General features: G+C 51.2%; 51 protein-coding genes and 1 tRNA gene. 29 read left to right on the top strand and 23 right to left on the bottom strand.

Going from position 1 to position 45,577, the window contains the following annotated elements; genetic code table 11:
• Positions 1-264: IMP dehydrogenase (locus VFG09_04540; protein ID HET6514405.1), on the bottom strand; the 264-nt coding region annotated here is incomplete at its 3' end.
• Between the two features lie 186 nt (positions 265-450).
• On the opposite strand from VFG09_04540, the gene htpG reads away from it, so the two are divergent.
• A complete protein-coding gene (gene htpG, locus VFG09_04535) occupies positions 451-2,355 on the top strand; it encodes a molecular chaperone HtpG (protein HET6514404.1) in 1,905 nt (634 codons plus the stop codon).
• A 64-nt stretch (positions 2,356-2,419) separates the two neighbouring features.
• Here the strand turns inward: htpG and VFG09_04530 are convergent, their stop codons facing one another.
• The 7 genes from VFG09_04530 to VFG09_04500 form a co-directional block, all read right to left on the bottom strand.
• Positions 2,420-3,934 carry a S8 family serine peptidase gene (locus tag VFG09_04530; protein HET6514403.1) on the bottom strand — a complete coding sequence of 505 codons (1,515 nt, stop codon included), beginning with the start codon at positions 3,932-3,934 and terminating at the stop codon, positions 2,420-2,422.
• Between the two features lie 400 nt (positions 3,935-4,334).
• Positions 4,335-4,889, bottom strand: coding sequence for an aminoacyl-tRNA hydrolase (gene pth / locus VFG09_04525; GenBank protein ID HET6514402.1), 555 nt, complete (start codon positions 4,887-4,889; stop codon positions 4,335-4,337).
• On the bottom strand, positions 4,890-5,546 hold the full coding sequence (locus tag VFG09_04520; GenBank protein ID HET6514401.1) for a 50S ribosomal protein L25: 657 nt from the start codon (positions 5,544-5,546) through the stop codon (positions 4,890-4,892).
• Between the two features lie 24 nt (positions 5,547-5,570).
• The gene (locus VFG09_04515; GenBank protein HET6514400.1) at positions 5,571-6,512 is read right to left on the bottom strand and encodes a ribose-phosphate pyrophosphokinase; all 942 of its coding nucleotides are present in this window, start codon (positions 6,510-6,512) and stop codon (positions 5,571-5,573) included.
• Positions 6,513-6,630: 118 nt separating this feature from the next.
• A tRNA-Gln gene (locus VFG09_04510) sits at positions 6,631-6,705 on the bottom strand.
• Between the two features lie 76 nt (positions 6,706-6,781).
• On the bottom strand, positions 6,782-7,642 hold the full coding sequence (gene ispE, locus VFG09_04505; protein HET6514399.1) for a 4-(cytidine 5'-diphospho)-2-C-methyl-D-erythritol kinase: 861 nt from the start codon (positions 7,640-7,642) through the stop codon (positions 6,782-6,784).
• 25 nt (positions 7,643-7,667) lie between these two features.
• Positions 7,668-9,377, bottom strand: coding sequence for a tetratricopeptide repeat protein (locus VFG09_04500; GenBank protein ID HET6514398.1), 1,710 nt, complete (start codon positions 9,375-9,377; stop codon positions 7,668-7,670).
• Positions 9,378-9,729: 352 nt separating this feature from the next.
• Here VFG09_04500 and VFG09_04495 point away from each other — a divergent pair, with 352 nt between their 5' ends.
• The 16 genes from VFG09_04495 (at position 9,730) to csrA (ending at position 21,216) form a co-directional block, all read left to right on the top strand.
• On the top strand, positions 9,730-10,560 hold the full coding sequence (locus VFG09_04495; protein HET6514397.1) for an HDOD domain-containing protein: 831 nt from the start codon (positions 9,730-9,732) through the stop codon (positions 10,558-10,560).
• Between the two features lie 87 nt (positions 10,561-10,647).
• A complete protein-coding gene (locus VFG09_04490; protein HET6514396.1) occupies positions 10,648-11,016 on the top strand; it encodes a response regulator in 369 nt (122 codons plus the stop codon).
• A gap of 1 nt (position 11,017) precedes the next feature.
• Positions 11,018-11,863 carry an HDOD domain-containing protein gene (locus VFG09_04485; protein ID HET6514395.1) on the top strand — a complete coding sequence of 282 codons (846 nt, stop codon included), beginning with the start codon at positions 11,018-11,020 and terminating at the stop codon, positions 11,861-11,863.
• Positions 11,864-11,866: 3 nt separating this feature from the next.
• Entirely contained in the window at positions 11,867-12,010 is a 144-nt protein-coding gene (locus VFG09_04480) for a hypothetical protein (GenBank protein HET6514394.1), read from the top strand.
• A gap of 1 nt (position 12,011) precedes the next feature.
• Positions 12,012-12,365: a hypothetical protein gene (locus VFG09_04475; protein ID HET6514393.1), complete on the top strand. Its 354-nt coding sequence runs from the start codon at positions 12,012-12,014 to the stop codon at positions 12,363-12,365.
• A gap of 170 nt (positions 12,366-12,535) precedes the next feature.
• Positions 12,536-13,240 carry a flagellar hook basal-body protein gene (locus VFG09_04470; GenBank protein ID HET6514392.1) on the top strand — a complete coding sequence of 235 codons (705 nt, stop codon included), beginning with the start codon at positions 12,536-12,538 and terminating at the stop codon, positions 13,238-13,240.
• A 3-nt stretch (positions 13,241-13,243) separates the two neighbouring features.
• A complete protein-coding gene (gene flgG, locus VFG09_04465) occupies positions 13,244-14,029 on the top strand; it encodes a flagellar basal-body rod protein FlgG (GenBank protein HET6514391.1) in 786 nt (261 codons plus the stop codon).
• A 9-nt stretch (positions 14,030-14,038) separates the two neighbouring features.
• The gene (flgA, locus tag VFG09_04460) at positions 14,039-14,764 is read left to right on the top strand and encodes a flagellar basal body P-ring formation chaperone FlgA (GenBank protein ID HET6514390.1); all 726 of its coding nucleotides are present in this window, start codon (positions 14,039-14,041) and stop codon (positions 14,762-14,764) included.
• Between the two features lies 1 nt (position 14,765).
• A complete protein-coding gene (locus VFG09_04455; GenBank protein HET6514389.1) occupies positions 14,766-15,497 on the top strand; it encodes a flagellar basal body L-ring protein FlgH in 732 nt (243 codons plus the stop codon).
• Positions 15,498-15,514: 17 nt separating this feature from the next.
• Positions 15,515-16,642, top strand: a complete 1,128-nt coding sequence (locus VFG09_04450) for a flagellar basal body P-ring protein FlgI (protein HET6514388.1) — start codon at positions 15,515-15,517, stop codon at positions 16,640-16,642.
• Positions 16,642-17,457, top strand: a complete 816-nt coding sequence (locus tag VFG09_04445; GenBank protein ID HET6514387.1) for a peptidoglycan DD-metalloendopeptidase family protein — start codon at positions 16,642-16,644, stop codon at positions 17,455-17,457. The genes VFG09_04450 and VFG09_04445 overlap by 1 nt, the downstream gene beginning before the upstream one ends.
• 60 nt (positions 17,458-17,517) lie before the next feature.
• Positions 17,518-17,808 (top strand): flagellar biosynthesis anti-sigma factor FlgM, encoded by a 291-nt coding sequence (gene flgM, locus VFG09_04440; protein ID HET6514386.1) that lies wholly within the window; start codon positions 17,518-17,520, stop codon positions 17,806-17,808.
• Entirely contained in the window at positions 17,805-18,260 is a 456-nt protein-coding gene (locus tag VFG09_04435) for a flagellar protein FlgN (GenBank protein ID HET6514385.1), read from the top strand. Before flgM ends, VFG09_04435 begins: the two co-directional genes overlap by 4 nt.
• On the top strand, positions 18,261-19,910 hold the full coding sequence (flgK, locus tag VFG09_04430) for a flagellar hook-associated protein FlgK (protein HET6514384.1): 1,650 nt from the start codon (positions 18,261-18,263) through the stop codon (positions 19,908-19,910).
• Positions 19,911-19,943: 33 nt separating this feature from the next.
• The gene (gene flgL, locus VFG09_04425; protein HET6514383.1) at positions 19,944-21,008 is read left to right on the top strand and encodes a flagellar hook-associated protein FlgL; all 1,065 of its coding nucleotides are present in this window, start codon (positions 19,944-19,946) and stop codon (positions 21,006-21,008) included.
• Between the two features lie 16 nt (positions 21,009-21,024).
• Complete coding sequence (csrA, locus tag VFG09_04420; protein HET6514382.1) at positions 21,025-21,216, top strand: carbon storage regulator CsrA; 192 nt, start codon at positions 21,025-21,027, stop codon at positions 21,214-21,216.
• Positions 21,217-21,274: 58 nt separating this feature from the next.
• Here the strand turns inward: csrA and cysQ are convergent, their stop codons facing one another.
• The 4 genes from cysQ to VFG09_04400 form a co-directional block, all read right to left on the bottom strand.
• Entirely contained in the window at positions 21,275-22,054 is a 780-nt protein-coding gene (cysQ, locus tag VFG09_04415; protein HET6514381.1) for a 3'(2'),5'-bisphosphate nucleotidase CysQ, read from the bottom strand.
• A gap of 1 nt (position 22,055) precedes the next feature.
• Positions 22,056-22,385: an adenylyl-sulfate kinase gene (locus tag VFG09_04410; protein HET6514380.1), complete on the bottom strand. Its 330-nt coding sequence runs from the start codon at positions 22,383-22,385 to the stop codon at positions 22,056-22,058.
• Between the two features lie 2 nt (positions 22,386-22,387).
• Positions 22,388-22,606: an adenylyl-sulfate kinase gene (locus tag VFG09_04405; protein HET6514379.1), complete on the bottom strand. Its 219-nt coding sequence runs from the start codon at positions 22,604-22,606 to the stop codon at positions 22,388-22,390.
• A gap of 131 nt (positions 22,607-22,737) precedes the next feature.
• Positions 22,738-23,925, bottom strand: a complete 1,188-nt coding sequence (locus VFG09_04400) for a tetratricopeptide repeat protein (protein HET6514378.1) — start codon at positions 23,923-23,925, stop codon at positions 22,738-22,740.
• A 248-nt stretch (positions 23,926-24,173) separates the two neighbouring features.
• Here VFG09_04400 and VFG09_04395 point away from each other — a divergent pair, with 248 nt between their 5' ends.
• A complete protein-coding gene (locus tag VFG09_04395; protein ID HET6514377.1) occupies positions 24,174-27,536 on the top strand; it encodes an FkbM family methyltransferase in 3,363 nt (1,120 codons plus the stop codon).
• A 39-nt stretch (positions 27,537-27,575) separates the two neighbouring features.
• Here VFG09_04395 and flaF read toward each other — a convergent pair whose 3' ends face one another.
• The 5 genes from flaF to VFG09_04370 all read right to left on the bottom strand — a co-directional run bounded on the left by flaF (position 27,576) and on the right by VFG09_04370 (position 29,884).
• Positions 27,576-27,950 carry a flagellar biosynthesis regulator FlaF gene (gene flaF / locus VFG09_04390; protein HET6514376.1) on the bottom strand — a complete coding sequence of 125 codons (375 nt, stop codon included), beginning with the start codon at positions 27,948-27,950 and terminating at the stop codon, positions 27,576-27,578.
• Positions 27,931-28,329 carry a flagellar biosynthesis repressor FlbT gene (locus tag VFG09_04385; protein ID HET6514375.1) on the bottom strand — a complete coding sequence of 133 codons (399 nt, stop codon included), beginning with the start codon at positions 28,327-28,329 and terminating at the stop codon, positions 27,931-27,933. The genes flaF and VFG09_04385 overlap by 20 nt, the downstream gene beginning before the upstream one ends.
• An 18-nt stretch (positions 28,330-28,347) precedes the next feature.
• On the bottom strand, positions 28,348-28,803 hold the full coding sequence (locus VFG09_04380) for a hypothetical protein (GenBank protein HET6514374.1): 456 nt from the start codon (positions 28,801-28,803) through the stop codon (positions 28,348-28,350).
• A 65-nt stretch (positions 28,804-28,868) separates the two neighbouring features.
• Entirely contained in the window at positions 28,869-29,663 is a 795-nt protein-coding gene (locus VFG09_04375; GenBank protein ID HET6514373.1) for a hypothetical protein, read from the bottom strand.
• A gap of 92 nt (positions 29,664-29,755) precedes the next feature.
• Complete coding sequence (locus VFG09_04370) at positions 29,756-29,884, bottom strand: hypothetical protein (GenBank protein HET6514372.1); 129 nt, start codon at positions 29,882-29,884, stop codon at positions 29,756-29,758.
• Positions 29,885-30,247: 363 nt separating this feature from the next.
• Between VFG09_04370 and fliS the strand changes: the two genes are divergently transcribed.
• Genes fliS through VFG09_04320 form a run of 10 tightly spaced genes read left to right on the top strand, consistent with a single transcriptional unit; the run spans position 30,248 to position 38,393 of the window.
• Entirely contained in the window at positions 30,248-30,622 is a 375-nt protein-coding gene (gene fliS, locus VFG09_04365) for a flagellar export chaperone FliS (protein ID HET6514371.1), read from the top strand.
• Positions 30,619-30,810, top strand: a complete 192-nt coding sequence (locus VFG09_04360; GenBank protein HET6514370.1) for a hypothetical protein — start codon at positions 30,619-30,621, stop codon at positions 30,808-30,810. Before fliS ends, VFG09_04360 begins: the two co-directional genes overlap by 4 nt.
• A gap of 5 nt (positions 30,811-30,815) precedes the next feature.
• Complete coding sequence (locus tag VFG09_04355; GenBank protein ID HET6514369.1) at positions 30,816-31,418, top strand: response regulator; 603 nt, start codon at positions 30,816-30,818, stop codon at positions 31,416-31,418.
• Positions 31,387-32,871: an HD domain-containing phosphohydrolase gene (locus VFG09_04350; GenBank protein HET6514368.1), complete on the top strand. Its 1,485-nt coding sequence runs from the start codon at positions 31,387-31,389 to the stop codon at positions 32,869-32,871. The genes VFG09_04355 and VFG09_04350 overlap by 32 nt, the downstream gene beginning before the upstream one ends.
• Positions 32,861-33,616 (top strand): PilZ domain-containing protein, encoded by a 756-nt coding sequence (locus VFG09_04345; protein HET6514367.1) that lies wholly within the window; start codon positions 32,861-32,863, stop codon positions 33,614-33,616. The genes VFG09_04350 and VFG09_04345 overlap by 11 nt, the downstream gene beginning before the upstream one ends.
• Before the next feature lie 6 nt (positions 33,617-33,622).
• A complete protein-coding gene (locus VFG09_04340; GenBank protein HET6514366.1) occupies positions 33,623-34,378 on the top strand; it encodes a flagellar motor protein in 756 nt (251 codons plus the stop codon).
• A gap of 3 nt (positions 34,379-34,381) precedes the next feature.
• Positions 34,382-35,071 carry an OmpA family protein gene (locus VFG09_04335; protein HET6514365.1) on the top strand — a complete coding sequence of 230 codons (690 nt, stop codon included), beginning with the start codon at positions 34,382-34,384 and terminating at the stop codon, positions 35,069-35,071.
• Positions 35,058-36,647 (top strand): ATP-binding protein, encoded by a 1,590-nt coding sequence (locus VFG09_04330; protein ID HET6514364.1) that lies wholly within the window; start codon positions 35,058-35,060, stop codon positions 36,645-36,647. Before VFG09_04335 ends, VFG09_04330 begins: the two co-directional genes overlap by 14 nt.
• A gap of 34 nt (positions 36,648-36,681) precedes the next feature.
• Positions 36,682-37,539, top strand: a complete 858-nt coding sequence (motA, locus tag VFG09_04325; protein ID HET6514363.1) for a flagellar motor stator protein MotA — start codon at positions 36,682-36,684, stop codon at positions 37,537-37,539.
• Positions 37,536-38,393, top strand: a complete 858-nt coding sequence (locus VFG09_04320; GenBank protein ID HET6514362.1) for a flagellar motor protein MotB — start codon at positions 37,536-37,538, stop codon at positions 38,391-38,393. The genes motA and VFG09_04320 overlap by 4 nt, the downstream gene beginning before the upstream one ends.
• 14 nt (positions 38,394-38,407) lie before the next feature.
• Here VFG09_04320 and VFG09_04315 read toward each other — a convergent pair whose 3' ends face one another.
• The 5 genes from VFG09_04315 to leuD form a co-directional block, all read right to left on the bottom strand.
• Complete coding sequence (locus VFG09_04315) at positions 38,408-39,022, bottom strand: tetratricopeptide repeat protein (protein HET6514361.1); 615 nt, start codon at positions 39,020-39,022, stop codon at positions 38,408-38,410.
• Positions 39,023-39,063: 41 nt separating this feature from the next.
• Complete coding sequence (locus tag VFG09_04310; protein HET6514360.1) at positions 39,064-40,389, bottom strand: amidohydrolase family protein; 1,326 nt, start codon at positions 40,387-40,389, stop codon at positions 39,064-39,066.
• Between the two features lie 78 nt (positions 40,390-40,467).
• The gene (locus VFG09_04305; GenBank protein ID HET6514359.1) at positions 40,468-41,490 is read right to left on the bottom strand and encodes an aspartate-semialdehyde dehydrogenase; all 1,023 of its coding nucleotides are present in this window, start codon (positions 41,488-41,490) and stop codon (positions 40,468-40,470) included.
• 89 nt (positions 41,491-41,579) lie between these two features.
• Positions 41,580-42,650, bottom strand: a complete 1,071-nt coding sequence (locus VFG09_04300) for a 3-isopropylmalate dehydrogenase (protein ID HET6514358.1) — start codon at positions 42,648-42,650, stop codon at positions 41,580-41,582.
• A complete protein-coding gene (gene leuD, locus VFG09_04295) occupies positions 42,647-43,150 on the bottom strand; it encodes a 3-isopropylmalate dehydratase small subunit (GenBank protein ID HET6514357.1) in 504 nt (167 codons plus the stop codon). Before leuD ends, VFG09_04300 begins: the two co-directional genes overlap by 4 nt.
• A 175-nt stretch (positions 43,151-43,325) precedes the next feature.
• On the opposite strand from leuD, the gene VFG09_04290 reads away from it, so the two are divergent.
• Positions 43,326-45,248 (top strand): PBP1A family penicillin-binding protein, encoded by a 1,923-nt coding sequence (locus tag VFG09_04290; GenBank protein ID HET6514356.1) that lies wholly within the window; start codon positions 43,326-43,328, stop codon positions 45,246-45,248.
• On the opposite strand, the gene VFG09_04285 is transcribed toward VFG09_04290, so the two are convergent.
• Positions 45,172-45,577 (bottom strand): signal recognition particle-docking protein FtsY (locus VFG09_04285; protein HET6514355.1); only part of this gene is annotated, 406 nt, incomplete at its 5' end. The genes VFG09_04290 and VFG09_04285 overlap by 77 nt on opposite strands.

The raw sequence follows: 45,577 nt of genomic DNA, 5'->3' as shown, positions 1-45,577 counted from the left end.
CTTGACCTTATCAATCTCTGTAGCCTGCCGATGGGGCGACATCGCCCTGTGCACGATGCCGATGCCTCCTTCTCGTGCCATTGCTATGGCCAGGGCTGCCTCCGTAACGGTATCCATGGCAGAACTGAGGAGAGGAATATTGATCTTTATGGATTTCGTCAGTTGTGTGCTTATGTCCACATCCTTCGGCAAAATATCGGACTTTGAAGGCAGGAGCAAAACGTCATCAAACGTCAGGCCAACGGGTATTCTGTATTCCACCATAGGCATCTCCTTCAGTCGGCTGGATATTTTGCTATTCTAGCATTTATGAGACCGTCAGCGCAATTTCTCTGCGGCTTTTCAGAGTGTATCAATATCTCCGTAATCCTTGACATTGGCCTATAGAGTAGTATATATAATTTCTGGACGCTCAGGAGCGGCCGACACTACACTGCTTGAGGTGAGACGATGACGGTACAGACTCTAGAATTCAGGACAGAGGTCAAAGAACTCCTTGATCTCATGATCCATTCCCTCTATTCCCATAAAGAGGTCTTCCTGCGAGAGCTTATCTCGAATGCCTCGGATGCGATAGACAAGGCGCGATATGAATCCCTCACGAACAGCGACATCCTCGAAAAGGATGGCGAGTGGAAGATCTGCCTAATTCCCGACAGAAAAGCCGGCACTCTCACGGTAAGGGACAACGGAATCGGCATGACCAGGGAAGAGGCGGTTGAAGCACTCGGAACGATCGCCCATTCCGGAACAAAGGAATTTCTCATGGCCCTCCAGAGCAAGGAGATCAAGAATAACCCCGAATTGATCGGCCAGTTCGGAGTCGGTTTCTACTCATCCTTCATGGTGGCAGACAGGATCACTGTCATCTCGCGGAAGGCGGGAATCCAGACGAAGAGGGCCGTAAAATGGGAATCAACGGCGGACGGTTCCTTTACCGTGGAAGAGGTCGAAAAAGACGGGAAGGGAACGGATGTCATTCTCCACCTCAAGGAGGACGAAAAAAAGTATCTTGACGAATGGGAGATACGGCGAATCGTCAGGAAATACTCCGACTTCATTGAACATCCCATCGTCATGGAGGTAGAACGGGAAAGAGAGTCCGAGATCGCCAAGGGTCAGAAGGTTGCGGTAAAAGAAGAAGAAACCCTGAATTCGAGAAAGGCCATCTGGCTGAAAGATAAGGCCGAGGTCTCGCCAGAAGAGTACCATGAATTCTACCGCCACATCTCCCATGATTTTTCCGGCCCTGCCAAGGTTATCCATTATAAAGCAGAAGGGACCTCGGAATTCACTGCTCTCCTCTTTATTCCTTCGCGGGCGCCTTTTGACATCTTTTACAAGGAATTTAAGATCGGCCCGACCCTCTACGTGAAGAGAGTCCAGATCATGGAACATTGCGAGGCGCTGCTACCGCTTTATCTGAGGTTCATACGGGGTGTTGTGGATTCCTCGGACCTCCCGCTTAATGTCTCGAGGGAAATCCTCCAGAACAACCGTCAGGTCGAGATCATCAAAAAGAACATCACGAAGAAGGTCCTCGATACCCTGGGTGAGATGAAAAAAGGCGAATATGAGAGCTATCTCACATTTCATAAGGAGTTCGGAAGGGTCCTGAAAGAGGGCATCCACTATGATTTTTCGAGAAGGGAACAGGTGGCGGATCTCCTCCTCTTCTCGTCTGCAAAGACAGGACCGGATTCGTATACTACTCTCCAGAGCTACATTGACTCCATGAAAGAAGGGCAGGAAGAGATCTATTACATCACCGGCGCATCGCGTGATGAAGTCCTGAAGTCGCCCTATCTCGAAACCTTCTCCGAAAAGGATTACGATGTTCTGATCATGCTTGATGAGATCGATGATTTCATCTTCTCTGGGTTCGAATACAAAGGGAAGAAGTTCAAGTCCGTCGTGAAAGGTGAAATCAGTCTTGATACATCAAAAGATAAAGACCAGGCGAGGAAGAAATATGAGAAACTCATTGAACTCATCAAGGATGCGCTCAAGGAGGAAGTCAAAGACGTGAGACTGTCGGGAAGACTGAAGGATTCCGCTTGCTGTCTGGTGTCCGACGAGGGGGCGCCGGACGCCAACATGGAAAGGCTTATGAGGGCCATGGGACAGGATGTGCCTGCGATGAAGAAGATCCTCGAAATCAACCCGTCCCATCCCGTCTTCGAATCGATGAAGGGACTTTTTGAGAAAGATCGGGAGAGCCCCCTCCTCCGCGAATACATCGGACTCCTCTACGATCAGGCGTTATTGATGGAAGGCTCGAAACCAAAAGATCCTGTTGCCTTTGCAAAGTCGATTACAAAGCTCATGGTCGAAAACGCCAGACAGGCAACGTAAGGAGCCTGGCATGACTTATGCCGCTTCACCTTGTCGTTGAGGTTTATTGCCGCTTTCTTTTTTCTTAGTTTGTGCCTGCTCCTGTCAATGTGAATATCAAGCCCCCCTCGTAGTGAAAGTCAGTATGGTATGAAACTCCCTTATAGATGAGTTCCGGCACATGAAGCTCTAAATCACTTGATAAGGTAGAAGGAGTGCAGCTGATGTGCGGGCTCGCATCTGCTACGGCCCCGGCACCGACTATTCTGAAATCCAGACCTTGAGTATATTGGAAATCGGCCCAGTAGGCCTGACCGTTATAGAGCAGGATTGGAGCATGCAAGAAGAGACTATCCGACAATATCGCGACACAATTGTCAACGGCCAGCGCAGCCAGTGCAGCATCAACCTGTATCCTCGGTTTTATCAAACTATTCTTCTGATCGTAAACGCCTTGACCAGTCCGTTGGAGCGTGGCTAATATCTCATCAACAGACGCCGAGGGCTTCTTCTGTTTGAGAAGGGCCCATGCCCCGGCCACATGAGGGGCAGACGCAGAAGTGCCAGCTGTGTAGGCCCAGGCCCCCACTTCGACCGGCACAGATGACAGAATACCGCATGAGGTAAGGTTATCGAGACAGCCGCCCGGTGCAAGAAGTGAGAGGAATGAGGCGCTATTCGAATACGGCGCCACTTGCTCGGGCAGACCGTTATTTATATCTCCATAGTATTCAGTCGCCCCGATACTAACCGCGGATGAAATACATGACGGAAATGAAAGCCCGCCGGGACTCCCGTCATTTCCGGACGCAATTACCGTGGCTATTCCGAATGCACGGAGTTGATCAACCGCTGCCTTGAATGAAGGGCTTGCCGCATCGCAACTTGTTGGGGACTCGCTACCCGCTGCACTTATGTTTACCGAGGATATAGCATACGTGCCTGTAAGATTGTTCACATAATCGAGAGCGCTTAACATGTCGCTGAGAAAAGTCATGACGCAAGGCGAAGCGCTCCCAACCTGTGAGCATAAAGCGGCGTTTGCAACTTTCGAAAATACCTGAATGTCCATGATACTAGAACCGGGCGCAACCCCTCTTACCATGCTTCCATCGATTAATGTCAGTTCCTTGCCCGCGGCAATCCCTGCCACATGCGTTCCATGTGAGCAGTCAAGAGGAAACAGCGATGTCGGGCAATTAACTCCCGCGCCGCTTCCTGTCTGAGACGTCAGGCCGTTAGGGCAGAAGCTCGTTATCCCATCGGTAGGGTCATTCGTGGAAAAACATGCCTCGCTCACAATCTTTCCGCTCATGAAGGGATGTGTCTGGTCAATACCGGAATCCAAAATTGCGATTGTCTGACCGGCACCGGTAAATTCATTGGCCTCTCCACTTTGCGCGCCGATGAGAGTAATGTTGTACTGAGAGATCACAGATCTGCCAGGCACGTCTTCTTCTATGGTACTAACTATCGGATTGCCGATTACCCTGCGCAACGAAGCCTCATCTGTTCTTATTGCCATAAAAGGGATATGCCTGAATCTCTTGATACTGCTCGCGTCCGGAATATTGATTGATGCGAGTAAAGCCTCTTGCATCCGGGAAATCCGCAAGCGCTGCTCATCCCTTGTTTCCGTCGTAGCATGTTTGCCCTCAGGGATAAACAACATCTTAAAGCCGACAATAATGCGTACCTTTCCCTCAGCTTGAGCCTTTCTGATAAGATTATCATGTTGGGGAGCGGCGTATCGAGACGTCGTGGAGCCCCGATGTTCAGCTGCCGAAACAAATGGAGCCGAGAAGAACAACAGCGATAACACAAAAACTATTCCATGTAATTCCTTGGAGCCCATCCTCCAGCCCTCGGTATATCCTCAGTGTATCATCACCTGCTGCCCCTGTCAAAAAAAAGGAACCCTTTTCATTCAGACGCTCCTTGGACGAGAGCGATGTTTCTCTTTCAGCAGTTTCCTATCTTCTGAAGATTGAGGGGAAAGCCTACCTATTGAACCAGTTCATGGCCTTCTCGATACCTTCTTTCACGATTGCCTCAACAGCGTCGGCGGCTCTGACAATAGCCCCTCGAATCAAAGGGATATCGTCTTTCTTGAATTTTCTCAGGACGTAGTCTTCGACGGACACTCCTGCTTCCCTTCCCACACCAATCTTGACCCTCGCAAAATCTCTCGTGCCTATAGTCTCTATGATCGATTCTACGCCTCTATGACCTCCTGATGACCCGCGTTTTCTGATCTTCAGTTTTCCTATCTCCATGTCAATATCATCCTGTATCACGATCAGATTCTCCGGAAGCACATGATATCGCTTCATGATATCCCGGACAGCAAGGCCGCTTCTGTTCATAAACGTCAAAGGCTCCAGGAGGATAATGTCCTTGTCCCCCATGGAGCCCTTTCCCACGTTGTATGCCCCTCTTGTTTTAACGTCTATACCGCAGCGCGAGGAGATCTCATCCACTACCAAAAAACCGACGTTGTGTCTCGTCCCTGCATAGCGCGGCCCGGGATTACCGAGACCTGCAATGATCCACAATTAAGCCTTCTCTCCAGCGGCCTCTTCCTTCTTCCCCTTCTTGATAACTTCAGGTTCTGCAACTTCCGGGGCAGCTGCGGCAGGCGCAGCCTCTTCCTGGACAGCAGGCGCGATCACATTCGCTATCAGTTCTCCCTGATCAGTCAAGATCTTGATACCCTCACCAAGGGCCAGATCTCCCACATGGATAGATTTTCCCGTTTCAAGGCCAGAAACGTCGACTTCTATACGGCCAGGGATCTTGTCGGGGAGGCACTGGATTTCTATCTCCCTCACCCCATACTGGAGGATTGCTCCGTCCCGCTTCACCGCGATCGGTTCACCCGTCGCCGTCACATGAACGGTGACCCGGACTTCTTCCGTGAGCGAGACCTCAAAGAAGTCCGAATGGAGGAGTTCGCCTCTCAGGGGGTCAATCTGGTAGTCCTTCATGAGGGCGAGCCTGCTCTCACCGTCGGAGAACTGCAGGTTCACCATGACCTGCTCGCCTGCAGTCGTCCGTATGAATCGTGTAAGCTCCTTCCCGTCTATTTTTATCGGCGTGGAAGTGCCGCCCCGGTAAAGGACACCGGGGACAATGCCTTCCCTTCTCAATGATCGTGCAACGCCTTTTCCCGTTGCATCCCTCTTTTCTGCATTCAGCGTGATCTTTTCCATACTTCCTCCTCTCAAAAACCCGGACTATTCGAACAGTGAACTTATTGAAGACTCCTCATGTATCCGCTTGATTGCGTCGGCAAGTAAAAAAGCGATGCTCAGCACGGTGAGTTTCTTGCATTCCTCCTTCTTATTGTCAAGGGGGATGGTGTTAGTGACGATGACCTCTTCCAGCGCCGAATCGTTGATCCTCTTGATCGCCGGTCCGGACAGGACAGCATGCGTTGAGGCGGCATAGACCCTGCTCGCACCCTGATCCCGTAATGCCTGAGCAGCCTGAGTCGTCGTGCCTGCGGTGTCGATCATATCGTCGAGTATGAGGGCATCACGGCCTTTCACGTCACCGATGACGTTCATCACCTGCGATACGTTCGCCATCTCCCTCCTCTTATCGATAATTGCCAGCGAGCACTGGAGTTTGCGGGCAAAGGACCGGGCCCTCTCAACGCCTCCTGCATCGGGAGAGACAATGACGAGGTTATTCAGGTTTCTCTTCCTGATATAATCCACGAGGACCGTAGAAGCGTAGAGATGATCAACGGGGATATTGAAGAACCCCTGGATCTGTCCGGCGTGAAGGTCTACTGCCAGCACGCGGTTCGCTCCCGCTGCAGTTATAAGGTCGGCAACGAGCTTGGACGATATGGGGACCCTCGGCTGGACCTTTCTGTCCTGCCGTCCGTAGCCGTAGTAAGGGACCACAGCAGTTATCCTGCCTGCTGAGGCCCTCTTCAAGGCGTCGATGATAAGGAGCAACTCCATGATGTTATCATTGACAGGCGGACAGGTCGGCTGGATGACAAATGCGTCCGATCCCCTTACGTTCTCGTTGATCTGGACCATGAACTCACCGTCACTGAAGCTCGTGATGGTTGCCTCACATAAGGGTATACCGAGGCAGTGACCAACCTCCCCTGACAGCACAGGATGACTATTTCCGCTGATGATCTTTATGCCCTGTGGCATCACACCTCCAAAGATTTCGAAAAGCGCTCAGCACCTCATGATTCAGGCATCGTCTGCTTCTTAGGGACCCCTGCCTTTTCCCGCCGATGAATCATGAATACCAAACACCGGTCTTTCATGGCTGGGGCGGGAGGACTCGAACCCCCAATTGGGAGATCCAAAATCTCCTGACTTGCCATTTGTCGACGCCCCAATATCTTGCACCGCAATACGAATGAGAGAACGACTCAGAGCTACTCAGGCTTTCAGGGCTTCTCGCTCATGAACGATTACCCGCCGCTCGCCACGGTTTCGACAACCCTGCACCAGTTCGGTGACAGTTTCGGAAGGGCTCTCTCTGCCTCCTCACGTGAAGGGAACAGGCCGAATACTGTCGGGCCGCTCCCGCTCATCGCTGAAAAAACCGCACCCTCTATCGTCAGTTGCCCTTTGATCTCTCCGATGACCGGGTGTCTCTTCTCAACAAGGCTCTCGAGGTCGTTCCTTCGCAAGGAAGAAAGCAGCGAGAAATCCCTCGTTTCAAGAGCTTGACAGAACAGTTTAATATTATTGTCTCCCTTTGTCAACACCTTGCCGGACCCAGTATTGTTCTCCACCTGTGAGTAAGCCCAGGCTGTCGAAACCTCTATCGGCGGCCTCGCGAGTACCAGGGCGTAAGAAGCACCCAGGGTGACGGGAGTCACGATCTCCCCCCTCCCCTCAACGACAGCGACAGGACCATACAGGAAGAAAGGGACGTCCGAGCCAAGCATCTCCCCCAATCCGGCGAGTTCCCGGAGTGTCAGATTTACGTTCCAAAAATGATTTAACGCGACAAGCGTACGTGCAGCATCGCTGCTCCCTCCCCCGAGACCCGCTGCCATGGGTATCTCCTTTTTCAGCGTTATCTTCGCCCCGAAGCCTGCTCCCCTCCCCGCCTTCATGAGAAGAGCGGCTTTATAAACAAGATTGTCCCGGAGAGGGATGTCCGAATCGGCGACGACCTCAAGGTCATCGGAATCCTCGATAGTAAGGGTGTCATTGAGGGTGACGCACTGCATGAGGCTGACGATATCATGATAGCCGTCATCCCGTTTGCCTGCCACGTTCAAAAGCCAGTTTATCTTTGCCGGGGCATGGATGGTGAGCATTTCTGACAGGGGATTGCCGCTGGCTTCACCGGGCCTCTTGGGGTCCCAGTTTTCTGATCTTCTCTTCGACCCGTTCCTTCAATCCTTCTTCCTTCTCACTAAACTCTACCGACTTCTCCCAGGCCTTAAGTGCCTCATCCTTGTTTCCCTCAGCGAGATATACGTCTCCCAGATGTTCATAAATAACAGGATCGTCCTTGACGCTTTCCGTAGCCTTCTTCAGCTGAAGGATCGCATCGGCGTATCTTCCCATCTTGAAATATACCCATCCGAGACTGTCCAGGATATAGCCGCTGTCAGGCTTCTCTTCGAGGGCCCTTGTGATAAGGGAGAGGGCCTCCTCAAGATTGGTCCCTCTGTCGGCAAAGCTGTAGCCGAGGTAATTCAGGGCATCAGCATGCTTGGGGTTCATTGCTATGACCCTTCTGAGAGTGGAGACCATCTCATCGTACCTGTCGGTCTTGTCAAAAAGGACGGCAAGGTTAAAGACAAGGTCGTCGTAATCCTTGAAAAGCCCTATCCCTTCCTCGAGAACGTCCTCTGCCTTGCGGTAATCCTTTTGCTGCATATAGCTTATGCCGAGATAGAGGAATACTTCGGGCCTCCCCCTGTCAAAAGACAACACCTCTTCATAGACACGGATCGCATCATCGTATTGCTTGAGCTTCGAATAGACGAGTCCGAGATGGAGAAAGGCGTTGATATTCTTCGGGTCTATCGAAAGGACCTTCTTCAGTTCTTCGACGGCTTCCCGGTACTTCTCCATCTCTTCGAAGGTGAGGGCAAGGTAATACCTCGGGGAAGGGTCTTTCGGCTTTGCCTCGATAACGATCCTGAACTCCTCGACTGCCCGGTCATACTGTTTGTCGTCAAGGTAAAGCAGCGCCAGCCTCATATGGACATCGATGTTCGCAGGGTCACTACCGCTCAGATGTTCGAGCTGTTCTACAGCCTTGTCGAGATTCTGCTGCTTTATATAGATCGCACTCAGCCTCTCCTTCGCACGCATATCGTGCGGGTTGAGCTCCGTGGCCTTCTTATAATGCGCCTCTGCCTGGTCAAGGTCGCCCCGCATTTCGCTGATAATGCCGAGATTGTAATAGGCGCCGGAGAAATTCGGCCTCAATTCTATGACCTTCTTGAAGGACTCCTCTGCCTTGTCATAGTCTTTCTGATCAAAATAGACCGCTCCGAGGTAATAGAACGCCATTGAGTTTTCAGGGGATCTCCTGATCAGTCCTTCAAGAACCTTAATCGAATCATCGTATCTCTGCTTAGAGGCATAGAGGACTCCGAGGAAGAGAGGGGCGTCGGTCTGGTCCGGATCGAGGGCAACAACTCTTTCATAAAGAGCGATCGCTTCGTCGGTTTTCTGCTGGCCGTTGTAGAGCTGCGCAAGGAGCAGAAGGGCGGGTACATATCCGGGGTTTGCCTTCGTGACCTCCTCGGCCAGCCTTGTCGCCTCCTGGGACCTGCCTGTCCGTAAATAGATATACCCCATCTGTGTCTTAAGGTATGAGGATTCAGGATCGACCTTTAACGCTTCCTGGTAATGGTTCAACGCGCCTTCCCAGTCGCCCGTCAGTTCGGCGTCGTAGCCAAGCACGTATTCATAATACGCTGCAGGGGGCGGCCCCGGTTCCTCCCTTTGGACCTTCAGGGCCTGAGGAACACAGGAAGCCAAGAAGAGGGCCGTACTTATTGCCGCGATATGAACCGACAGGACAAATCTCACAAGGGTCTCCTCGTCAGAGTTTTTTGGAAGAGCTTTCTCTTTGTAGTTGCATTATAGCAGAATCGGATGCATTAAAGAAAACCGGCTTCTTCCCGCATCCCTCGATGGAGTCAGCGGTAATCATTAAAGTTTCTCACCTTCCAGCCGATAAGACAGATATGAAAACGATCGTACTGCTCGCAAGAAACATACAAAACCGCTTCTCGGGCCGCGGACGGCGGAAGGCGTCGCGCATATCTTCTTATGACGAAGCATTTATCGGATATGAAGCGTTTTCATCCGTCACATCCGCTCAGCCTCGTCCCCATGCAGAGGAGAAGGGGAAGGGTCACAAAGAACATCTGGAGACGGAATGGAGTCGGGAGACGTAAGACGTTTCATTAAGGGCCTGAGCGACCTTTCAACGATTCCAGGCTTGTTAAGCAGAATTCTCTCTGTCACGAGGGATGAGAACTCTTCTCCCGATGACCTCTACAGTCTCATCTCCCATGATCAAGCGTTTGCCGAGCGTGTTATCCGTACTGCAAACTCGGTGCTCTTCGGGCACTCAGGCAATGTGAGAGATATCAGACAGGCAATAATGTTCCTCGGCTATGACCGAATTAAATCCGTTGCCCTTGGCATGACGGTTATGGACATATTCCCCTTCCGTAATTCCTTCAATATCAGAAATCTCTGGAGCCACAGCTATGAGGTCGCCTTTCTTGCGGCGGCCATTTCGGACAATCTTTGCATGACGAACCCGAGTGAATGCTTCCTTTCAGGCCTCCTCCATGACATCGGCAGGATCATCTTCTACAGAATGAACCCAAAAAAATTTCTCGACATCGGAATCTCCGACGACTTGCTCGACAGGGAAGAAGAGATCTTCGGCTGCACCCATGCCGATGCGGGAGCATGGTTTGCTCAGAATACGGACATGCCCGTGGAGATTGTCGAAACGATACGCTTTCACCATAGGCCGTCCCTGGCGTCAGACTGCAAATGTGGCCTTTCGATTGTGTCACTGGCAGAGGTCCTCGCGCGAAGATTCAGCCCGCGACTGGAGGACGACGGCATATGGACAGAGGAGCATGACGCGATCCTCCTCGAATTCGAGCTCATAGACGAACAAATAGCATCTATCGCTGGACGGTTCTGTTGTGCTCGGCCTGAAATTGAACGTTTCTTTGATGCACCTTAAGGGGGCGTTACCCATCGGCAGCGCATACCTGACCTCGATCTTGAGGCCCCTGTGGTATAATCAATTCATTGTGTGCTCCCGCTGATCATGAAGAAGATTCTTATCATAGACGACGAACCTGACATAACAGAGATCGTCAGCCTCTTTGCTGAACAATTGGGATTCGCGGCCGATGTCTCATACTCCGGTGACGATGCACGGGAAAAGTTCGCTTCCAGGAAGTACTGGGTTGTCTTTTGTGACCTTAGGATGCCGGGGTTGAGCGGACTTGAGATCTTTGCAATGTTCAGCCAGTTGGACCCAGAGGTAAAGAGGAGGTTTGTTCTCATCACGGGGGCATTGATCGACAGCGATACCGAGGCCATCGTCAGGAAAAAGAGGATCACCATATTCACAAAACCCTTTAACTTTGACGCCTTCCAGAAAATTCTCTTGTCCTTTGAGGGGAATGCTTGACATGAGAGACACCGTCCTGAGAGCTACCGAGATCCCTGCGGTGCCGATGGTTGCCGTAAAGATCTTGAAACTCATTGATTCACCGGATACATCACTCGATGAACTCCAGAAGGCCATCATGGCCGACCAGGCTCTGGCAGCAAGGATACTAAAGGTCGCCAATTCCTCTTTTTATGGCGGTCGCCAGAATATTGACACTATCTCCCAGGCCATCGCCATCATGGGATTTAACAGCATACGGACCATGACGCTTGCTGTTTCGTCCCGCGAAGTCTACAAGAGATTCGGCCTCCTTGAGCAAAAAATGTGGGAACACAGCCTCGGCGTCTCGATTGCGGCGGGGATACTGGCATCGGAGTCCCCCTTTCTCAAAAAGGAGGAGGCGGTTGTGGCAGGCCTTTTGCATGATATCGGTAAGGTGATCATGAATAACAGCCAGCCGGAGAGGTTTTCAATACTTGTTCAGAGGGTCCACGAAGAAAGGGTACCTTTTTCAGCACTTGAGAAGGACATCTTCGGCTTCACTCATGCCGAAGCAGGATATCTCGTTGCGGAGAAATGGGGATTTCCGCAGAGACTCTGTGATGCGATTCTCAGTCACCACAGCTGCGATGCAAAGGATAAGCCCTTTGAAGACAAGTATCAGAGCTCGCTCTGTGCGACAGTCGCACTCGCTGACGCCCTCTGCGTGAGACTGGGCGTCGGCTACAGGGGCCCCATGGCCGACCTTGATCTCGGTGAAGAGGTCTGGAGGAGAGCACTTGGGATCAGTGAAGAGAGGTTCGGGGAGATCACAACCATTTTCAAGAATGCCTATATTCTCGAGAAGATCTCTTTTCAGGAGTGAAGGGTGCCGATAGAGCCTGCTAAGAGAATACCCCTCGTCCCGATTGTGAGGAGGGATGACAGCGCGAGCCTCTCCCAGAAGAAGAAGACAAAGCAGCAAAAAAAGGAAGAAAAAAGAGAGTCAGGCAAGATAGACATCAAGGTCTAACATGCTCAAGAAGGTTCTGAAGGCAAAGGAGAAAGAAAGGCATAAGGAGGAGAATCTCCTGTCTCTCGAACTTGCCGAGGTGAAGGACGTTGCAGACCTGATCTTCAGGAGACTTGAGAAGAAGATTGAAGTGCTCGAAGCGATCGAGTCTTCAGTGGATGAGAAGATAGCCATCCTCGAAAAACTCTTACAACAGGCAGAGTCAGTCAAGACTCCCTCTGACAGCATGAACCGCAAACATGAGATCATCGCCCTGAAGCGAAGGGGTCTGAAAATTGACGAAATAGCCTCAATCCTTGACATGCCCGTAGGAGAAGTGCAACTCGTCGTGAACCTCGACGGTCATAAGGCCTGAGGTAAAACTTACCGCAAAGGGAAATTTTTTCCTTCCAATAAACCTGAAGAGAGCGCCTTCAGGAGCCGCTCTCAACAAGCATGCGCAGTAAACCACAGGATTTCGGCTTCTTTACCCTGCTCCGCTAGCCAATTCCTTTCACTGGCATCCGGCTTGCATATACCTCGAGCATGTACAAAGGAATCTACATAGCCCTCTCCGGTGCAATGCTCAACCAGACACATATGGAACTGATATCTCAAAACATCTCCAACGCAGACACGACAGGCTACAAGAAAGACAGTATCTCATTCCGGGATTACCTCATCCCCCAGGACTTCCTTAGCCCCAAGCCTGACGGAAGGGTCATGAGCACACTCTCCTCCTTCCAGACAGACCTTTCCACAGGCAACTTCATCAAGACAGGTGCTCCTCTCGATCTTGCCGTTGACGGCAGCGGCTTCATTGCCCTTGAAGGCAACGGATATACCAAGCGCGGCGATCTGAAGAGGAACGGCGAGGGTTTTCTCACAACGTCCTCAGATGTCAGAGTCCTCGGGAATAACGGACCGATACGCCTGCCGGACGGAAAGATCGAAATAACCGATACCGGCGAGATTTCTGTAGATAGTCTCCCCGTCGATACCATAAAGATCGTTGATTTCGCCAAGAGAGAGCTTCTTACGAAGCGAGGTGACGGTATGTTCGCAACAGCGGAACCAGGGAGCAAATCGAAGGCCACCGTCAGGCAAGGCTACTTGGAAACATCGAATATAGAACCCATAAAGGAGATGGTGAAGATGATTGACACCCTCAGAGATTACCAAACATATCAGAAGGCGATCCAGACCTTTGATGACGCCGCTTCCAGGGCGAATGACATGGGGAGGTTATAACCGATGAGATCACTTTACATTGCAACAACAGGAATGGAAGCACAGAAGCTGAATCTTGACGTCATATCGAATAACCTCGCGAATGCCAATACGGTGGGCTACAAGAAGAGCAGAGCAGATTTTCAGGAGTTGTTGTACCAGAACCTGAGTACGCCCGGCACAACATCAGCAGAAGGGACCCAGACTCCCTCGGGAATTCAGATCGGTCTTGGAGTCAAGCCCATTGCCGTACAGAGGAATTTCCAGCAAGGTGACTTCGTCCAGACCGGAAACAACCTTGACCTCGTCATCGAGGGAGACGGGTTCTTCCAGGTCTTGATGCCCGACGGCACAACGGGATACACACGGGCCGGATCATTCAAGCTTGATAACCAGGGCAAGGTAGTTACATCGGATGGATATCCGATCGAGCCTTCAGTCACCATCCCAACGAACACAACAAGTATAACAGTCGGATCAAATGGGAAGGTCAGCGTTGTCCAGGCAGGCAGCACTACTCCCACAGAGGTCGGACAGATTGAGATCGCCAGGTTCATAAATCCCGTCGGGCTTCAGTCACTCGGCAAGAACCTTTACACCGTCACCGCTTCGTCCGGCGACGCAACAACGGGGAATCCGGGCACTGAAGCCTTTGGCACGATCTCTCAGGGGTTCATCGAGATGAGCAATGTGAATGTCATCGAGGAGATGGTGAACATGATCATGAGCCAGAGGAGTTATGAGATCGCCTCCAAGACGGTGCAGGCAGCCGATGAGATGCTCCAGACGGCAAATAACATCAAACGGTGAGGATGAAGGATGAAAAGAAAAAGCATGTCGGTCCCTCTCCAGCCGGGTATGAGTCTTAGCAGAGCATGTCATTTTCCTGTCGTATCTTTCATCCTTGTTGTCGCCACCTCCCTGTCCATCGTCACAAGCGTCTGTGCCGGGGCACAGGATATCAGCGGTCTCCTCAAAGGATATCTCAAGCACAATTATCCCTGGGCGGAAGTTGAGATAAACGACCTTACGCTCAACAGCGAGACGCCCGAATCGATACCCCAAACGATTGTCGTCCTGAAAGGACCTCCCGGAAAGACCGTATTCAAACTTGAATTCGGAAATGGCAGGGAAATAACCGCGACAGCCAATGTCAGGGCCTTTGATTGGATCGTCCTGAGCAGGAGGGCCTTCAGAAAAGAGAGTGTTCTCCAGAAGGATGACACCTACGTCACCCTCATGGACGTTGCACGCATACCGAAAGGCGCCCTAAACAATGCCGATGCTGTCGTCGGAAAGTCCCTCACCCGCTCAATCGTAGCGAACGTGCCTTTGGATGATTCGATGATAAGCGAGAAGAGCACAGTGAAAAGGGGCCACAAGGTGATACTCGTGGCCGAGGCCCCCGGCTTAAACATCACTGCAGCAGGGGAGCTCAAAGAGAATACCCGCGTAGGAGATTATGTCAAGGCTATAAACCTCTCATCAAAAAAGACCGTAACAGGCGTGCTTGTTGATGAGAATACTGTCAGGGTGGGATTCTGATATGAAGACATTCTCGAGAAAACAGAATGCAGACTGCGGACCATGGTCGGACAAAGTCTATCTTTTGTGCACAGCAATTTTTTGTCTCCTTTTTTCTGCATGCGCGACGCCTCAACTCCCACCGCCTCCGCCAAAATATCTGTACCAGGAACAGAGGGAAACACAGCCCACGACCAACTCACTCTGGCGTGAATCGGCGAGTCTTTATGAGGATATCAAAGCGAGACGGCTCAATGACCTCGTCACAATTAACGTCGTCGAAAACATAAGCGGGTCGGGGACTGCAGACAGTTCAACGAGCAAGGGATCTAGCCTCGACGCAAGCGTTGATACGTTCTTTGGGATGACCCCGGCTATCAAGGGCTTTGACTTCTTTGGCTCCGGCAAGACACTGTCGCCGACTTTTAAGGGCCAAATGGCAGACGCCTTCAAGGGCAGTGGAGCTACGACACGCGAGGGCAAACTTATCGGCACGATAACGGCAAAAGTGGTCGAAGTGATGCCGAACGACAATCTTGTGCTCGAAGCAAGAAAGGAGATCACCATCAATAGTGAAAAACAGATACTCGTCCTGAGAGGGATGATAAGGGTTGACGACATCGAGTCGGACAATACCATATTGAGCAGCAAGGTGGCTGATGCCGAAGTCTATTTTGTAGGAAATGGCATCATCCAGGACAAACAGAGTCCCGGGTGGCTGGTCAGGCTCATCGACAAGATGTTTCCACTCTGATGAAAGCGAGGAGTTCAATGGTAAGAGTTGCGGGCCTGAAAAAAAGAAGATATCTCCTCTTTACGCCCCTCGTTCTCTTCATACTCATTATTTACCCTCCATTTCCCGGCTATGCTGAGAGGATCAAAGATATAGCAAACTTTGAGGGGGTGAGAGAAAACCAACTTATCGGATACGGACTCGTTGTCGGCCTCGACGGTGCCGGAGACAAAGGCGACGCCACGATGCAGGTCATAGCGAATATGCTCAAGAGAATGGGGATTACTGTAAACTTCAAGGACATAAAGTCAAAGAATGCCGCCGCGGTTATGGTTACCGCCAATCTGCCGGCCTTCCCAAAACCGGGCCTCAAAATCGATGCCTTAGTATCGACCATCGGTGACGCAAAGAACGTCCAAGGTGGAACCCTTCTTCTTACCCCCTTGAAGGGAACCGACGGCAAGATCTATGCCCTTGCACAGGGTGCTGTCTCAATCGGGGGATTTACAGGCGGAAGTGGAGGCACAACGGTGCAGAAAAACCATCCGACTGCCGGAAGAGTCCCCGAGGGTGCAATCGTCGAGAAGGACCTGCCCTTTGTCCTCGGTAACGGAGGCGAAATAAAGATTTTCCTGCACAAACCAGACTTCGCCACATCAATGGCCATCGCGAAGAAGATTAACGAGTCATTCCGGTTTGAATACGCCTCAACCATTGATCCCTCGGCAGTGCGCTTGAAGATACCTCCGGAATACAAAGGCAGGACTGTTGAACTCATAACGTCGGTGGAAGCCCTCGACGTGCAGGTTGACGCCCCTGCGAGGGTCGTGATCAACGAGAGGACCGGTACCATTGTGATCGGAGATAAAGTCAGGATATCACCCGTCGCCATTGCCCATGGCAGTCTCACCATCGAGGTGAAGACGGACTTCAAGGTATCCCAGCCATCTGCCTTTGGGCCCGAATCTTCAAAGACCGTTGTCACTCCTGACAAGGACGTTAAAGTCAAGGAAGAGAAGGCCTCCCTCATGGAGGTCTCAGGGGTCACGCTCGGAGAGATCGTGAAGGCACTCAATGCCCTGGGTGTTACACCTCGTGACCTTATGTCGATCCTCCAGTCCCTCAAGGCATCAGGCTCGCTCAAGGCTGACCTGGAGATCATGTAATGAATCTTCCCCAGGCGTTGCCCGGCTATTACTCCCGCAATCTTGAAGTTTTAAAGGGAAGGAACGATCCCGACGCGGCCAGGGCTGTTGCTAAGGAGATGGAGGCCCTCTTTGCCTATGAAATGATCAAGGCTATGCGGGCCACAACCGGAATGGGTGGCAGCAACAGTCTCGAAAAAGACACCTATATGAGCATGTTCGATATGGAGCTTGCGAGGCTTCTTGCAGAGAAGGGCCTCGGCACGCAAGAGATGCTAGTCAAGGGGCTGACCAGGGGCATCCAGAAGTCCGAAGAGCATGAAGACAAGAATGGGAGCAGGGAACTCCGAATGGTGAGACCAGGAACAAGCCTCAAACGCGAAATCAATCTGCTTCCTATCAGGACAAGCACGCAGGAAGCGAAAAAACCTCTTCCCCATCAATCAGAAACCCTTCATTTGCCCGTTGAAGGTACCATTAGTTCGCGCTTCGGCCTCCGCAAGCATCCCATATACGGAGATAAGCGTTTTCACCATGGTGTTGACATCGCAGCCCCCGTCGGGACCGATATCTACCCCGTAAAGGACGGAACCGTCCTTTTCAGCGGCCAGCAGCAGGGATACGGCAATATTGTCATTATTGACCACGGAGACGGCCTGGTGAGCAAGTATGCCCACAACAAGATCAACCTCGTGGAAGAGGGAGACACGGTGGACACCAATACGGTCATAGCACAGGTCGGGAGCTCGGGGAGGTCTACGGGCCCCCATCTCCATTTCGAACTGGGATATAACGGTGAACTTATTGATCCCGTTATGTTTTTAGCTAAGCAATGAGATTAAAGAATTCCAGAGAAGTTCCGATAAGAGAAGAAATAACTCTTAAAGGAGGTTGCAATGAAGATTTATGGCAATAAGCCACCTGAGGGTGGTAGCGGCAATTTCGATGTGAAGAATGTCTCGAAGGCCGCTCAAAAGGACCAGGCCCCTGCCGTCGAAAAGACCCGGCCTCCCGACAAGGTGGAGATCTCGGGCGAAGGCAAAAAGACCGCAGAGTTGATGGCAGTGATCAACCAGATGCCTGATGTCAGGACTGATAAGGTCAATACGATAAAAGCGTCCATAGAGTCCGGAACGTATACTGTCGATCCATTAAAGATAGCGCAGAAGCTTCTGAAGGAGATATGAAGACTGCCGACGCAATCAAAGGCATACTTATGGAGCAGGTAAGCGGTTATCGTCTGTTTCTCGACCTCCTCCAGAGAGAAAAGGGATGCCTCATCAACCTGAACGCCAGCGAGGTGGAGAACCTTTCCAAAGAAAAGGACATCATCGTCCTCAGGCTGAGACTTCTTGAAGAGGAACGGATGAGGCTCATCAGGAGGTTTTCAGATGAGAACCTGATGAACGGCGGCGTCACCCTCGAGAGACTGCACAAGGTAACAGGAGACGACTCCTTTCACCAGCTCAGACTGCAGTTGAAATCATTGCTCCAGGGAATAGACGAGCTGAATCAGTTTAACAGAATTCTTATTGACCGTTCACTGAACTTTGTGAAGAACTCCCTAAACACCCTCAGTGCCTGCGGCTTCGACATCCGCACAAGGAGTTCAAGGGCAGCCTTCTCGAGGGAGGCCTAATTGTCTCTCCTCGGCTTATTCGATATCGGCAAGTCCGCACTCTTCGCGAGCCAGGCTGCGCTCACCACAACGAGCAATAACATCGCCAACGTAAACACTCCCGGTTTCAGCAAACAGGACGTGATTCTCGATGTTGCCAACTCAACTTCCTTCGGGAACACCTTGGTGGGAGGGGGTGTCACGGTCTCAGGAATAAAGAGGAGTTATGACGCTTTTATCCAGTCTCAACTGATCGGGCAAAATCAAAACCAGGGCAGGTCGTCTGCATTGAGCCAGTTGTTAAGCCAGGTCGAACAGGTCTTCGGCGATTCGACTGACACAGGTCTTTCGAAATCTTTTACAGACTTTTTCAATGCTTGGAATGACGTGGCCACAAATCCTGAGAGCCAGCCACAGAGAACCGTCTTGCTCCAAAAGGCAGCTTCCTTCGTAGATGTGGCAAAACAGATGGAAAGCTCGATAACCGCCGCATATAACCAGACGAATAACGATATCAAAGGCGCTGTCGATCAGATAAACATCCTTGCAACAGACATTGCGGCGTTAAATGGAAAAATAACTCAGATCGAGGCAGGAGGTACTTCCGGTCAGGCAAATGATTTGAGAGACCAGCGCGATAATCTTTTGAATCAACTCGCGTCCCTCACCGAATTTTCTTATTACGGTGACCAGAATGGTTCACTAACCATCACCGTGGGCATGAGGAATCTCGTTGAAGGGGACAAAACAAACGCCCTTTCGACGCAAACAAATTCGGACGGAAACCAGGATCTTATTCTTGATAACACAGATATCACATCGAATGTCACCAGAGGACAACTGGGAGGATTGCTGGCTGCACAGAGTGAAGTGGAATCCGGTCCCCTCATGGGACTCCGGAAAATGGTGGCGTCCGTAACAAAAGAGGTCAATCTGTTACACAGCTCGGGTTATGGACTTGACGGAACCACGGGAAATGATTTTTTCAACCCGCTTCAACTGTCGACAAAGAGCCAATCCGCCGGGGCACAGATCACCTCTGCTTCGATAACAGATTCCTCGCAGCTGACTCTTGATGAATATACGATAACCTTTGACGCGTCCCAAAACTATTCCGTAACCGACAGTCAGACAGGAAAGGTTGTCGCGACAGGCGCCTATACCTCAGGGAATCCTATAAGTTTTGACGGGATCCAGGTCACCATAGCAGACGGGACCGGCAGCGTAGCGGGCGGCGACAGCTTCTCTGTAAGTCCCCTCACTGACGCGATCAAGAACCTGGGAGTTGCGATCACAGATCCGGACAAGATAGCCGCCTCGTCATCAGACACTGAATTGCCGGGGAACAACAGTAACGCGCTGAAACTGGCGCAATTATCGAACACTGCAGTGGCAAACCTGGGGGGCTCAACTTTTGCGGATTTTTACGGGGGAATTGTCTCAAATGTCGGAACCCTCAGCGGCGCTGCCTCTGACACCCTGACGTTCGATCAGAATATGCTTTCGCAACTGAACAACCAACGCGACTCCGAATCAGGAGTCTCCCTTGATGAAGAGGCCGTGAACCTTATACGGTTTCAGAGGTCCTATGAGGCGGCTGCGAAAATGATCGCGGTGACGGATCAATTGATCCAGACAGTACTGGGTATGGTTACCACATCAACCGGATAGCGGAAAGGAATGAATGTCATGAGAGTCTCGACCATGATGGTATATGCTCAGATGGCGAAGGCGATGCAGGACGCCGCATCCCAACTCGCCGACGCGAATACGCAATTGGCCACAGGGAAGAAGATCAATAAACCGTCAGACGATCCCGCCGGAGAGGCTCAGGCTATCGATTATAAGGTGAGCATTCAGACGAATACTCAATACGAAAACAATATGCAGCAGGCGAACATATTCCTGGATGCAACTGACAAGGTCTTCACCTCGGCTGCCGATACCTTAAGCAACCTGAAGGACCTTGCCTCAGCGGGAATCAACAATCAAACACAGGAGACGAAAGATGCCAACTCCCAGCAGGCTGCCGGATATCGGGATTTTCTCCTCGGCTTGGCAAACACAAAGGTTGGGAACAGGTATCTCTTCTCGGGCTTCAAGACCGATCAGCAGGCTTTCACCTTCAATGCTGTTACTAACACGTTCGATTATAACGGAGACCTCGGGAGTATCCAGGTCCCGATAGACGCGAATTCATCAATGGCCACGAATGTTCAGGGAAGCACTGCCTTCAGAGCTGGTCTTGGCGGGACGATGCCCGCGGCTCTCTCTGACGGCACGCCCGTGAGCTATACCCAGGCAAAAGACCCTGTAACAGGCGTGAACACAATCACCGTCGAAATCGGCAATGTGGGTGATCCTGACTACGATACCTTCAGAGTGACCAATGTCATGGACATAGCCAATGTCGTAAGCTTCGCATGGAAAAACCAGAATGTGGATGGGACCGCCCTTGACCCCTCGGCAGATATCAGCCAAGAGAAGGCACAGCACAGGATGGATGCACTCGATTCGGTCATTGATGCTGCCAGGAGTCAGGTGCTTGCGCAGCAGGCTGAGGTTGGTGCGCGGGGCGATGTTATGAATGATCAGAAGACAAGATTCGACCAGATGAATCTCAGTCTCGAAAGCGCCCGTGCAAAGATCGAGGATGCCGATATCAACCAGACCTACGTGGACATGCAGCAGGCCAGTGTTGCTCTCCAGGCATTACAATCATCTGCGGCAAAAGTCCTCTCCACGTCGTTGCTCGACTTCTTGCAGTAGCTCATGGAGAGATAAAATGCTCGTCTTGACAAGGAAGCCGAATGAGGCCGTGAAGGTGGGAGATGACATCACTATTACGGTGCTCGATATCAAGGGGAATCAGATCCGGCTCGGAATCGAGGCCCCCCCGAACGTCAGGATATGCAGGAAGGAACTCTCCGAGAAGATGGGAACAGACAACAACGAGCCGCAAGAATCAACGCTATAAGTCGATAACAGGGGTTTTTGACAGAGCGCCCACACATGCAGGATGCTTTCCCACTCTTTTAGGGTGCGTATGCTTTGCCCGAAGACCTTGCGATAAACCCCTCATGCTTAAGTGTCTCCTTGTTATAGGACAATTCAGCCAATCCGTCCGGTGTGGTAACCCTCCCTCCGGCCTCCAGAAGTATGGCGTGGCCGGCTGCGGTGTCCCACTCCCATGTGGGTCCGAAACGCGGGTAGATATCTGCTTTACCTTCTGCAACGAGACAGAATTTCAGGGAACTTCCGGCGGATATCTTTTCTCTGACCTTCAGTTTGGCAAGAAATGCTTCGAGATCCTCTGACCCGTGTGAGCGGCTTGAAACGACGATAATTCCTTCAGTCCGGGGAGCATTCATGACACTGATTTTTTCCGGAGCTTCCCTCCCGATCTGTTTCCAGCTTCCTTCGCCTTCTGATGAAAAGTAGAGAGTATCCGTCACCGGCGCGTAGATAACGCCCAGTATGGGAACGCCTTGCCGAATAAGACCGACGTTGACCGTAAACTCCCCGTTTCTTTTTATGAATTCCTTTGTTCCGTCGAGGGGGTCGACCAGGTAGAACTCACTCCAGCCTTTCCTTTCACGATAAGGACGAGCACTGCCTTCTTCAGAGCATACCGGTATACCTGGCGAAATGTCTCTCAAGGCTCGCAGGAGTATGTCGTGGGAGAGTCTGTCTGCTTCTGTAAGCGGCGAGGAATCGTCTTTATACGAAACGGAAAACTCTGAATGGTAAATATCAAGTATTGCCCGTCCGGCATCCCTTACAACAACGATTATCGGGGACAGCAGTTCTTTCACATTACAGCAGAAGAATGAATTTTCTTTCGTCAAGAAATCTTAACACACTCTCCACGGACGACGCTACATCGAGTCTTACGGTATCAATGACAAGGTCGGGTTGTAAGGGTTCCTCATAGGGAGCATCAATGCCTGTGTAGTTCTTGATAATCCCCGCTCTTGCCTTTTTGTAGAGCCCCTTGGGATCTCTATTCTCACAGACTTCCAGCGAGCACTGGACATATACCTCGAAAAAATCTTCGGCGCCCACAACCTCTTTGACATAGGCGCGGTCTTCCCGATAGGGTGAGATAAAGGCGGCGAGCACGACGATCCCGGCATCAACATACAATTTTATTTTGATACTTCGGCTATCCTCCTCAGGTTCTCTCTGCGGTCCTCACGACTGAAGCCGAGATTCGAGTTGATGCCATGGCGGACATTGTCGCCGTCGAGGACATACGTCCTTATGCCCCTATCAAAAAGGTCCTTCTCGAGGTGATGAGCAATCGTCGATTTCCCCGAGGTCGAGAGCCCCGTGAACCAGACAATCCCGCTCCTATGCTTATTCATCAAGTTCCGCTCGCGGCGTGATACGAGCCGTTCCTGCCAGATTACATTCTGAGCCATGGCATGATTATAACAGATTTTCTGCCGACACCTTTTGTGGCAAGGGGTTCGGAGACGCAAGCGCAATATAACGACTACACAATTTTGGAAAAACCGCTATATTCGTCGGCTGACTGATCCATTGTCATTCCATAGGCATCCTTGCCACGGAACCTGAATACGAGATGGGCCGGATCCAGTGTACCGTCCCCCGAAGCGTTTTGGCTGATCTGAAAGGTGACATCCGCAGTCTGGGTATTCTCATGATAGAAAACGACATCCGGAACAGGTAACGAAACCTCGGTAGCTGGTGTCGGCATTCCCCAGTTGTAAACACCACCCCAGTTCCGACCATCGGCCTTGGTGATGCTCCAGAATGCGGGGTTCTGCACGGTCGACACATCCATTGGCTTACTGAAGATAAAATGCATAACAAATCTTTTCGTGGAATTGGGAGTTGCAAGTGAAGGATCAATGTCAGAGACCTTCGTGCCCGGCCCATCGGTGACAGGGAGATCAGTGCTGTAAGCGGCCAAGATCCTCGGGTTCTTCAGCTGATAAATATATGAACCAAGCTGGGTCGCCAGTGATTTGTCAATCGATGATAGGGCTGAGACCTGTTCCTGCGCACTGTCAAAATTCTTTTCATCGGCATACACAAAACCGAGCTCGAGGTAAGCATATCCGAAATCCTTCTTAGTAGCTATGGCTGACTTAAGCTCATCAACCGCATCATTATATCTGCCCATACGGCGGTACGTCTGCCCAAGGGCAAACATAACGTTCGCGTCGTGAGAGGTTTGGGTGGCCACGGTCTTGAACGCCCGCTCGGCCTCCGCGTAGTTGCCGGTCTGCAGATAGGCCTGTCCGAGGGAATAACGGTTGAGCGTCGATGTCGGATTGATTCGCACGGACTCCTTATATTCCGCAACTGCGTCATCATATCTGTTCAAACTAAAATATACATTGCCGAGATTGAGGTGATAGCTGTCATTCATTGGGTCAAGTTTGATGGCCTGCTGGTAGGCTTTGATCGCTTCATCGGTCCGACCCAGCTTCAGGAGGGACTGAACCATATAATCGTATGCATTTTGCGTGTAGGACGAATTCGGCGATAGCCCGACGGACCTCCGGAACTCTTTGACCGCGCCGTCATAATTCCCCTTCTGGTAAAGATCTATGCCCCTCGATAGCGCATTATTCGCCAGGACATCGAACTGGTCCTGCTGTTCTGGGATAGCTGTAAACAGTGCGTCTATTGTAGTGCTTCCGATAGAAATCAAGGTATTCTCCCGTTACTTCTGAATATGCATTCTACTATACATATCGGCTGATTTGCCTTAATACTTTAAAATACCATTTGTCGACAGGGCACAACCTCATGCCATAAAAATGACACATCACGAGATGAGACCTCTCGTATCAAACTTTATTTATTATCAATATGTTGTAGCTAAAATAGGATTAGGCATAGTTATTGCTGAATTTAATTAAGAGTGACACCTGCAAAGAATCTTTGATCAGATAAAAAATGTCTTTTCAGGAGGTCTCGATAGGCTTGGCTAAATTCGGATTGAAGAAAAAGAAGGACGTGGAGAGAAGGCTTCACCGAGCTTTAGAATACCACCGAAGCGGTCAGATAGAGGAAGCACAATCATGCTATCGGGCCATTCTCGCCGTTGAGCCAAATCATCCCGATGCACTTCATCTCCTCGGCATGGCCTTCTATCAGATGGGGAATCACATTGAAGCAGAAGAACTTATTAGGAAAGCTATTGGTTTAGACGGCAAAGCTGCGTTCTTCCACCTTAATCTTGGAAATGTGCTCAAGGAACAGGGGAAGAATTACGACGCCATAGCAGCCTTTCGGAAAACCATTTTCCTTGAGCCGCGGATGGCAGAGGCACATTACAACCTGGCAAACATGCTCTGTGACCATGGGGAGACTGAGAATGCCGTCACGCACTATGTAACAGCGATTCGGCTGAATCCAGTCCTTGCTGAGGCACACTACAACCTCGGCAAAGCGTTACAGCTCCTGGACAGGCTTGAAGAAGCAGCAAAGAGCTACTTCCATGCCCTGGAATTAAAACCGGCCTATTATGAGGCTCATTATAATCTAGGGTTGCTCTTTCGTAACATGAAAAAGGACCGAGAGGCCATCGCCCACTACGCGCTTGCCGTCAAGATCAGGCCGGATTACGCAGAGGCACATTTCAATCTGGCGAATGTCCTCAAGGACCTGGAGCGGTATGAAGAAGCTGAATGCTTTTACAAGAAAGCGATAAAGATCCGTCCAGATTTTGAAGAGGCATATAACAATCTCGGTATTGTCTACAGAAAAAAAGGACGCATACAAGAAGCCATTGAATGCGGACAGATCTCGCTGAAGCTCAAACCCGATTTCGCAGAGGCCCATAACAACCTCGGTATAACTTACCGCGACGACGGGCAGATAGAAAAGGCCATCGAAAGCTGCGAACGAGCGATTGCCATTCAGCTCGACCTTCCCGAAGCGCACTGGAACCTGGCACTCGCACAACTGCACTTGGGTCGGTTTACTACCGGCTGGAGAAAATACGAGTGGCGGTCCCTGGTAAGGGAATCAGCGCCGAAGTCCTTTCCTTATCCGCGATGGGATGGGTGGTCCCTGACTCATAAGACTTTGTTTATTTATGCGGAACAGGGCATCGGCGACCAGATTATGTTTGCTTCGCTTTTTCCTGATATCATGCATCTACCAGAGCGCTGCATTGTTGAATGTGACGACCGCCTCGTACCTCTCTTCTCACGTTCATTTCCACGATTAACCGTAATCCCATTAATCCGAGAATCGTTGCCCGTCGAACTTCAGTCTGTGGACGCGGTAATCCCCATGGGTAGTCTGCCATTGCATCTGCGTCCCAACGTCAGAAGCTTTCCGCAACAGAAATTCTATCTTATCGCCGATCCTAAAAGAAGAGAGAAATGGCAAAATCGTTTCAGTGCTCTCGGAGAGGGGCTGAAGGTCGGCGTTTCTTGGCGAGGGGGCAAAGAGTCTAGTGTGCGCACAATGCGGTCAACAAAACTTGACGAGTGGATAAGCGTTCTCTCCGTGCCACATGTCCACTTTATCAATCTCCAGTATGGCGACTGTACTGAGGAATTCCAATCGGTAAGATACAACCTCGGCATCACGATTCATGATTGGGACGACGCTGATCCGCTCAAAGACCTTGACGACTTTGCAGCGCAGATCGCCGAGCTCGATCTCGTTATCTCCGTGGACAATTCTACAGTTCACATGGCCGGCGCTTTAGGGGTTCCCGTATGGGCATTACTGCCGCGTGGTTGTGACTGGAGGTGGATGAAGGATCATGAAGATACGCCATGGTACCCATCCGTTCGGCTGTTCCGGCAGAAACAACACCAGGACTGGAAAAAGATCTTTGACAGTGTCTCTTCATTCCTAAGAGAGTATGCTGTAAAGCAGACCATGCCCGACTTCACCATCGGCCATTCATACAGAAACAGCTCGAACTACCAAGAGTCTGAACTGCCCCTGACTGAAATCTTCCCTGTTGTCTCGCTGGACAGGACCTACCGATGTGCCGTCGTTACTCCTGTCGGGCCTGGGCATCTCGATCTTTATAAGAAGTGTCTTCAGACTGCGCAAAGAGCATATGATCTGCATCCAGGCCGCTTTTCGGAAATGATACCCCTTTCAATAGTCGATTCTGAAGGAACCCTCGGCAGATCCAGGGCTCGCAACCTGGGGGTACGAAAAGCTGCAGAAATGGGCGTTGACTGGATCTTTTTTATCGATGCTGATGATGAGATGGCACCACGGGCATTCGAAAGCGTTTCGCCTTACCTGGACCGATACGATGCCATATGGGGAGCAATATGGCCTATTGAACATGGCGAGACTGTTGCACATGAGCGTCCTGGCCAGCTGCCTTTTCTCTATTCAATTGAAGACGTGCTTTCCTGTGATCCATTCCTCACCCTGCAGATCGGTCATTTTGTAAAAACAACGATAGCCCTTTCAGAGGTCTTTGATGAATCAATTGATATAGGAGAAGACTTTGATTACTACATGCGCATCTGGGAAAGTTATAAATGTATCAAGATACCCATACCCTTTTTCTATAACCGTCGTGGACAGCATTCCCAAGGGCCGAGATCAGCTACCGGTTTGGACTGGCGGAAAGCCGTTGAGGCAATATTGCATCGATATCGTCGGGGGTCTATAGCAGCCTTTAGCTATAAAGGGCAGACTATAAGGTTCCAGATCAGCAATGCGTCCGATTTGATTCAACAGAATTATTTGCGCGGGCAGTTCTTCGAAACAAAGGAGCTAGAATTCATCGCAGGTTCGGTTCGACCCGACTCTGTAATTTTGGAAGTCGGGGCCAACATAGGGAACCACGCCGTATACTATGAAAAATTCATGAACCCCTCAAAGGTGATCCTTATCGAACCAAATCCTCGCGCAATTCGACTGCTCAAGAGTAACCTAGAAATCAACGGCTGTTCAAGCCTTGATATCTCGAAGCTCGGTGTTGGAGTGGGCAAAGAACGTGGCCTCTTCTCGTTAAACGATAAGGACCCAAACAACCTTGGCGCGGCACATCTGGAGTCAGACGAAGCCGGGGGTGTAGAGGTCTTCCCGATAGACGAACTGATTCAGGAAAAGATCGACTTCATGAAGATCGATGTCGAAGAAATGGAAATGGAAGTGCTTGAGGGAGCACGAAATACAATAACTGCCTTCAAACCTGATATCCTCATAGAAATCATGAATAACAATGTTCCCGCTTTTGAAAATATGCTTAGTGACATCAACTATACTGTTAAGCACAAGTTCGTCAACATAAACGCTGTAAATTTTTATGTAGTTCCTAAACAATGAGGTAGACTGGACTGGAGCGTCCGATCGGAAGATCCGTGGCTACGGTGCCCCCCTGAGGCCGGCTGCAAGATTTAAGTTGATGTTGATAATCATCGTCAATTTTTCAGGTGATGGGTTTGCCATGACCTCAAAAATGCGCTTGTCAACGAATCCGCCGAGCCTCAGGATATCCAACCTCAACTGCTTTGGAAGAGGATTGTCCTCCCTTGCAAGCTCCGACTCGAAGATGGTCCAGACCATCTGATTATTCCTCAGGGCCTTTTGCAACCGGGCAGCATGGTCAGGGCCTTCCCAATTGTCCTGGCACTCCTTAAGCATCAGTGCGGCCTTGGCGAGCACTGACGCCTCTAGCTCTCTTCCTGACATGGTTGTTTTCTCGACAGTCCTGTATGCTTCAAGTTGACTTGCGTACACGATTGATGACCTCCTGCTCATAGTCTATGAGTTTATGAATGAGTTTAAGCGCCCGGTAATACCTGCCATGCAAAATAAGATCGCTGATCTCATGAAGTAACGGTCTCCTGCTCGGCGCGGCCTCTGCAACATCCTTCACCAGTTCCCAGTAGGCCTTATGATGATCGGGCATGTTCTTTTCATCAACATACATAAGCTGCACCACGAAATAAATCCTCTTGCACGGGGAATCGGCGTCTTTCAAACTCATAATGTCCTTTTCGCGAAGGATGGGGACATTGTTTTCGACGACAAATTCGCTCCTGGCCTTTCCATTTGCGATCACTGCCCCGCCGAGAATCAACCTCTCGTTCGGTTTAAGCGTTATCTTCAGAGCCATCTTCTTTCAGCACCGTTCTCAGACTCGTGTATTAAGGATCGACCCCTGCCGAGCCGCATCCTTGACAGCAGATATCTTCTGGGAGGCCTTATTGCTCACGTTCAGAAGGCCTTGTATCGCAGCACCTATTTCACCATCAGTTGCATCGTCGGCGAGTTTCTGCCCCCCGACAGCCTTTTTGATATCAGCCGGCAGCGATGACTTTCCTACCTCGTCCTGAAGTCCCCTTATCTTTTTAATCAGATCTATCCGCTGGTAACTCCCCGGCGGGAAAAAGGGCGGATATTGCGTGAGGATTGCGTCCAGTTGTTCTTTAAAATAATCAATATGGGCCAACACGTTCTGTGCTGGAAGATCTGAAGGTCTCGCAGAAACGCTCGTGTCAGGCGAAACGCTCTTTGCCTCCGCACCCCCGTCACTCTGTCGATAGACGGCAGGCGACATCTGATTCATCTGTATACTTCTGATCATCATAGCCGTTCCTTTCTATTGGAAAAGGTGGGGGATTTCTTCCCCCACCTCGATCCAGAGTCTTCTCCTTAACCAAACAACCTCAGGACTGACTGTGCAGCCTGCGAGGAAAGGCTTAAGGCTGTTGTGCCGAGTGCCTGTCGTGTCTGCAGCATCAGCATGTTAGCACCTTCTTGGTTCATGTCAGCGTTCGTCAGACTGTCGGAACCTGTCGTGAGCACATTTATCATGCTCGTCGTGAAGTCCTGACGGGTCTGGATGACGCTGAGGTTTGCCGACAGCCCTGCTGAAGTGGTTCTCAGAGTGCCGAGCGCAGCATTAAGGTCGCTTATTGCCTTATCGATTGTTCCTGCTGATGCAAAGGACTCAGTATCGATGCCGAGATCCGACGATTTTGACGATGTCCCTGAGACATCCAAGGTCGTACCCTCGAATTTGACATGCAAGGTATCGCCATTGAGAAGATTTGTACCCTGATAGCCGGAATCGCCCGCAAGCGCATCGAGCTGGGTCATAAGATCGGAATACTGGGTATCAAGGGTGCTCGTATCAGAGGATGTATATGCTGACTGAGCTAAACCTTTTGCGGCCTCGACCAGGTTGGTAATGCCAGTAATTCCCGAATTTGCTGCGTTGATGCTTTGAACTGCCTGACCCATGCCGTCCTTGAGAGCAGCAAGGTCAGACGCGCGGCCTGTCAACGCCTGTGCTGCGAAAAAGGCAGTCGGGTTGTCGAGAGCGCTGTTGACTGCCTTGCCTGTGCTCAAGCGCTGCTGTGTCCTGTTGAGGAGATCGACTGTTCCCTGAAGACTTACGAGGTTCGCCCGCATTCCAGCGGTTAAGCTGATATCATTGATAGCCATGGTGATTCTCCTTTTTCTAAGGTTTTTTCCGACACTTCTTGCCGGGTGTTTCTACTCTTGCCGATCATATCGCCATTTACTGCCCGTCGGTCTTAACTTCTTTCTTCACCTCCTTCGCGACCTTGCCTTTTGCTTCTCCCATTCTCATCGGAACTTTTCCAAAAAACTTTAATCACTCTTCTTCCCCTTTTTGTTTTTCCGGTTTTTGCCGCTGCTTTCATGGTATTCTCTTCGGCCCTCCCCAGGAAAACGTTAGTTTGCCGCGCGTCTTGGGAATTGCAAGGCGGAACATAGGGATTCCGGAAAAGATGAAACGACAATATAAAAAGCGAGAGATTGAAGATGCATTGCACCAGGAAGGGGAAGCCCCTGGTCTCGAGAGAATCACCATATTAATGAATAGAGGGAAACAGACAGGATCGCCTTGTCCTTTCACCTTAGATTACATTCCCTAACATCCTCATTTTGCAATCGAATTTCTCTGAAAAGACCGGAGGGCCTTCTCCTCTAAAGTTTTTCAGAGATCTTCCGATAAGTAAGATAAGGAAATGAACGAACAGCTGACAATGATGAGAGGAAGCGAGATGTTAGTGAACGCAACGAACGTTCAGAGTACCTATAACCACATCATCGTCGATACCTCCACTACACCCCTTGATCTCATTATTATGCTCTATGATGGCGCGATAGTGTATCTCAATAAGACCGTCTCTTATATGAATCAGGGCAGGGGCTTACAAAAGGACCGCTATCTGTCAAAGTCAATGGCTGTTATAGAAAACCTCCTTGCGTCCCTCAACCTTGACGCCGGGGGACAGACCGCTCTCAGCCTCCAGGACATCTATCTCTATATGTTGAGAGAACTGACTATCGCAAACACTACGAACGATTCGGTAAAGGTCAGAAATGTCGAAGGGCTTCTGAAAAAACTCAGGGTTGCATGGAGGCAGCTATCATGACGCTCTTTCCCTTTCAGATCAATGAGGTGATGCACCTCTACAACAGGGTGTCGAAACTGAAACCATCAGCGATCTTAGAAAAAGAACAGGGAGAGCCCCAGGACATTGTGCTCATCTCCCCGGAAGCCAAGAAGAAACAGATCCTCGAACAGGCGAAGAGTGAGGTGCTGGAAAGGATACGGAAATAAGATAGGTGGATAAGAAAGATTTCAAGATCCTTGTTGCAGACGACGACGACATAGCCCGGGACGTGATCAGTTCCCTCCTACTCCGCGAGGGATATCCGGTAGTTTCAGCAAGAGACGGCATAGACGCCATACGGCAGCTCAGGCTCGAAGATATGAAGCTCGTCATAACCGACCTCAGGATGCCCGGTGCCGACGGCATCGAGGTCCTAAAACATGCTGTTAGAATCGACCCCGATGTCGCCGTCGTCATCCTCACAGCCTACGGGACCCTCGATACCACCCTTGAGGCGATAAAGGAAGGGGTCTACGATTACCTGACAAAGCCCTTCAAGGTGGAAGAGATACTCTTTCTCGCTGAAAAGGCGTACAAGAGGGCAGTTCTCATGAACGAGAACAGGGAACTCTCGAGACTCCTGAGGGAGACGTACCGGAACATGGCTGTCATCAAGACCGTTGTGGACAGCAACAATCCTGAAATCATCACGGGATGGATAGAGCGGATAGAACGATTAAAGACAATGGATATCCTTACCACTCAGGAAACAGAAATACTCAAGGAAAGGCTGGTCAGGGGGGATGGAAAAAGGAAAGATATTAATAGTCGATGATGACCCCGTCGTCAGAGGCGTCCTCTCGGATATCCTTTCAAGTATTGGGGGTTTCGGAACAGACGTTGCCGTAGACGGCCTTGAAGGCATAGAAAAAGTCAAAAACAACTATTACGACGTTGTCTTCACCGACCTTACGATGCCGCGACTGAACGGCATGGACCTCCTCAAAGAGACGAAGCGCCTCGACCCCACCCTGCCGATCATCGTCATCACCGGTTTCACGACCATTGACAATGCGATCAATGCCATGAAGGAGGGCGCCCGGGACTTCATAACGAAACCGTTCAACGTCGAAAGGGTGACATCAACGGCAGCGAGGATACTGGGAGAAAGAAAATTGCTCGGGAAGATTGCCCAAAAAGGAGATTTTGAGGCATCGATCGGACGACTGAATGCAGAACTCTTCAGGAAACTCCAGGAAATCGCCCTTCTCCAGACGATCAGCACGGAACTCGATGAGATTCACGACAATAATGAAATGTACGAACGGGTCGTGGAAATGGCGTCGAGACTCCTCATGGCCCGTGAGGTGTCCTTCGGTATCATTGATAACGGTCATCTGAAGCTCAAGAGTGCCATAGGAACAACGCTGCGGGACATCGCCTATGCCGGAACGCTCTTTGAGAAGGTCGTAAGGAGCAAAACCTATTCCATCGCCCCATTCGGGGAGGTTAACCCACATAGTGGCATCCCCCTAACCTCCCCTTTTTTTTCAATCCCCTTCGTCATTAATGATGATGTCTTCGGCGTCCTGAACCTTTCTGACAAGGCTGACGGTTCAGCGTTCATGGACGATGAGATATACGTTGGGTTGACCTTTGCCAAGAAAGCGGCGCTGAGGATAGAGAACAACGCCCTCTACGAGGTTCTCTATAATAATCTCGTCAACAACTTAAAGTCGCTCGTCATAAGCATAGAAGCGAGGGACTCCTATACGAAGCAGCACTCTGAACGGGTCACCGACTATGCTCTCCAGATCGTAGAGGTCATGAACATCTGCGGGGAAGAGAAAGACGCCATCCAATTCGGCGGATATCTCCACGACGTTGGAAAGATCGGCGTCCGGGACACGGTGCTTCTGAAACCAGGGAAACTTACGGACGAGGAGATGGAAGAGATCAAAATGCATCCCGTCATAGGTGATAATATCATAAAGCCGCTGCGCTTCTTTCCCAAGGAAAGGGAGCTCATTCTCTATCACCATGAGAGGATTGACGGTACAGGTTATCCTCACGGGATCTCGGGCGACAGTATCCCCACGACGGTCAGGATCTTAAGCGTGGCCGATACCTATGATGCCATGACGTCATCGAGACCGTACAGGATAGCAAGGACCCACGATTTCGCGATTGAAGAGCTGAAGAGATGCTCGGGAACACAATTTGATGCCGAGATCGTTCATGCGTTCATGCAGACAAAGGCCGGAAGGGGCATGACGCATGAAGGTTAGCCCCGGGGACACGGTCTTTTTCAGGTTCATGGCCGAGACAGGACGGTACCGTGGTACGATCATTTCGGCAGATGAGGAATCGCTCATTGTGAAGCCCGACGAGACGCACCTCGCATGCACAAAGGGGCAATATATCGTAGTCTCATGGGAACATCTGGATCATTATACCGAGGTCGTTTCAGCAGAAGCGGGCAGGATAGAGCTCAAGAAGATGTGGGTGGAAAAACGCGACTACTTCCGCGTCGACGACGTCTTCCCCGTAACATCCCGAATCATCGATGAACATCTGACACCGGTTAAATCAGGTATCTTCTCCTGCTACGGCAAGGAACAGCATGATGTGAGTATTCCCGATGAAACCATCAGTCCCAAACTCTGGAACATACTCGTCGATATCGACGCAAAGTTGAATATGATCCTCGAAACCCTCACCATGGAAAAGACCGGGCTTACGGAGGCTGAAAATAAGGCTGTTAATGTGAGCGCTTCGGGAATCCGGCTGACCCTCCATGAGAAGGTCGAGATCGGCGATATGAGAGAGATCAGGATGCTTCTCCCCACGACCCCTCCCATCTGCGTGAATACCGTGGGCAGGGTAGTATGGGTAAAGGAGACCGACGGCGGGGCCTATGAAGTAGGGTTACACTTTATCGATATGGACGACACCGTGAGAGATGAAATCATCCGATACACCCTGAAACGACAGAGGGAAATGTTACGGAAGCAGAAGCAGCAGAGAGGGTAATGTTTCATGGATCGCTCGAGCCTCATAGGCATCCTCTTGGGAATTGTTGCGGTCATCGGCGGGAATCTCCTCGAGGGCGGCAAGATAACGTCCGTGCTCCAGGCGACAGCAGCGGCCATCGTCTTTGGCGGAACCTTTGGCGCAACGATGTTAAGCTTTCCCTTACAAGACATTCTGAAGGCAACATCCTCTCTCAGGGATGTCTTCTTTGGTGAGAAGATCGATTCCGATGTCTTCCTGAAAGACATCCTCCGCTATTCAGCGATCGCGAGACGGAATGGCCTGATTGCGCTGGAACCGGAGATCTCAAAGATCACGGATACCTTCTTCCAGAAGGCCATGCGTCTCGCCGTTGACGGCATGGGACCGAAGATGCTGAAAGAGACCATGGAACAGGAAAACATAACATACGAAGACGAGAAACGACGGATCGCAAAGGTCTTTGAAACGGCAGGGGGATTTGCGCCGACGATCGGGATCATCGGAGCTGTCCTCGGTCTCATTCATGTCATGGAGAATCTCTCGGACCCCGCGAAACTCGGGTCGGGCATTGCCGTCGCTTTTGTCGCAACCATATACGGAGTGGGCTCGGCAAATCTCATCCTCCTTCCGATGTCAAAAAAACTCGTAAACAGACTTCACTGCTCCCTCTTGATGAGGGAGATGGTGCTTGAAGGTGTTGTCGGGATACAGTCGGGAATGAATACCCATTACCTTGAGGAGAAGCTCAGGGCCTTTCTCGACGAGGGTCAGCGGGGTTGAAAGATGAGAAAGAGACGACAGAGGGACGACGATCACACGGACAGATGGGTAGTTTCGTATGCAGACTTCATAACGCTCCTTTTTGCGTTCTTCACAGTCATGTATGCGATCAGCCATGTGGATACGGGGAAACTCGAGCGCTTTGCAGGCTCAATGAGATCGGCCTTCAGGGCAACGGGATCGGGAGAACTCAATACCAACATTATCGAGGGAATACGGCCGATCCCCTATGAGGATATGCAACTCGAAAAGGATATCAGGTCAACGCTCGAAAATTTTGTTACAATACCGGGAGTGACTGTTTCACGGGACAAGAGGGGTGTTCGCATATCCCTCGGCGATTCGGTTCTTTTTGACAGCGGCACTGCAGAGATCAGGGAAGAGGCAAAACCCCTCCTTCAATCTGTCGCCTCTGTGCTCAAGAGGACTGAAAATGCCGTCGTGATCGAGGGACATTCTGACAATGTGCCGGTGCGGGGAGGGAAGAATGCATCGAATTGGGAACTCTCCACGGCCAGGGCAACAAGTGTGCTCATGGCCCTTCTCGCCGACCATACCATCAACCCGGCAAGGTTTTCAGCTGCCGGATACGGAGAATACCGGCCGGTAGTCTCAAATGTGACACCCGAAGGACGCGCAAAGAACAGAAGGGTCGACATTATTTTTGTCAGTGCCAAGCATGGAACACCATAGGAGTCAAAGCAAGATCAAGGACTATTTCGGAGACGCTTCGCTGCTCTTCATCGATGGCAGTCTCCTCGACCACGAACTCATCCGTATGGTCTTCAGACGGTATGAAATGGACAATAATCTTGAATTTGTCTCATCGGCAGAGACCGGTCTCGATATCATAAAAAGGCAAAACGTAAAGGCCGTCTTCGTCAACCAGGTTCTTCCTGGCTTGGATGGCTTCGGATTCCTTAGAGAGATGAGGAAACGGGGAATACGGATACCGGCGATCATGATGATGTTGACCGGCAATGAAGAGACGGCGCTCAGGGCCCTGAGGGAAGGCGCCCATGATTGTCTGACGAAAGGCGTCAGGTATTTCGATTCCCTTCCCCTTATTCTTGACCGAGCCCTCGCCAGGCACGAGTTGGAACTTGAACGCGCTGAGCGGGACAACCTTATCATCGAAAGCCAAAGGCACTGGATAGCGATGTTCGACGCCATTACCGATTTTATCTTTATGACTGATGCTGAGGGAACGATCGTCAAAGCGAACCGGGCTCTCTCGGCAGCTTTCGGGAAACTACCGCAAGACATTATAGGAATGAAGTGTCATGAACTCTTCGGAATCGATCCCGAGGAATCATGCATACCGAATAAAAGTGGCCAGCCCCATACGGAAGAGAGAAGTATCAACGACGAGATCTATCTCATCAGTTCCTTTCCTCTGGATTATGGCGATAAGCCTTTGACGATCTACATCATGAAGAATATCAGCGAAATGAAGCGACTCAAGGACCAGCTTTACCATTCCGACAAGCTTGCCTCCCTCGGTCTTCTGGTGTCGGGCGTGGCTCATGAAATTAACAACCCCCTTACCGGAATTACAGCGTACACGGAGATCCTCCGCATGAAGTTTCCTGACAGGGATATGGAAAAGGAACTTCGGAAGATCCTTGAGAGCGCAGACCGGTGCAAGAAGATTGTGGCAAACCTCCTCACCTTCTCACGACAAAAGACCCCTTCCAGGACCCTTGAGTCGATCAATGATATCATTGAAAGGGCGATTGAACTCCGGATTTATTGGCTGAGATCGAGCGACATTGAGATTGTGAGGGACTATGACGTCGTCAAGAGCGTCTTTGTTGACTCGCAACAGATCCAGCAGGTGATCCTGAATATCCTCCTCAATGCAGAACAGGCAATTTCCGAGCTTAACAGGAATGACGGGACAATCGTTTTCTCGACACGCCTTGACAATGCCGGGCAAAAGGTGATCGTAGGGATCTCCGACAATGGTCCCGGCATTCCGAAGGATATCATCCCGCGGATCTTCGACCCCTTTTTCACCACAAAGCCTGTCGGATCAGGAACAGGGCTCGGCCTCTCGATCTCCCACGGCATTATCACAGAACACGGAGGAAGCATAACCGTCGAAAGTGCAGAGGGGGAAGGTACAACGTTCACGATAGAACTTCCCCTTCCCTCAAGGACTGAAGGAAACCATGTCGCTAACGATTATGCAGACTTTTTCGATGGAGAAAAGGCGGTAGGTTCGGAGAAACAGACAGGAGGAGCGAGGGGCACGAAAGAACCATGAAGACACCTCTTCATTGTCATGAGGTAAACCCGTAATGTTTGCGATCATCGGCATCATCGTTGTCTTAGGCTCGGTCATAGGTGGCTTCCTTATGGAGCACGGGAACCTCAGCGTCCTCTTTCAGCCGGCTGAGGTTGTCATCATCTTCGGAGCAGCCATAGGCGGCTTTCTCATCGCATCTCCTCCAAAGGTCGTATCAGCCGTTTTCAAAAATATCTTTACGGTCGTAAAGTCCAAGAACCTCGGCAAGACAATCTATCTTGAACTCCTCTCCCTGCTCTTCCAGCTCTTTACCAAGATACGGAAGGAGGGCCTCATATCCGTCGAAGCGGATATAGAAAATCCACAGAACAGCGCCATATTCAGTAAATATAGAGGTGTCATGTCTAACCACCATGCGATCGATTTTATCTGCGACAATCTGAAGGTGATCATAACGACAAATGTCCCGTCCCACGAACTCGACAGTCTCATGGATATCGAGATAGAGACCCATCAGAAGGAGGCCATGATCCCTTCAAACAGCGTGGCAAAGATAGCAGACGCCCTGCCCGGCCTCGGTATCGTTGCAGCGGTTCTCGGCGTTGTCCTTACCATGGGCAAGATTGACCAGCCTCCTGCCGTACTCGGCCACAGCATCGGTGCAGCTCTTGTGGGGACCTTCCTCGGAGTCTTGATGTGCTACGGGTTCGTCGGTCCCATGGCAACGAATCTCGAGCACTCGGCAGAGCAAAACAGCGTCTTTTTCCAGGTCATCAAAGTTGCCCTCGTGGCCTTTGTAGGGGGTGCGGCCCCCCAGATAGCCGTGGAATTCGGGAGGAGGGCAATTCCCGGCACGGCCAAACCGAGCTTTGATGAACTTGAGAAGGAAGTACGGTCCCGTCCGAAGTGAAAGAGCAGAGAATCATTATCAAAAAGATTAAGAAGACAGGCCACGGGGGCCACCACGGCGGGTCCTGGAAGGTTGCCTATGCAGACTTTGTTACCGCCCTGATGGCATTCTTCCTACTTCTGTGGCTCATTACCATGATCGCTCCTGAAAAGAGGGCAAGGGTCTCTGCATACTTTAAGCGGTTCAGCATCTTTCAGCAGAGCGGTTCGTCCTTTATGGAGAAATCGAGTGAAATGTTCGACCAACCCGGCGAAGACGAGAAGAAGGCTACCAGGGAACTTCTGGGAACAGGATATGTGATAAAACCCCAGGAGATCAAGGAGACAATAAGGAAGGCAGTCGAAGAAAGACTCGGGGACATCAAGGATCAGGTGATTATAGATGTTTTCGAAGGAGGGGTGCGCATCCAGCTCGTCGACAAGGAGGGGAAGCCGATGTTTAACCTCGGTGCGTCAACGCCGACCCCCCTCGCTTCCAAAATACTCCAGGTGATCGGTGACAGCATCGGCAATTTACCGAACCCCGTCGCCATCGAAGGCCACACTGATTCGCTGCTGTACAAATCTTCCACGTACGGCAACTGGGAGCTCTCAACGGAACGGGCGCTCGCCGCACGAAAACTCCTCGAACAATACGGACTCGACCCTGCGCGTCTGACAAGGGTTGCAGGTTTCGCTGACACGCTGCCTTTTATAAAAGAAGACCCAAAGGACCCACGGAACCGCAGAATCAGTATCATCCTCATGACGCCCAAGAAGGATGCGGAAACGACGTCTCCCGTCTCTTTCGGTATCCCTCGCGCGGAAATCGGATCACCGGTTTTCGAAAGATCTTCTGCCCCGCCAAGATTATGACAATAGCCCTTTGACTATTCCTCCGAAAGCTGCTTAAGATTCTCACAGGCATTCTTGTCACCCATATCACAGACCTTTCTGAAGTCCTCCGCCGCCTTCCTCACATAAGCGATACCACGCGAGAAATACGCTCCGCCATAATTAGGCCTGATGGACAGGGCCCTGTTATAATCCTCAATCGCCTCGTCATACATGCCCTTCCGCGAATACGCGATACCACGATTATGATACCCTTCAGTGAATTTGGGGTTTATCGTTATCGCCTTTGTGTAATCTTCAATGGCCTTGTCATAGGAACCTTTCTTGAGATAGACGAGTCCCCGATTGTGGTAAAGTTGGGCTTCGCCGGGCGGAGGATAAAGGGAGATGGCCTTACTGTAATCCTCAATTGCCTCATCATACTTGTCCATCTTGTAATATGCGAGTCCCCGATGATAATAGGCCTCGGCAAGGTCAGGCTTCAAAGAGACGGCGTTGCTGTAATCCTTTATGGCCCGATCATACTCGCCTTCGTTGTAATAGAAATCCCCTCTCTCCAGATAGCTGCCCCCATCGGCCCCCTCTGCTATTGTTGAGCAACAGACAACGAGCATACTGAAGAGGAACAAGCCCCGCACCATATTTTTCATCGTCTCCTCCCATGAATCAGCTTGGGATAGTGTCATAGTCACTATCGACCCGCAATTCTTTCGGCCCAGGCTCTCGCCTTCGCAAGAATCTCTCCTTCGTCGCCCCTGCAGAGAGTACCTTCATTGACAACAACTACGCCATTGACGATAACGGTCTCGATATCCGACGCCCTCACCGAATAGGCGATATGAGAGTAGATGTCATAGATCGGCGTTAAATGAGGTTTCTCGAGATTGATGATCACAAGGTCTGCCGCCTTCCCCTTCTCGATGCTTCCGGTGATCTTCCCGAGACCGAGGACCTCGGCGCCCCATCTGGTCGCCATGAGGAGGGCCGTCCTGGAATCAAGGGCGGTTGGATCCTTCGAGAGTGCCTTATGAACCTTCGCAGCCGTCGACATCTCACTCAAAACGTTCAGATCGTTGTTACTCGCAGCGCCGTCCGTCCCAAAGGTCACCTTTATGCCTGCCTTGAGCATTGTTGTGACAGGAGCCATACCCGATGCAAGCTTGAGATTGCTCTCGATACAATGCGACACCCCGACCCCCCTCTCCGCCAGCATCCCGACCTCTTCATCGTCGAGCCAGACGCAATGGGCCGCCAGGACTCTTCCATCAAGGAAACCGAGGGACGCAAGATGCCTGACCGGAGTTCTTCCATACCTCGATAGGATTTCCTGAACCTCCCATTCACACTCGGAAAGATGGATATGGATGGGAATGTCGGATTGATCGGCAAAACTCCTTGCCCTTTTGAGCGTCTCGGGACCGCACGTGTACAATGCATGAGGGGCGATGCAGGGCCTGATGAGAGTGTCTGCCTTCCATTTCCCGACAAACTCCCCGGCCCTGTCGAAATACTCGTCCGTCGTCTTCGCCACGGCAGTCGGGAAATCGACGACACCAACGCCGAGTACCGCTCGCATGCCCATCTTCTTTGTTGCCAGGCCTGCTGCGTCGCCAAAAAAATACATGTCGTTATAGGTTGTGATCCCGGCCTTCAGCATTTCAAGGCAGGCGAGTTCAATGGCGTCCGAGACGAATTCGGGACTAAGCCATCGGGATTCGGCAGGCCAGATATAGGTTTCAAGCCATTCCTTGAGAGGCAAGTCGTCGGCAAGGCCCCTGAAATAGACCATGGCAGCGTGGGTGTGGGTATTAATGAGACCAGGGATAAGAGCCCTGTTCTTCCCGCCGATGATCTTTTCCGGGGCATATCCAGCGATGACTTCCTCGAAACGCCCGACAGCAATGATCGTTCCGTTCTCGACCGCCACCGCCCCGTCAGAAATAACGGTAGCTACGCTCCCAACGGGAAGGAGATAGTCGGCACGGACGATAAGATCAACGGTTTTTCTCTTCTCCATACCGGGTTCAACGGGCGCGTGAGACAGCTCGCAATAAGTCCGAGTTTTCTTTCGCGGCGCGCCTCACCGGGAGCCGGGTTATGATGCCATCGCGATGAGTCTCTCCGCTATCTGCACGGCATTGAGTGCAGCGCCTTTCCTGAGGTTGTCCGACACGATCCACAAATTGAGACCCTTCTCTATCGACTCGTCTTCTCTGACCCGGCCCACGTAGGTTTCGTCCTTGCCCGCCACATTTATTGCAAGGGGATACACGTTCTTTTCAGGGGCGTCAAACACGACCACTCCGGGAGCCAATGCGAGGACGGCCCTTGCCTCATCGGCAGTAAGCTTTTTTTCAGTCTCGATGTTGATACTTTCCGAATGGCATCGGAAAACAGGCACACGCACTGTTGTTGCAGTAACGCCGATTGAGTCGTCACCCATGATTTTTTTCGTCTCTTTCACCATCTTCATCTCTTCCTTGGTATAACCGTTCTCAAGGAACTTGTCGATATGGGGAAGACAATTAAAGGCTATCTGATGGGGATAGACATTGCACTGTATCTCCCTGAAGTTCAGAAGGTCTGTGGTCTGCTGGAGCAATTCGTCCATCGCCTTCTTACCTGTCCCAGAAACAGACTGGAACGTCGTCACTACCACCCGCCTGATCTTTGCAGCGTCATGGATCGGCTTCAGGACCACCACCATCTGGATCGTTGAGCAGTTCGGATTTGCTATGATCCCCTTATGCCATTTCAGGTCGTGGGAGTTGACTTCAGGGACCACAAGGGGAATTTCGGGGTCCATCCTCCACTGGCTCGAATTATCCACGACAACACACCCGGATTGAGCAGCAACGGGGGCCCACATCTTCGAGCGCTCTGCGCCCGCGGAAAAGAGCGCGATATCGATCCCCTCGAAGGAATCTTCCTTCAGCGTCTCTACCGGTACCTCCTTCCCTCGGTATTCAAGGGTCTTTCCCTCTGATCTTTCTGAGGCAAAGAGCCTTAACCGTTCAACAGGGAACCTCCTCTCCTCAACGACCGCTATCATTTCATTGCCGACAGCGCCGGTGGCGCCGACAACGGCAACAACATAGTTCTCCTTCTTCTTCAACATCTCTCCTCTCCTTTATCCTAACAATGTACCTATATCTCCAGAACACGTATGGGAAAGAAGTCTAGGTTTGCCCTCGTGGAGACAGTTCCTCATGCCATCTCAGATACATACTTCACCACCAGATCCCCAACGTCCGTCGTAGAATATCCCATCTTGCCTGCTGCAAGACTCTTGAGGTGTTTCCCGGTAACCTCCATCGCTGCTCGTTCGATAGCTCTGCCCGCGGCATCCTCTCCGAGATGCTCAAGCATCATCCCCCCGGCACATATGGCTGCAAGGGGATTGATGATATTCTGGCCCTTATACTTGGGCGCCGATCCGCCGATCGGTTCGAACATGGATACGCCCTTCGGGTTGATGTTTCCGCCGGCAGCGATTCCCATCCCCCCCTGTATCATAGCGCCGAGGTCGGTGATGATATCGCCGAACATGTTATCAGTCACAATGACATCAAACCATTCAGGGTTCTTCACAAACCACATGGTTATCGCGTCGACATGAGCGTAATCGACCTTGATATCAGGGTATTCCTTCGCGACCTCATGGAACGTCCTTTCCCAGAGGTCAAAGGCGAAAGTGAGAACATTGGTCTTGCCGCAGAGGGTGAGTTTCCTCCCTTTGTTCCTCTTCCGGCAATATTCGAAGGCAAAGCGGATGCACCGTTCAACGCCTTTCCTCGTGTTTATGGATTCCTGGACGGCAACCTCGTCGGCCGTGCCCTTTTTCAAGACGCCGCCTGCACCGGCATAGAGACCTTCCGTATTCTCCCTCACGACGACGAAATCGATATCATCAGGCCCCTTGTCCTTCAGCGGGCAGTCGACTCCGGGATAAAGCTTCACGGGTCTCAGATTCACATACTGGTCGAGTTCAAAACGGAGCCTCAGGAGGATGCCTTTTTCAAGAATCCCCGCCTTCACATCGGGATGGCCGATGGCGCCGAGGTATATCGCATGATAGCCCCTCAGCGTATCGATCTCTTCCGCACTGATCGTTGCACCGGTCTGCAGGTATCTTTCGCCCCCGAAATCGAAATTGTCCAGCTTCAACTGAAACCCGAACCTCCTGGAAGCCGCGGTGAGAACTCTCATCCCTTCTGCTACCACCTCAGGCCCCGTACCGTCGCCGGGTATTACTGCAATGTTGTATGTCCTGCTCATGCCACCGCTCCTTTGATCTTCTTCTTTGTCCACTCGATGAGCCCGCCAGCGCCTATCAACTCCTGCATGAATAGCGGGATCGGTTTGGCCTTGTACTGTTCCCCACGAGTATGGTTCCTGATAATACCGGTACCGGCGTCGATTTCAATACTATCACCTTCATGTACCTTCTCGCTGGCCTCTGCGGATTCAAAGATCGGGAGTCCGATGTTAAAGGCATTCCGGTAGAATATCCGGGCAAAGCTCTTCGCAATAACTGCCTGGACACCGGAAGCCTTGATGGCGATCGGGGCGTGTTCCCGCGACGAACCGCAGCCGAAGTTCTTGCCCGCTATGAGGATATCGCCTTTCCGGACCTTTGAAGGAAAGTCCTTGTCAGCATCTTCCATCACATGTTTCGCAAGCTCTGCTGGGTCTGATGTGTTCAGATACCTCGCAGGAATAATTGCATCGGTGTCTACGTCATCACCAAATCTCCATACCCTGCCCTTCACTACCATCAATTACCTCCGGTCTCCGAAAAATACAAGGTGCTATTATATACCTTTCCCACGGCCAAAATCCACCGATGGGCCGAGCTTTCATAGGATGCTTCCTGCCTGCTGCCCGCTCAAACGGAAAATACAGTGCGTGCTCTATTTTAACCCATTTACGTTGGTAAGTTATAATAGGGTAATGGCAACGTACGGTGAAAAGCACCATCAAGGCCGGATCCCTTCTTCGAGAGCGTCGAAGAGATCGAAGAGATCACCGGGATCCGGTCGTTCCTCCTGCCTGCGGAAACCATTCATACTGTCCCTTTTCCTGGCAATTCTCGTCGGAATAGCCGGAGGACTCCTCTACTGGAACCTCTCGGACCTCCCTGTCATCAAGGCCCTTGAGGAATACCCGCCGGCTGTCTCTTCCCTTGTCTATTCCGCGGACGGGAAGGTCCTTGCCGAGTTTTACATCGAAAGAAGGACCTTTATCCCATACTACACCATCCCGGAACACGTGAAAAGGGCGTTCATAGCGATAGAGGACGTGAGGTTTTACCACCATCCGGGGGTCGACGTCATCGGCATTCTCAGGGCCCTTTATCACGATATAAAGACGAGGAGCGTTGCCCAGGGAGGAAGCACCATCACCCAGCAGCTCGCAAAGATGCTTTTCCTCAAGCCCGAGCGGAGTCTCAAGAGGAAGATCAAGGAGGTCGCCCTCTCTGTTCAGATCGAGAAACATTACACAAAAGATGAGATCATCGGCCTCTATCTGAACCAGGCATACTTCGGTACAAGGGCTTACGGCATAGAGGCAGCTTGCGAAACCTATTTCGGCAAATCCGTCCATGGACTGACTCTTGGAGAGGCAGCCCTTCTCGCATCCCTGCCCAAGGCCCCTTCCCAATACTCCCCCTTCAAGAATCCCGAGAAGTCGCGGGAGAGGAGGTCGGTCGTCCTGCGGCAGATGCTAGACCACGGATTTATCAGCAGGGCTCAGTATGAAGAGGCTGATGAAGAACCCCTTCCGATGACCCCCCACTTCCGCAAGTACGAGGCGCCATATTTCATCGAGATGCTCCGTCATGAACTCGAGTCACGGTATAACGGCGAACTTTATACAGCCGGTTACCGGATCCATTCGACCATAGATTCGGTAATGCAGAAGGCTGCTGAGGAGGCGGTGGAAAAGGGCATTGCCTCCCTTGAAAGGAGGGCAAAAGGTGAAATCCAGGCGGCATTGATTGCGATGGATATCAGGACCGGCGCAATACGCGCCATGGTCGGAGGATCCGACTTCTGGAAGAACCAGTTCAACCGTGCAACCCAGGCCCTTCGACAGCCAGGTTCGGCCTTTAAACCCTTTGTGTATCTCGCTGCTATCGAGAGCGGCCTGAGAGCAAGTGATACCATCCTCGACGCTCCCATATCTTTCAAGGGCGCAAGGCCCGGACAACTCTGGTCTCCCAAGAACTATGACGGGGAGTACCATGGCACGGTAACCTTGAAGACAGCCCTTGCAAAGTCTTTGAATGCTGCCACGGTGAGACTGGCAGAGAGGCTGGGAATTGACAGCGTCATCGAGACGGCCCAAACCCTCGGCATCAAGAGCATCCTCCTGCCCTATCTGCCGATAGCCCTCGGCGCGGCAGACGTGACCCTCATGGAGATGGTCTCTGCCTACGGAACCTTTGCCACAGGGTATCATGTCAATCCGATGCTCTATGAGAGAATTATCAACCGTGAGGGGATCCCCATCGAGGAACGGAGACCTGAGACAACAGAACTCATCTCAGAAGAAATCATCGGTGAAATGAAAGTGCTCCTCCATGCCGTTGTTGAGGAAGGAACCGCCCAGAAGGCGAAGGAACTCAAAAGACCGCTCTATGGAAAGACCGGCACTACGAACGACTATGCGGATGCGTGGTTCATCGGATTTGACGACAGCCTAGTTGTCGGCGTCTGGGTCGGCAGGGACGACCATAAGCCCCTGGGCCCAAAGGAAACGGGGGCAAAGGCCGCACTCCCCATCTGGATAGACTTTATGAAAAAAGCGCCTCAACAAATTCCTTTGAATCAAAATCCCGAAGATCCTCGACTCCCTCGCCAATACCAATAAGACGTATCGGAATGCCCAGTTCCCTTTTGATGGCAAAGACGATCCCTCCCTTTGCGGTACCGTCAAGCTTGGTGAGGGCGATCCCTGTCACACCGATGGCTTTGTTGAACATCTCTGCCTGCTTCAAGGCATTCTGCCCTGTAGTGGCATCAACAACAAGGAGTGTCTCGTGCGGGGCGCCCGGCAAAGACTTGTCGATAACGCGCCGAACCTTCTTCAACTCTTCCATGAGGGGGCTCTTGGTATGAAGCCTCCCTGCCGTGTCTACGATAACGACTTCAATGTTTCTCGCCTTGGCAGCTTCAATCGCGTCAAAGGCAACTGCAGCA

Source organism: Thermodesulfovibrionales bacterium, assembly GCA_035686305.1.
Taxonomy (GTDB): domain Bacteria; phylum Nitrospirota; class Thermodesulfovibrionia; order Thermodesulfovibrionales; family UBA9159; genus DASRZP01.
Note: the sequence above shows the minus strand (reverse complement) of the source record. Positions and strands in the feature narration are given on the sequence as shown.

Coding starts and splice junctions, on each gene's coding strand:
- htpG (HET6514404.1), top strand. CDS start 451: ATGACGGTACAGACTCTAGAATTCAGGACAGAGGTCAAAGAACTCCTT.
- VFG09_04530 (HET6514403.1), bottom strand. CDS start 3,934: ATGCAAGAGGCTTTACTCGCATCAATCAATATTCCGGACGCGAGCAGT.
- VFG09_04520 (HET6514401.1), bottom strand. CDS start 5,546: ATGGAAAAGATCACGCTGAATGCAGAAAAGAGGGATGCAACGGGAAAA.
- VFG09_04515 (HET6514400.1), bottom strand. CDS start 6,512: ATGCCACAGGGCATAAAGATCATCAGCGGAAATAGTCATCCTGTGCTG.
- ispE (HET6514399.1), bottom strand. CDS start 7,642: ATGCTCACCATCCATGCCCCGGCAAAGATAAACTGGCTTTTGAACGTG.
- VFG09_04495 (HET6514397.1), top strand. CDS start 9,730: ATGGAGTCGGGAGACGTAAGACGTTTCATTAAGGGCCTGAGCGACCTT.
- VFG09_04490 (HET6514396.1), top strand. CDS start 10,648: ATGAAGAAGATTCTTATCATAGACGACGAACCTGACATAACAGAGATC.
- VFG09_04485 (HET6514395.1), top strand. CDS start 11,018: ATGAGAGACACCGTCCTGAGAGCTACCGAGATCCCTGCGGTGCCGATG.
- VFG09_04475 (HET6514393.1), top strand. CDS start 12,012: ATGCTCAAGAAGGTTCTGAAGGCAAAGGAGAAAGAAAGGCATAAGGAG.
- VFG09_04470 (HET6514392.1), top strand. CDS start 12,536: ATGTACAAAGGAATCTACATAGCCCTCTCCGGTGCAATGCTCAACCAG.
- flgG (HET6514391.1), top strand. CDS start 13,244: ATGAGATCACTTTACATTGCAACAACAGGAATGGAAGCACAGAAGCTG.
- flgA (HET6514390.1), top strand. CDS start 14,039: ATGAAAAGAAAAAGCATGTCGGTCCCTCTCCAGCCGGGTATGAGTCTT.
- VFG09_04455 (HET6514389.1), top strand. CDS start 14,766: ATGAAGACATTCTCGAGAAAACAGAATGCAGACTGCGGACCATGGTCG.
- VFG09_04450 (HET6514388.1), top strand. CDS start 15,515: ATGGTAAGAGTTGCGGGCCTGAAAAAAAGAAGATATCTCCTCTTTACG.
- VFG09_04445 (HET6514387.1), top strand. CDS start 16,642: ATGAATCTTCCCCAGGCGTTGCCCGGCTATTACTCCCGCAATCTTGAA.
- flgM (HET6514386.1), top strand. CDS start 17,518: ATGAAGATTTATGGCAATAAGCCACCTGAGGGTGGTAGCGGCAATTTC.
- VFG09_04435 (HET6514385.1), top strand. CDS start 17,805: ATGAAGACTGCCGACGCAATCAAAGGCATACTTATGGAGCAGGTAAGC.
- flgL (HET6514383.1), top strand. CDS start 19,944: ATGATGGTATATGCTCAGATGGCGAAGGCGATGCAGGACGCCGCATCC.
- csrA (HET6514382.1), top strand. CDS start 21,025: ATGCTCGTCTTGACAAGGAAGCCGAATGAGGCCGTGAAGGTGGGAGAT.
- VFG09_04405 (HET6514379.1), bottom strand. CDS start 22,606: ATGAATAAGCATAGGAGCGGGATTGTCTGGTTCACGGGGCTCTCGACC.
- VFG09_04395 (HET6514377.1), top strand. CDS start 24,174: ATGTCTTTTCAGGAGGTCTCGATAGGCTTGGCTAAATTCGGATTGAAG.
- VFG09_04385 (HET6514375.1), bottom strand. CDS start 28,329: ATGGCTCTGAAGATAACGCTTAAACCGAACGAGAGGTTGATTCTCGGC.
- VFG09_04380 (HET6514374.1), bottom strand. CDS start 28,803: ATGATGATCAGAAGTATACAGATGAATCAGATGTCGCCTGCCGTCTAT.
- VFG09_04375 (HET6514373.1), bottom strand. CDS start 29,663: ATGGCTATCAATGATATCAGCTTAACCGCTGGAATGCGGGCGAACCTC.
- VFG09_04370 (HET6514372.1), bottom strand. CDS start 29,884: ATGAAAGCAGCGGCAAAAACCGGAAAAACAAAAAGGGGAAGAAGAGTG.
- fliS (HET6514371.1), top strand. CDS start 30,248: ATGTTAGTGAACGCAACGAACGTTCAGAGTACCTATAACCACATCATC.
- VFG09_04360 (HET6514370.1), top strand. CDS start 30,619: ATGACGCTCTTTCCCTTTCAGATCAATGAGGTGATGCACCTCTACAAC.
- VFG09_04350 (HET6514368.1), top strand. CDS start 31,387: ATGGAAAAAGGAAAGATATTAATAGTCGATGATGACCCCGTCGTCAGA.
- VFG09_04345 (HET6514367.1), top strand. CDS start 32,861: ATGAAGGTTAGCCCCGGGGACACGGTCTTTTTCAGGTTCATGGCCGAG.
- VFG09_04340 (HET6514366.1), top strand. CDS start 33,623: ATGGATCGCTCGAGCCTCATAGGCATCCTCTTGGGAATTGTTGCGGTC.
- VFG09_04335 (HET6514365.1), top strand. CDS start 34,382: ATGAGAAAGAGACGACAGAGGGACGACGATCACACGGACAGATGGGTA.
- VFG09_04330 (HET6514364.1), top strand. CDS start 35,058: ATGGAACACCATAGGAGTCAAAGCAAGATCAAGGACTATTTCGGAGAC.
- motA (HET6514363.1), top strand. CDS start 36,682: ATGTTTGCGATCATCGGCATCATCGTTGTCTTAGGCTCGGTCATAGGT.
- VFG09_04315 (HET6514361.1), bottom strand. CDS start 39,022: ATGAAAAATATGGTGCGGGGCTTGTTCCTCTTCAGTATGCTCGTTGTC.
- VFG09_04310 (HET6514360.1), bottom strand. CDS start 40,389: ATGGAGAAGAGAAAAACCGTTGATCTTATCGTCCGTGCCGACTATCTC.
- VFG09_04305 (HET6514359.1), bottom strand. CDS start 41,490: ATGTTGAAGAAGAAGGAGAACTATGTTGTTGCCGTTGTCGGCGCCACC.
- VFG09_04300 (HET6514358.1), bottom strand. CDS start 42,650: ATGAGCAGGACATACAACATTGCAGTAATACCCGGCGACGGTACGGGG.
- leuD (HET6514357.1), bottom strand. CDS start 43,150: ATGGTAGTGAAGGGCAGGGTATGGAGATTTGGTGATGACGTAGACACC.
- VFG09_04290 (HET6514356.1), top strand. CDS start 43,326: ATGGCAACGTACGGTGAAAAGCACCATCAAGGCCGGATCCCTTCTTCG.